60 protein-coding genes and 2 pseudogenes (2 of these 62 cut by a window edge) are annotated in these 55,033 nt (G+C 66.2%); 35 read left to right on the forward strand and 27 right to left on the reverse strand.

Annotation, left to right across the window (positions count from 1 at the left end; genetic code table 11):
* The 3 genes from ACWD10_RS04665 to ACWD10_RS04675 form a co-directional block, all read left to right on the forward strand.
* A protein-coding gene (locus tag ACWD10_RS04665; protein WP_451086952.1) for a hypothetical protein crosses the window boundary here: on the forward strand, positions 1–156 show its 3' portion. The gene continues 111 nt to the left of window position 1, outside the view; the window shows 156 of its 267 coding nt (coding positions 112–267); its start codon lies off the left edge, out of view; its stop codon occupies positions 154–156.
* Positions 153–1,010 carry a hypothetical protein gene (locus ACWD10_RS04670; protein ID WP_451086954.1) on the forward strand — a complete coding sequence of 286 codons (858 nt, stop codon included), beginning with the start codon at positions 153–155 and terminating at the stop codon, positions 1,008–1,010. Before ACWD10_RS04665 ends, ACWD10_RS04670 begins: the two co-directional genes overlap by 4 nt.
* A 181-nt stretch (positions 1,011–1,191) precedes the next feature.
* A complete protein-coding gene (locus ACWD10_RS04675) occupies positions 1,192–1,671 on the forward strand; it encodes an NUDIX hydrolase (protein ID WP_451086956.1) in 480 nt (159 codons plus the stop codon).
* Positions 1,672–2,226: 555 nt separating this feature from the next.
* Here the strand turns inward: ACWD10_RS04675 and ACWD10_RS04680 are convergent.
* On the reverse strand, positions 2,227–2,859 hold the full coding sequence (locus ACWD10_RS04680; RefSeq protein WP_451086958.1) for a DUF6417 family protein: 633 nt from the start codon (positions 2,857–2,859) through the stop codon (positions 2,227–2,229).
* 340 nt (positions 2,860–3,199) lie between these two features.
* On the opposite strand from ACWD10_RS04680, the gene ACWD10_RS04685 reads away from it, so the two are divergent.
* From ACWD10_RS04685 to ACWD10_RS04695, 3 genes are all read left to right on the forward strand, one after another.
* On the forward strand, positions 3,200–4,957 hold the full coding sequence (locus ACWD10_RS04685) for a hypothetical protein (RefSeq protein ID WP_451086960.1): 1,758 nt from the start codon (positions 3,200–3,202) through the stop codon (positions 4,955–4,957).
* A 269-nt stretch (positions 4,958–5,226) separates the two neighbouring features.
* Positions 5,227–5,892, forward strand: a complete 666-nt coding sequence (locus ACWD10_RS04690) for a hypothetical protein (protein WP_451086962.1) — start codon at positions 5,227–5,229, stop codon at positions 5,890–5,892.
* 171 nt (positions 5,893–6,063) lie between these two features.
* Positions 6,064–6,288 carry a helix-turn-helix domain-containing protein gene (locus tag ACWD10_RS04695; RefSeq protein ID WP_451087211.1) on the forward strand — a complete coding sequence of 75 codons (225 nt, stop codon included), beginning with the start codon at positions 6,064–6,066 and terminating at the stop codon, positions 6,286–6,288.
* Between the two features lie 129 nt (positions 6,289–6,417).
* Here the strand turns inward: ACWD10_RS04695 and ACWD10_RS04700 are convergent, their stop codons facing one another.
* The 3 genes and pseudogenes from ACWD10_RS04700 to ACWD10_RS04710 form a co-directional block, all read right to left on the reverse strand.
* A complete protein-coding gene (locus ACWD10_RS04700) occupies positions 6,418–6,819 on the reverse strand; it encodes an amidase family protein (protein WP_451086964.1) in 402 nt (133 codons plus the stop codon).
* 176 nt (positions 6,820–6,995) lie between these two features.
* Positions 6,996–7,831, reverse strand: a pseudogene (locus tag ACWD10_RS04705) (amidase); the annotation flags it as partial.
* On the reverse strand, positions 7,828–8,169 hold the full coding sequence (locus ACWD10_RS04710) for a DUF6545 domain-containing protein (RefSeq protein WP_451087213.1): 342 nt from the start codon (positions 8,167–8,169) through the stop codon (positions 7,828–7,830). The gene ACWD10_RS04710 and the pseudogene ACWD10_RS04705, both read right to left, overlap by 4 nt.
* Before the next feature lie 146 nt (positions 8,170–8,315).
* Between ACWD10_RS04710 and ACWD10_RS04715 the strand changes: the two genes are divergently transcribed.
* Positions 8,316–8,876: an HD domain-containing protein gene (locus ACWD10_RS04715; RefSeq protein ID WP_451087215.1), complete on the forward strand. Its 561-nt coding sequence runs from the start codon at positions 8,316–8,318 to the stop codon at positions 8,874–8,876.
* Positions 8,877–8,880: 4 nt separating this feature from the next.
* Here the strand turns inward: ACWD10_RS04715 and ACWD10_RS04720 are convergent, their stop codons facing one another.
* Complete coding sequence (locus ACWD10_RS04720; RefSeq protein ID WP_451086966.1) at positions 8,881–9,348, reverse strand: NUDIX hydrolase; 468 nt, start codon at positions 9,346–9,348, stop codon at positions 8,881–8,883.
* Complete coding sequence (locus tag ACWD10_RS04725) at positions 9,335–10,105, reverse strand: XRE family transcriptional regulator (protein WP_451086968.1); 771 nt, start codon at positions 10,103–10,105, stop codon at positions 9,335–9,337. Before ACWD10_RS04725 ends, ACWD10_RS04720 begins: the two co-directional genes overlap by 14 nt.
* A gap of 96 nt (positions 10,106–10,201) precedes the next feature.
* Here ACWD10_RS04725 and ACWD10_RS04730 point away from each other — a divergent pair, with 96 nt between their 5' ends.
* From ACWD10_RS04730 to ACWD10_RS04770, 9 genes are all read left to right on the forward strand, one after another.
* Positions 10,202–10,900, forward strand: coding sequence for an HAD family hydrolase (locus ACWD10_RS04730; protein ID WP_451086969.1), 699 nt, complete (start codon positions 10,202–10,204; stop codon positions 10,898–10,900).
* A 146-nt stretch (positions 10,901–11,046) separates the two neighbouring features.
* Positions 11,047–12,144, forward strand: coding sequence for a hypothetical protein (locus ACWD10_RS04735; protein WP_451086971.1), 1,098 nt, complete (start codon positions 11,047–11,049; stop codon positions 12,142–12,144).
* Positions 12,141–14,192 carry a phosphoketolase family protein gene (locus ACWD10_RS04740; protein ID WP_451086973.1) on the forward strand — a complete coding sequence of 684 codons (2,052 nt, stop codon included), beginning with the start codon at positions 12,141–12,143 and terminating at the stop codon, positions 14,190–14,192. The genes ACWD10_RS04735 and ACWD10_RS04740 overlap by 4 nt, the downstream gene beginning before the upstream one ends.
* Positions 14,189–15,259 (forward strand): enolase C-terminal domain-like protein, encoded by a 1,071-nt coding sequence (locus tag ACWD10_RS04745; RefSeq protein ID WP_451086975.1) that lies wholly within the window; start codon positions 14,189–14,191, stop codon positions 15,257–15,259. The genes ACWD10_RS04740 and ACWD10_RS04745 overlap by 4 nt, the downstream gene beginning before the upstream one ends.
* The gene (locus tag ACWD10_RS04750; RefSeq protein ID WP_451086977.1) at positions 15,241–15,687 is read left to right on the forward strand and encodes a hypothetical protein; all 447 of its coding nucleotides are present in this window, start codon (positions 15,241–15,243) and stop codon (positions 15,685–15,687) included. The genes ACWD10_RS04745 and ACWD10_RS04750 overlap by 19 nt, the downstream gene beginning before the upstream one ends.
* Positions 15,684–16,349 carry an HAD family hydrolase gene (locus ACWD10_RS04755; protein WP_451086979.1) on the forward strand — a complete coding sequence of 222 codons (666 nt, stop codon included), beginning with the start codon at positions 15,684–15,686 and terminating at the stop codon, positions 16,347–16,349. Before ACWD10_RS04750 ends, ACWD10_RS04755 begins: the two co-directional genes overlap by 4 nt.
* Entirely contained in the window at positions 16,346–17,149 is an 804-nt protein-coding gene (locus ACWD10_RS04760) for a class I SAM-dependent methyltransferase (RefSeq protein ID WP_451086981.1), read from the forward strand. Before ACWD10_RS04755 ends, ACWD10_RS04760 begins: the two co-directional genes overlap by 4 nt.
* Positions 17,139–18,716, forward strand: a complete 1,578-nt coding sequence (locus ACWD10_RS04765; protein WP_451086983.1) for a creatininase family protein — start codon at positions 17,139–17,141, stop codon at positions 18,714–18,716. Before ACWD10_RS04760 ends, ACWD10_RS04765 begins: the two co-directional genes overlap by 11 nt.
* A 4-nt stretch (positions 18,717–18,720) precedes the next feature.
* Entirely contained in the window at positions 18,721–19,371 is a 651-nt protein-coding gene (locus ACWD10_RS04770) for an L-threonylcarbamoyladenylate synthase (protein WP_451086985.1), read from the forward strand.
* Between the two features lie 255 nt (positions 19,372–19,626).
* Here ACWD10_RS04770 and ACWD10_RS04775 read toward each other — a convergent pair whose 3' ends face one another.
* From ACWD10_RS04775 to ACWD10_RS04785, 3 genes are all read right to left on the reverse strand, one after another.
* Complete coding sequence (locus ACWD10_RS04775; protein WP_451086987.1) at positions 19,627–20,127, reverse strand: hypothetical protein; 501 nt, start codon at positions 20,125–20,127, stop codon at positions 19,627–19,629.
* Positions 20,128–20,451: 324 nt separating this feature from the next.
* Entirely contained in the window at positions 20,452–20,658 is a 207-nt protein-coding gene (locus ACWD10_RS04780; RefSeq protein WP_451086989.1) for a hypothetical protein, read from the reverse strand.
* A gap of 360 nt (positions 20,659–21,018) precedes the next feature.
* On the reverse strand, positions 21,019–21,420 hold the full coding sequence (locus tag ACWD10_RS04785; RefSeq protein WP_451086991.1) for a hypothetical protein: 402 nt from the start codon (positions 21,418–21,420) through the stop codon (positions 21,019–21,021).
* A gap of 544 nt (positions 21,421–21,964) precedes the next feature.
* Here ACWD10_RS04785 and ACWD10_RS04790 point away from each other — a divergent pair.
* Positions 21,965–22,954, forward strand: a complete 990-nt coding sequence (locus ACWD10_RS04790) for a hypothetical protein (RefSeq protein WP_451086993.1) — start codon at positions 21,965–21,967, stop codon at positions 22,952–22,954.
* A 268-nt stretch (positions 22,955–23,222) separates the two neighbouring features.
* Here ACWD10_RS04790 and ACWD10_RS04795 read toward each other — a convergent pair whose 3' ends face one another.
* Positions 23,223–23,981, reverse strand: coding sequence for a methyltransferase domain-containing protein (locus ACWD10_RS04795; RefSeq protein WP_451086995.1), 759 nt, complete (start codon positions 23,979–23,981; stop codon positions 23,223–23,225).
* Positions 23,982–24,124: 143 nt separating this feature from the next.
* Here ACWD10_RS04795 and ACWD10_RS04800 point away from each other — a divergent pair, with 143 nt between their 5' ends.
* Entirely contained in the window at positions 24,125–24,682 is a 558-nt protein-coding gene (locus tag ACWD10_RS04800) for a GNAT family N-acetyltransferase (protein WP_451086997.1), read from the forward strand.
* Positions 24,683–24,715: 33 nt separating this feature from the next.
* Here ACWD10_RS04800 and ACWD10_RS04805 read toward each other — a convergent pair whose 3' ends face one another.
* From ACWD10_RS04805 to ACWD10_RS04825, 5 genes are all read right to left on the reverse strand, one after another.
* Entirely contained in the window at positions 24,716–25,033 is a 318-nt protein-coding gene (locus ACWD10_RS04805; RefSeq protein ID WP_451086999.1) for a hypothetical protein, read from the reverse strand.
* Between the two features lie 272 nt (positions 25,034–25,305).
* Positions 25,306–26,355 (reverse strand): major capsid protein, encoded by a 1,050-nt coding sequence (locus ACWD10_RS04810; RefSeq protein ID WP_451087001.1) that lies wholly within the window; start codon positions 26,353–26,355, stop codon positions 25,306–25,308.
* The gene (locus ACWD10_RS04815; RefSeq protein ID WP_451087003.1) at positions 26,352–26,783 is read right to left on the reverse strand and encodes a head decoration protein; all 432 of its coding nucleotides are present in this window, start codon (positions 26,781–26,783) and stop codon (positions 26,352–26,354) included. The genes ACWD10_RS04810 and ACWD10_RS04815 overlap by 4 nt, the downstream gene beginning before the upstream one ends.
* A 116-nt stretch (positions 26,784–26,899) precedes the next feature.
* A complete protein-coding gene (locus tag ACWD10_RS04820) occupies positions 26,900–27,565 on the reverse strand; it encodes a hypothetical protein (RefSeq protein ID WP_451087005.1) in 666 nt (221 codons plus the stop codon).
* An 88-nt stretch (positions 27,566–27,653) separates the two neighbouring features.
* Positions 27,654–28,601 (reverse strand): DNA-methyltransferase, encoded by a 948-nt coding sequence (locus tag ACWD10_RS04825; protein ID WP_451087007.1) that lies wholly within the window; start codon positions 28,599–28,601, stop codon positions 27,654–27,656.
* A 406-nt stretch (positions 28,602–29,007) separates the two neighbouring features.
* Here ACWD10_RS04825 and ACWD10_RS04830 point away from each other — a divergent pair, with 406 nt between their 5' ends.
* The 5 genes from ACWD10_RS04830 to ACWD10_RS04850 all read left to right on the forward strand — a co-directional run bounded on the left by ACWD10_RS04830 (position 29,008) and on the right by ACWD10_RS04850 (position 34,147).
* A complete protein-coding gene (locus tag ACWD10_RS04830; protein WP_451087009.1) occupies positions 29,008–29,490 on the forward strand; it encodes a hypothetical protein in 483 nt (160 codons plus the stop codon).
* 80 nt (positions 29,491–29,570) lie between these two features.
* The gene (locus tag ACWD10_RS04835) at positions 29,571–31,628 is read left to right on the forward strand and encodes a DEAD/DEAH box helicase family protein (RefSeq protein WP_451087011.1); all 2,058 of its coding nucleotides are present in this window, start codon (positions 29,571–29,573) and stop codon (positions 31,626–31,628) included.
* On the forward strand, positions 31,621–31,830 hold the full coding sequence (locus ACWD10_RS04840) for a hypothetical protein (protein ID WP_451087013.1): 210 nt from the start codon (positions 31,621–31,623) through the stop codon (positions 31,828–31,830). Before ACWD10_RS04835 ends, ACWD10_RS04840 begins: the two co-directional genes overlap by 8 nt.
* A gap of 17 nt (positions 31,831–31,847) precedes the next feature.
* On the forward strand, positions 31,848–33,770 hold the full coding sequence (locus ACWD10_RS04845) for an AAA family ATPase (RefSeq protein WP_451087217.1): 1,923 nt from the start codon (positions 31,848–31,850) through the stop codon (positions 33,768–33,770).
* Positions 33,770–34,147, forward strand: coding sequence for a hypothetical protein (locus ACWD10_RS04850; RefSeq protein WP_451087015.1), 378 nt, complete (start codon positions 33,770–33,772; stop codon positions 34,145–34,147). The genes ACWD10_RS04845 and ACWD10_RS04850 overlap by 1 nt, the downstream gene beginning before the upstream one ends.
* Positions 34,148–34,242: 95 nt before the next feature.
* On the opposite strand, the gene ACWD10_RS04855 is transcribed toward ACWD10_RS04850, so the two are convergent.
* Positions 34,243–35,949 carry a hypothetical protein gene (locus tag ACWD10_RS04855; RefSeq protein WP_451087017.1) on the reverse strand — a complete coding sequence of 569 codons (1,707 nt, stop codon included), beginning with the start codon at positions 35,947–35,949 and terminating at the stop codon, positions 34,243–34,245.
* Positions 35,950–36,254: 305 nt separating this feature from the next.
* Here ACWD10_RS04855 and ACWD10_RS04860 point away from each other — a divergent pair, with 305 nt between their 5' ends.
* Positions 36,255–37,355 carry a DUF3644 domain-containing protein gene (locus ACWD10_RS04860; protein ID WP_451087019.1) on the forward strand — a complete coding sequence of 367 codons (1,101 nt, stop codon included), beginning with the start codon at positions 36,255–36,257 and terminating at the stop codon, positions 37,353–37,355.
* Positions 37,356–37,416: 61 nt separating this feature from the next.
* Here the strand turns inward: ACWD10_RS04860 and ACWD10_RS04865 are convergent, their stop codons facing one another.
* From ACWD10_RS04865 to ACWD10_RS04900, 8 genes are all read right to left on the reverse strand, one after another.
* The gene (locus ACWD10_RS04865; RefSeq protein WP_451087021.1) at positions 37,417–38,955 is read right to left on the reverse strand and encodes a terminase large subunit domain-containing protein; all 1,539 of its coding nucleotides are present in this window, start codon (positions 38,953–38,955) and stop codon (positions 37,417–37,419) included.
* Positions 38,942–39,484 (reverse strand): hypothetical protein, encoded by a 543-nt coding sequence (locus ACWD10_RS04870; RefSeq protein WP_451087023.1) that lies wholly within the window; start codon positions 39,482–39,484, stop codon positions 38,942–38,944. Before ACWD10_RS04870 ends, ACWD10_RS04865 begins: the two co-directional genes overlap by 14 nt.
* Positions 39,485–39,618: 134 nt before the next feature.
* Positions 39,619–39,834 (reverse strand): hypothetical protein, encoded by a 216-nt coding sequence (locus ACWD10_RS04875; protein WP_451087025.1) that lies wholly within the window; start codon positions 39,832–39,834, stop codon positions 39,619–39,621.
* Positions 39,835–39,936: 102 nt separating this feature from the next.
* Positions 39,937–40,269 carry a hypothetical protein gene (locus ACWD10_RS04880; RefSeq protein ID WP_451087027.1) on the reverse strand — a complete coding sequence of 111 codons (333 nt, stop codon included), beginning with the start codon at positions 40,267–40,269 and terminating at the stop codon, positions 39,937–39,939.
* 144 nt (positions 40,270–40,413) lie between these two features.
* The gene (locus tag ACWD10_RS04885) at positions 40,414–40,854 is read right to left on the reverse strand and encodes a phage tail protein (protein WP_451087029.1); all 441 of its coding nucleotides are present in this window, start codon (positions 40,852–40,854) and stop codon (positions 40,414–40,416) included.
* A 474-nt stretch (positions 40,855–41,328) separates the two neighbouring features.
* Entirely contained in the window at positions 41,329–41,853 is a 525-nt protein-coding gene (locus ACWD10_RS04890) for a hypothetical protein (protein ID WP_451087031.1), read from the reverse strand.
* Positions 41,854–41,857: 4 nt separating this feature from the next.
* A complete protein-coding gene (locus tag ACWD10_RS04895) occupies positions 41,858–43,294 on the reverse strand; it encodes a methyltransferase domain-containing protein (RefSeq protein WP_451087033.1) in 1,437 nt (478 codons plus the stop codon).
* Positions 43,291–43,959: a ParB/RepB/Spo0J family partition protein gene (locus ACWD10_RS04900; protein WP_451087035.1), complete on the reverse strand. Its 669-nt coding sequence runs from the start codon at positions 43,957–43,959 to the stop codon at positions 43,291–43,293. The genes ACWD10_RS04895 and ACWD10_RS04900 overlap by 4 nt, the downstream gene beginning before the upstream one ends.
* Before the next feature lie 775 nt (positions 43,960–44,734).
* On the opposite strand from ACWD10_RS04900, the gene ACWD10_RS04905 reads away from it, so the two are divergent.
* The 3 genes and pseudogenes from ACWD10_RS04905 (at position 44,735) to ACWD10_RS04915 (ending at position 46,974) form a co-directional block, all read left to right on the forward strand.
* On the forward strand, positions 44,735–45,322 hold the full coding sequence (locus tag ACWD10_RS04905; RefSeq protein ID WP_451087037.1) for a hypothetical protein: 588 nt from the start codon (positions 44,735–44,737) through the stop codon (positions 45,320–45,322).
* An 82-nt stretch (positions 45,323–45,404) separates the two neighbouring features.
* A pseudogene (locus tag ACWD10_RS04910) lies at positions 45,405–46,116 on the forward strand (IS5 family transposase).
* A gap of 30 nt (positions 46,117–46,146) precedes the next feature.
* Positions 46,147–46,974 carry a class I SAM-dependent methyltransferase gene (locus tag ACWD10_RS04915; protein ID WP_451087039.1) on the forward strand — a complete coding sequence of 276 codons (828 nt, stop codon included), beginning with the start codon at positions 46,147–46,149 and terminating at the stop codon, positions 46,972–46,974.
* A gap of 301 nt (positions 46,975–47,275) precedes the next feature.
* Here ACWD10_RS04915 and ACWD10_RS04920 read toward each other — a convergent pair whose 3' ends face one another.
* The gene (locus ACWD10_RS04920) at positions 47,276–47,512 is read right to left on the reverse strand and encodes a chaplin (RefSeq protein WP_451087041.1); all 237 of its coding nucleotides are present in this window, start codon (positions 47,510–47,512) and stop codon (positions 47,276–47,278) included.
* Positions 47,513–47,866: 354 nt separating this feature from the next.
* Here ACWD10_RS04920 and ACWD10_RS04925 point away from each other — a divergent pair, with 354 nt between their 5' ends.
* A complete protein-coding gene (locus ACWD10_RS04925; RefSeq protein ID WP_451087043.1) occupies positions 47,867–48,760 on the forward strand; it encodes a hypothetical protein in 894 nt (297 codons plus the stop codon).
* A gap of 333 nt (positions 48,761–49,093) precedes the next feature.
* Positions 49,094–50,188 (forward strand): pentapeptide repeat-containing protein, encoded by a 1,095-nt coding sequence (locus ACWD10_RS04930; protein WP_451087219.1) that lies wholly within the window; start codon positions 49,094–49,096, stop codon positions 50,186–50,188.
* A 102-nt stretch (positions 50,189–50,290) separates the two neighbouring features.
* On the opposite strand, the gene ACWD10_RS04935 is transcribed toward ACWD10_RS04930, so the two are convergent.
* Positions 50,291–50,875 carry a DUF5954 family protein gene (locus ACWD10_RS04935; protein ID WP_451087045.1) on the reverse strand — a complete coding sequence of 195 codons (585 nt, stop codon included), beginning with the start codon at positions 50,873–50,875 and terminating at the stop codon, positions 50,291–50,293.
* Here ACWD10_RS04935 and ACWD10_RS04940 point away from each other — a divergent pair.
* Together ACWD10_RS04940 and ACWD10_RS04945 are read left to right on the forward strand one after the other, a co-directional pair.
* Positions 50,874–51,446: a ComF family protein gene (locus ACWD10_RS04940; RefSeq protein WP_451087047.1), complete on the forward strand. Its 573-nt coding sequence runs from the start codon at positions 50,874–50,876 to the stop codon at positions 51,444–51,446. The two genes, ACWD10_RS04935 and ACWD10_RS04940, sit on opposite strands and share 2 nt — an antisense overlap.
* 88 nt (positions 51,447–51,534) lie before the next feature.
* Positions 51,535–52,089, forward strand: coding sequence for a histidine phosphatase family protein (locus tag ACWD10_RS04945; RefSeq protein ID WP_451087049.1), 555 nt, complete (start codon positions 51,535–51,537; stop codon positions 52,087–52,089).
* Positions 52,090–52,248: 159 nt separating this feature from the next.
* Here the strand turns inward: ACWD10_RS04945 and ACWD10_RS04950 are convergent, their stop codons facing one another.
* Positions 52,249–52,530, reverse strand: a complete 282-nt coding sequence (locus tag ACWD10_RS04950; protein ID WP_451087051.1) for a hypothetical protein — start codon at positions 52,528–52,530, stop codon at positions 52,249–52,251.
* Positions 52,531–52,719: 189 nt separating this feature from the next.
* Between ACWD10_RS04950 and ACWD10_RS04955 the strand changes: the two genes are divergently transcribed.
* The 4 genes from ACWD10_RS04955 to ACWD10_RS04970 form a co-directional block, all read left to right on the forward strand.
* The gene (locus tag ACWD10_RS04955; RefSeq protein WP_451087053.1) at positions 52,720–53,004 is read left to right on the forward strand and encodes a VOC family protein; all 285 of its coding nucleotides are present in this window, start codon (positions 52,720–52,722) and stop codon (positions 53,002–53,004) included.
* A 325-nt stretch (positions 53,005–53,329) separates the two neighbouring features.
* Positions 53,330–54,760, forward strand: a complete 1,431-nt coding sequence (locus ACWD10_RS04960) for an ApeA N-terminal domain 1-containing protein (protein WP_451087055.1) — start codon at positions 53,330–53,332, stop codon at positions 54,758–54,760.
* A gap of 103 nt (positions 54,761–54,863) precedes the next feature.
* Positions 54,864–54,995 carry a hypothetical protein gene (locus tag ACWD10_RS04965; RefSeq protein ID WP_451087057.1) on the forward strand — a complete coding sequence of 44 codons (132 nt, stop codon included), beginning with the start codon at positions 54,864–54,866 and terminating at the stop codon, positions 54,993–54,995.
* Positions 54,992–55,033: the 5' portion of an NUDIX hydrolase gene (locus ACWD10_RS04970; protein ID WP_451087059.1), read on the forward strand. The gene runs 423 nt beyond the window's last position; only the first 42 of its 465 coding nucleotides appear in the window; it begins with the start codon at positions 54,992–54,994; its stop codon lies off the right edge, out of view. Before ACWD10_RS04965 ends, ACWD10_RS04970 begins: the two co-directional genes overlap by 4 nt.

The following is a 55,033-nucleotide window of genomic DNA, read 5'->3' on the forward strand; positions in this document are numbered from 1 at the left end:
ACCGCCTACTACCTGCCGCAGGTCAGCAAGGTCGCTGTCGGCTCGGACCACACGACTCACCTGCGCGAACTCCTCGAAGCCCTACGCTACGAGGTCGACACCAAGAAGGTCCGGAGCCACCGTGGACTCCTCCGCGGCCGAGGAGTGGCCACATGACGCCCACCGCACCCGCCGTACAACCAGTCGACCTCCGCAAACAGTCGGTCGAGGCCGTACTCGAGCGTGTGGAGCGATCCCTCCAGACCCGCCTCGATCGCTCCACGGCGGTACGCAAGCGCCGCTCCATCGGAGCCAGAACCGGCCGCGACACATGGGTACGCATCGAGCGCCGCCCCCTCGCAAGGATCGACGATCAGGGCTGGAACGGCACCGAATGCGCCACCCGCCTGACCGGCGTCACCCAACCGACCTGGCACCAGTGCGTGGTGTGGCGCGACCCGCACGACGAGGCAATGTGGCGGGCCGACGAGACCGACCTCCTTCCCGGCAAGCCCATCGGCACCAGCGTGCTCGCCACCGACCCCGAGCTACCCGACGAATGGTGGAAGTCCCTCAACACCTCCCTGGACGCCCTCGCCACACACCACACCACCCGCATCGCCACCCCAGACACGGTGACCATCACCCAAGACCTCATCACCCAGACCATCCAACGCGCCTTCCCTCAGGCCACCAACACGAGCACGGAGCACTGGCAGCCCGCCCACGCGGACCTGAACTGGGCCAACATGACCGCACCACGCTTCAGCCTCTTCGACTGGGAAGACTGGGGCATGGCCCCTCGCGGACTCGACGCCGCATCCCTGTGGGGCAGCTCCCTGGCTGTACCCGCACTCGCCGCGCGCGTACACCGCGAGCGACGCCATGACCTTGCCAGCCACGACGGCAAGGTCATGACACTCTTCGTCTGCGCGAAAATCCTGGCTCCAGACGCGCACCCCGAAGACCCACGCCTGGCGCCTGCTCGCTACACAGCGACGCAACTCATCGAAGAACTCCAGAACGGTTAGTGCGCTCTCGCAACCGTGTTGAGGTATTGATCTCGCGGCGTCTGGCGTCCGCTGGCACGATCGTGCCTCAGGTAGCGGCAGCGCGGCGCAGCACGAGACTGGTTGGCCTGGGACCTAGGCCAGTTCGTGACGGATTGCTCCCTACCGAATCCCGTGCGATCGACGAACTCTGGAGCCTCACATGCCCCGAGCGCCATTCCAAGTCCTCATCGTCCCCTTCCGTCAGCGAGCCGAACGCGTCGAGTTCGCAGTGCTACGGCGCAAGGACAACGGCATCTGGCAGGCCGTCGCTGGTGGCGGCGAGGGAGACGAGACACCCCAACAGGGCGCTGCCCGAGAGGTACAGGAAGAACTGAGCCCCAGTCGACCGGCGCCCCTGTACCCACTGCAAGTCACCGCCAGCATCCCGGCACGGTTCTTCACGGAACGCGGCCATTGGCCGACGGGCACCTACGTCGTGCCCGAGTACTCGTTTGCTGCCGACCTCACCGAGGCGGAGATCACGATCTCGCAAGAGCACACCGCCATCCAGTGGCTAGACTGCGAGACGGCACACAGCTTGCTGCACTTCGACAGCAACCGCGTCGCCCTGGGCGAACTTCACGAGCGTCTCCTCGCCTCCGATCTTCATGACCCTGGCCTCGAAGGCGACAGGGCGTAGCAGAGCGAGATCCTCGACGCCTCATAGCGGCACAGTCGCCCACAGGCTCTGGACAACGGCTCCAGCGAGACCGAAATTCACCAGGGATGGGCAGCGCGTTGCCCGTTCTTCTCCTGTGACAGTTGCCTGCCCATCAGCCGCGGTCGACTCAACTTCAGAGTAGGAAGATCAACCAGACGCTGCGGACGCCTTTCCCCGTGTTCTTCCTCCGGCACATTTCCGGCTCGTCCCCGGCACGGTGGAGGGGCTGCGCCGCATCAGCGCCGTGGCCACCGTGGTCACCCTGTCCAACCCGCGTCGGTGCCCCCGCGATCCTTCTGACCCGTGAACACCATGCAGGCACCCGTCCCGTAGAGACCGCTGACCTGATCATCCCGGGCTCGCACTCCACACTCGTCTACGAGCATCGCCTCTGATCCCGCTGCCGGATACCGCACACAGATGGACGGCTCGTCGCCGACATCCGGCGGTGCCAGCCGCGCCGACCCGATGGAGAGTCGAGCCGTACAGGCAGTGACCGGACACGGGCCGGGCACCGTAGGCTCGTCGAGGCGCTCACCCCCGCTCCACGCTGCTGGTGCGCCGGCCCAGGATGACGGGGACCGTGGTTCCGGTCGTCGGGGAGGGCCGGTAGACGATGCCGTAGTCGCGGGCGAAGCGGTTGGCCTCGGCCTCCGAGTTACTCATCCGGTGCAGGTAGAGCGCGTAGGCGACAGAGGCGGTCTGCTCCTGGGTCAGGCACAGCCGCCAGCGGTTGTCGCTGCGGCTGAACGGCGCGGTGCGCACTCGCTCGGCGAGCCCCTCGGCCGGCCCCGTGGTCAGGTCACCGGCGAGACGGACGAAGACCCGTACCGCGTCCATCTGGGCCGGGCGCAGCTCCACGAGCTGTTCTCCGGGCCCGGGTTCGGGCTCACCGAAGGTCTGCGGCGGGCGGGCGTGCGCGTAGGTGCGAACGTCACGGCCGCTGGAGGTCAGCCGCGCTGCCCAGCGCACGGGCCGGGACAAGCGAGCGGACAGTTCCGCGCAGATCTCTCGGTCCGCCAGTTCCACCAGCCCCTCGCTCACCAGCGCCTCCACACGCTGCTGGTCCTGTACGGGCACACCGTCCACAACCCACGCCTCGCGCGCGGCCTGCTCGTGCTCCCACAGCATGTCCAGCAGGGCGATCCGCTTCTCGGAGTGCCTCAAGACGTCCCCCTGTTCGGTCTCGATCGGCGGCGGGCGAGTCCATCGTCTCTGGCCATGGCTCGTGTTGCGCTGTTTCCCCTTCGCCGTCACTCCGGTGAGCGAGCACCAGGCGGTACGCCGTCGCTCCGGGGCAGGGGCCGATGGCACGCTGAGGGGTCTCTTGCCGTCGGCGATCGGCACGCCAGCCGACGACGGCGGCAGCGTTGCCGGCCATAGCTCCGCCGACCGTGGAGGGCGAGGGCCGTCGTCGGCCGGACCGTGGTCTGCACCGCTGTCCGGGCCGCGTGGGAGCATGCGGCAGGAAGACAGCGTGAACTCGTCGGCTTGAGGAAGGCGCGGCATGACAGGGCAGTGGGGTCTGGCGGTCACCAGGGCGCAGCAACTGGCGTCCGCCGCCTTGACCGTCACCGACAACAACTGGGAGTACACCGGCACCCGCAACGTGCTGGCCATCGCCCTTGCGGCACTGGGCCGCCAGAGGGCGGGCGGCGTGGAGGCGGTGACACTCGGATCGCTGCTGTGGCATCTCGCGCGCCTGGACGGCGGTGTCCGGGAACTCGCCACCCCCTTGGTCGGCGAGGACCTTGCCCTCTCCACGGACACGGATCCCGCCACGGTGGACGACGACAGCGATCCGCTGATCGCCACCTGGCTGTGGCTGACCCGCACCTGGCCCGCCGACCCCCACCCCCCTCTCTCGAAGCAGAGGTGGGACGGCATGACACGCGGCCTCGCACGCGGTTCCGAGGAACCGGCCGTCGTGGTCTGCCGCGGCCTGGCCGTGGACGCCGTCTGCCACGCCCTGGAGGAAGAACTGCACCGTCCCCTGCCGACCGGCACCCACGTGCAGGGCGTTGGCGGGGAGTTCGACGGCGTAACCGGCTCCGTGATCGCCCCGGCCTGGTACTTCGACGACGAACGCCGAGACCTGTCCGGCGGTCCCCTGCCGCACGGCTACGAGATCCAGCTGGCCCAGCCCGCCGCCGACAACACAGTGAACGTCATCTGGCGCACCGCGGCACTGCAGGTCGTCCTGGACGAAGAGGCATGGGAGGAGACCCACCGCAGCGCCTACGGTCTGGACGCCTGGACACGGGCCGAGCGCCAGGCATGGGTCCTGACCCAACGGCACATCGGCTACCACGCGGACGACCTCGACCTGTACGCGTCCGGCACCGCCTCCACCCCCGAGGCCATCAGCGAGCGCGAGGACACGTGGCTGCCCGCCAACCGGATCCTGGCGCTGGCCGTGTGGCGCGCGGCACGCCACGAGGGGCTGCTGGTCGACGACGTGGACCTGGCCCGGCCGCTGTGGTGGCTGGGCGGGGCCCTGCCCGAGCGCCTGTTCGCCGACCCGCTGCCCGCCTGGGACCCCGCTCCCGTCACCGGCTCCTGGCAGGAGCTGCGGGAGAGGGAAGACGAACTCCTGGAGGCTGCCCGGGGTATCGCGACCTGGCATCAGCTCCGCGACCTGCACGACAACCGCCCGCTACGCGACACCGAGGACTCCACTAGCCTTCAGCCGCCGCCCGTGCTGCTGGGCGACCGCTGCCGGGACCTGACGTCCGGACCGTTCCGCGACGGACAACCGCCGCGGTGGCAGCCCGCCGTCGAGTACGCCATCAAGGCCGTCACCGGCGCCCTGCGTCAACTGCACGCCGGAGAGTGGGCACCCCAGGCCCAGGCCCGGCAGGCTGCGGCCGAGCTGCTGCCCACGCTCCAGGCGCCCCCCGACATCCCCGAACTGCCCGCCCACGTCCAGGGGGCGGCCTGGATCCAGCGTGCCCTGCGGATCGGACACATCCGCGCCACCCTCCGAACCGTCCAGGAACACCACAAGGGCGAGACCGAACTCGACGTCCACCCCGCGCAGCCGCTCGGCCTGGCGATCGGCCTGGTCTGGAACGCCCTGGACGACAGCACCCCGGCCCTGTCCGGTCTTGAAGCGGTGTGGGCACAGCGGCAGCACGACGTGGCCCGGTGGGAACGCACTCACCTTCCCCTCGCGCTGCGCGCGTACATCCGCGCCCTTGAAGACCTCGCCGGTGAGCTGGGCACCCTGTGCCTCGACCTGAGCTCCGGCCACTCCGGCCACTAGACCTACCACCCGACGAGAAACCCTGACGGCGGCGGGCGTCAGGGTGCTCCCCCCGAAGGACTCGCCCGTCCGAGGGCACGGAAAAGGGGGAGCACTACAGTGGAGAACACCAACCGCGAAGGGGGCGACGGCACTTGGACGACGAATACAGCGAGCCGAAACCATTCGAACCCGCCCCCGCCGCTGCAGAGACCGAGTGGCGGTTCACCGCTCCGCGCCTGATCCTTGTCGAATGGCGTGATGCCCACGCCGACTGGCACAACAGGGTCATGTCCGACGAGTTGTTCGCGCCGTCCAACTCCTACCTGCCTCACCGAGGGGTCGAGGCGCTCGCCTGCCCCTGCGGCAACTACAAGAAGCTCACCGTCATCGGAACCTGGGGCGGGCCGCTGACCCTGCAATGTCCCTGCTCCAGTCCCTTCCGGGCGACCTCCGACGCGCCCTGGGCCGTGAACCTGCTCAAGCGGCTCATCCTGTGGTACGCCGACGCCACCTCGGAACTGCGCCACCTCGACGATCTCATCATCGAGCGGCACACGGCCCACCAGATCTACCGGGACCGGGTCACCGACCTCGTCGACAACAGCGCCGCCACCAGCACGGAACACGACCTGCGGGCCCTGATCCACGCGCCCGTCCCGGACAGCCATCTGCTGCCCCTGGCCCGCGCGGTAACGCGACGCGAAGAGCGGGAAACCCGCCCCATGCAGCTGCGGCGGGCGCTAAGGGAGGTACGCCTGACACCGGAGAGCGAACGCCCCCGCTACGCCGGCGGCCCCCTCACCGGTTACCTGATCCGCGCGATGACCGCGCTCGCCGACTCAGGTGACCGCGACCTGATGTGCACGGACGAGGGCCGCCGCCTCATGGACACCATCGACCGTGTGACTGCGGATGTCCTGGCGCAGGATCCGGGTTCGGCTACGGCTTCCTGATACCGCCAGGACGTCTGTCTGACGGACGGTCTAGCCTAGCGAGGCGTGCGCGTCACGGAGATCTCGCTGCCCGGCCGTGCCCTTCCGGCACCTGAACTACTAGCCCCAGCAGCAGGACACGAGACTGATCACGCCGCTTCGTAGCGCGTGAAGAATCCGTCCTCGACCTCTGTGATCCGTTTCCTGGACCGCAGCAGGTCCGTATCCGAGGTCGCCGATCTGCTGGAGTGTCATCCGGCCACGGTCCGCGCTGAGGTCCACCACTTCACGGCCGGCGGGATCGAGGCACTGCCCGATGCCTCTCGCTCGAGCCTTCCGGCAAAGCTCCCGGGGCCAGACGACCGGACCGCGTTGAGTTGGCCGAGCTGCTCGGGGTCCCCGCCGGGACGGGGATGACGTGGAGTGCTCCGGCCATGCGACTGGCTGCGGGTCGAGCACGGGGGCGAGATCTCCGCGGACTGGCTGAGCAGCACGAGCCGCCGCCGGAACACAACGTCGGCCGCCACAGTAGCGGTGACGGCTGCCTCACCCGAAGGCACGAAGCAGCGTCGCGAGCCGTTCCGCCACGTCGAGCAGAACGCGATCTGCGTATGGCCGGCCAATGATCTGGACGCCAATGGGCAGCCCCTGGGTGGTCGTGGCCAGTGGTGCGACCAGGGCGGGGAGGCCGATGTGGCTGGTGAGGTTGGTCCAGCCGGTCTGGTCGAAGAAGTTCCGCTCCTGGCCGTCGACCGTAAGGGTGCGGCTGCCTGCCGGGATCGCGGGTGTTGGTGCGGCTGGTGTGACGAGCACGTCGTGTTCCGTGAGGAACCGCTGCCAGTCCGATCGGAGTCTGGCGCGTTCTTCGTTCGCGCGCAGCCAGTTGCGGTGGGTTTGGGTCCGGTGGCGGAGGAAGGTCGCGCGGGGACTGGTGTCGTCGTCCTGCAACTGGCGTACAGCGGTGAGTTCGGCAGCAGCGATTTGTCATCGGCCGTGGCCGTCGCTGTGGCATGCAGGAGTTGTTCGAACAGGCGCGTGGAGTCGGTGAAACCAACAGGTCCGGGTGTGTGTCGAACCAGGGCTCCGACAGCAGTCAGCGTCTCCTCAAGGGTGCCGAGGGCCCGCGCGGTCTCGTGGTCGACGGGGCAGTTCGGGTCATCGGCCCAGATCGCAATGCTCAAGTGCTCAATGCCCTTGCCGGATGTCGACAGGTCTACGCGCCAGGGTGTGCCCTCGGCTGGTGTCGGTGTGGTGAGCGCGGTGAGCAGCAGGTCGAGGTCTCTGGGGTGGCGGGCCAGGGGGCCGGGGGTGACCATGTCGCTGCTGGTGAGCCAGCCCGGCGGCCGGGGAATGTGGCCGCGGGCCGGGACGAGTCCGTGGGTAGGGCGCAGACCGTGGACGCCGCAATAGTGAGCCGGAAGCCGAAGTGAGCCGGCGAGGTCGCTGCCGAGGTCGGCGGGGTCAGGTGGGCGGCAACTGCGGCGGCGGGGCCGCCGGAGGAACCGCCGGCGGTGCGCTTGGGGTCGTGCGGATTGAGTGTGGGCCCGAACAGGCTGTTGTCCGTGTGCAGGTCCTGGCAGTACGCCGGGGTGTTGGTCTTGCCCATGATCACGGCGCCTTGATAGCGAAGCCGAGCGACCGCGTCGGCGTCACGTGCGGGTACGTGATCCGCCAGTTCCTCGGCGCCGCTGGTAGTGCGCAGGCCGGCCGTCTCGAAGCTGTCCTTGATCGTGAGGGGAAGGCCGTCGAAGGTTCCCCTCTTCTCGTTGCGGGCGCGGCGTTCGTCTGCCGCTTGTGCGGCGGCCTGGGCCGCCTCGTCGTCGCGGGTGATGACTGCGTTGACGTGGCTGGCGTCGATCCGGTCGAGGTGGAGGTCGAGCAGCTCGCGGCTGGAGATCTCGCGACGGTCCAGGGCTTTGAGCTGGACGTGAGCCGGTTGGCGGGTGAGATCGGTCGTCATGCGGAGACTCGCTCAAGGTGGGGGGCTCGTGCGGGCTGGCGGGGCAGGTGGCGCGCGACATCGAGGAGAGCGTCGATGTCGTCCATGGGCCGGCTGGTCTGGCGTTCGGAGTCGGCGAATTCGGTGAGCTGGTCGGGCGCCGGGCGGGCGCCTTCGGCCCTGGCGGCGATTCCGGCGAGGATCTGGTCGGCCGTGACGGCGGCCGACAGCTCCTGGCCGTGAAGCCCTCGGGCCCGGTGGTGGGCTTCGCTGGCCTCGCGTACTGCGGCATCGAGGTACTGGCGGATCACGAACCGGTCGTCCCGGATTTCGACTGCTCGTTCGATCGCATCCGGCAGGGAGAGCTACCGAGCAGGCTCAGCCCAAGCGCAAGCGTTCGTGCCGTCATGGACCACAGGACCAGACCCGCTCTGTTGGTTTCTCCTTCGGAGACAGCGGTCGTTCCTTCCCCTGCCGCCTGGCACGGCCCTAACCTCCAAGGATGATGACGGTCAGGTGGGCGTACGAACTGGCAGAAGTGCTCCTGAGCGAGAGTCTGCCGCGAAGATGGGCGCACACACAGGGGGTGACCGCCTGCGCGAAGCGGCTGCAGCCGCTCGTGGGGGACAGAGGCGCGGTCTTGGAGGCGGCCGCAGTGCTCCATGACATCGGGTATGCGCCGCCGCTTGTCGACACCGGCTTTCACCCTCTCGACGGTGCGCGCCATCTCCAGACAGTCGACGCGGCAGACGCTCGAGTGCTGCGTCTGGTGGCGAACCACTCCTACGCCCTGTTGGAAGCCGAGGAACGAGGGCTTCGGGCGGAGTTGACCGTTGAGTTCCCATTGCTTGATGACCCGCTGCTTGTGGACGCCTTGGTGTACTGCGACATGACCACCACGCCGGACGGCGGACGCACAGCCTCAGCGGCGCGGGTCGAGGAGATCCTTGGACGCTACGGCCAGGACAGCGTGGTCGGGCGCTTCATCCGCCGAGCCGAACCCGAGATCCACGACAGTGTGGAGCGGGTGCGGGCGGCGGCGGTCGCGGCGGGCGTGATGCTCTGAGCGGCTATCCCAGATAGGGGTACGTGCCGGCAAGGTAGTGGCCGATCTGCTCGTGCATGCTCGGGTGGATGTCGAGGGTGCCGAAGTCATCGGGGTGCACCCAACGCACCCCGTCTGCTTCGTCGTTGATCGTTGGCTCGCCGCCTACGGGGCGGCCGATATAGACGACCTCGAACTGCTGGCGGATCTCACCGTCGGTGTAGGCGACGATGTGCTCGGGGTTCGAGTAGACGCCGAGGAAGCCAGTGACCTCCGCGATGATGCCGGTCTCTTCCTCGCATTCGCGCACGGCGCATTGGGCGGGGCTCTCGCCGATGTCCTGCGCGCCTCCGGGCAGGGCCCACTGACCGGTGTCGCGGCGCCGCTGCAGGAGGATCTCGTCGTCGCTGTTCACAACGAGCATGTTGCTGGCGGGGATGAGGGTGTTCGCCTTGGGGGCCTTGGGGTCGTGGTAGTACTCAGTCCTGCCCACTGCGGTGGTGCTCCTGACTGTCGGGCGCCCAGGGGCGCGCGGTGTTCCAGACCGCCTCGAAGCTCTCGTCGTACCGCTCGAACCATTCGGCGCTGGCGGTGCGTCTGAGCTGGAAGAGCGGGTTTGCACTAGCTGGCTGCCCCCAGATGTGGGGGTTGACCAGGAGATGGTCGTCGTAGCGGAAGATCGAGTTGTACAGCGTCGTGTCGTGCAGCCGTACCGCACAGCCCGGGTGGCCGACCAGACTCCGGTAGTAGGTGAGCGAGGCCCTGATCTTCGCGGCCAGGGTGTCGCCGATGCCTTCCTCATGCCCGCGGATCCGTACCGCTTCTCCCTCCGGGTCGCCGAAGCAGAGCCGCACACGTACGCCGGCCTGCGCGCGTTCTTGGAGCATGCGCGCGATATGGGGGTTTGTCTGGGCGAAGAAGGTGCCCGAGAACACCAGGACGTCCACCTGCTTCATCGTCCCTAACAGCAGGGATATCCATACATCGCGGGGGACGCTGGCCCGGTTCGGGTAGGTGTCGACGATTTCGGACTGGGTGGCCCCGAACCGCGAGGTCTTCTGGTCGGCGTCCGGCCACAGGTAAGTCTCGTCCACGCGCAGTAAGTTGGCGACAGTCCAGCGGTGTCGGCGGTGGGGAACCCGGCCGCCGATCCAGCGACTGGCCGTCTTGGGATCGACGGCGCAGGCTTCCGCCATCTCTTCTACATCCAGCCCGCGTTGTACGAGTGCGGAGCGCAGTCGCTCATTCACTCAGGTAAGACAACCGGACCGCTTGGCCTGCCGCAAGACCATCTTCCGACATCCCGGTGGAGCGGCGGGACCTGCACGTCTGCATACCCTGGCCGTGTGCCACTCATCGTGCTCTGGGATATCGACCACACGCTCATCGAGAACTCCGGTGTCAGCAAAGAGATCTACGCGGCGGCCTTCGCCGCAGCCACCGGCCGCGCCCCCGTCCGCCCGGCCCGTACGGAAGGCCGGACCGACCGCCTGATCCTCGCCGAGATGTTCCGGGATCACGGCATGCAACCGCCGCCGTGGGAGCAGATCCTGCCCACACTGGAAGCCGCGGGCGCCGGGCGTGAAACTGATCTTGCGCAACGCGGCCGTGCCCTTCCCGGTGTGCGCGAGGCGCTCGTAGCGGTCGCCGCAGAGCCCGGCATGGTCTCGTCCGTGCTGACCGGGAACATCGCGGCCAACGCCCGAGTGAAGCTCAGGGCCTTCGGCCTGGATTTGCTCCTGGACATGGAGTGCGGGGCGTACGGCGAGCACTCGGAGGACCGCGCTGCTCTGGTGAAGGTGGCCCGCGACCACATTCAGGAGGTCCATGGCCTTCCGCACGACACTCCCGTCGTGCTTATCGGCGACACCCCCCGCGATGTTCAGGCCGCTCTCGACTCCGATGCCCATGTCCTCGCCGTTGCTTCCGGGATCCACAGCGCCGAGGACCTGAGTGCGGCAGGGGCTTCCTTCGTCCTCCCTGACCTGCGTGGCATCTCCGCACTGCTGGACCATCTGCGGTCGCTGGCCCGCATCGTCGACTGAAATCGTCCCAGGACGTCCCGGAGAGATCCCGGGACGGCGTTCGTCGTCCTCGCGGATCGCGGCAGTCTCTGCGTGGCTTCGGCGGCTGGTTCCTCCACAGTCCGCCGGCGCACCCTCCCCTCCGGCGGACTGGACGGAGCACGCGCATGACGGCATTACTCAGTGGGCAGACCAGCGAGATCTCCACGCTCGAGGAGGTGGAACGGCTCGCGGCCCGGTACCGCGTCCCGGTCGAGGATGCGCTGCTCATCGCGGTCAACCTGTACGGCATCGACTCGGACATGCCGCGCCACCGGGCCCGCGTCCAGGTCCGCCTGGCGAGCGCCTCCTCAGTGCCCTGGCAGCTCATAGTGCCCCTGAACGCGTCCGCCTCCCCGTTCCAGCTGAAGGACGGGCAGTTGACGCTGGGGGAGGGGCTGGTCGGCACGGTTGAACGGATTGATGCGGACGAGGCGGTCGGCGGGTACTTCCGGGACGGCGGCGCGGCCCTCACGCTCAACCCGAACGCCCGCAGCCGCTGTGTGGGCTGCGCGTTCTGTCCCAACACCCTAGAGGCCGCAGCCGATCCGCGGCTCTCGGAAGAGCGGGATCTGCGGGAGCTGTTCGCGGCCCTGCGCCAGCAGCACCCGCGGCACGACCTGACAGAGCTTCGTGAAGTGACCGTCTCCACCGGATGCTTCGAGCGTGAATCGGCCGCCGTGCAGCATCTGCGGACCTTGCGGGCTGTGCTCGCCGAGCACGGCGTCGAAGCGCGTATCGGATTCCTGACCTCGGTCCTTGCGTCCAGGGAGGCTTTCGAAGAGCTCGCCGCTGACGTCACCCCCTTCGTCCTGCGGATGACCGCGGAGTGCTTCACCCGCCGGGACCTGCTGCTGAAGGCCAGCAAGGCGGCCCTCGTCGCCTCGGAGATGCCCGGGGTGCTCAGTCGGGCTCTGGCCGCCGGCCACGGCACTTCGTTCACCTACATCGTGGGGCTGGATGATCTCGAAGCACTGCACGCGGGTGTCGATGCGATCGCTCCGTACGTCACCGAATTCCCCAACTTCCAGGTCTACCAGGCTCATAACTCGGTCATGGCCGGTCTGCGCACTCCCGGAGCCCAGGACCTGGAGCACTACCTGCAGGCCCGCGTCGTGATCGAGGAGATCATGGGCCCCACGGGGCTGCGTCCGGCAGCGTGGGAGTGCTACCGGCCCCTGTGGTACTTCACCTTCGCCGGCGAACCCCTTACAGGTGTGCGATGACCGAGACTGCCGTCCTGGCCGATGCGCTGTGGCGGGCGACCGTCTATGCCTCGGTCTGCCAACTGCACCTTCGCGACAACGTCTTGCTCAGCCAGCCCCTGGCCGCCGAGCACGTGAAGGAGAGACCCTCCGGGCACTGGGGCACCGTGCCCGGCACCGCGTGGGCCCTGTCCCACGTCGTGCTCGCAGCTGGGCAATTGGACCGACGAGTGGACCTGGTGCCGCTCATCGGCGCCGGGCACGCGGGCGTCGTACAGCTCGCGGCTTCGTGGGTGACGGGTGAACTGGGCAAGGCGCGCTCCCTGTTCAGCACGGATGCGGAAGGGCTGCGTCTGCTGGCCCAGTCGTTTCCCGACGTGGACGACCTAGGGTCCGAAGTCACGCCAGCCCTGCCCGCAGGAGGGTTCCTCGGCGGGCGGCTCGGCGGGTGCCTGCCATTCGCGCAGGGCGCTGCGCTTGACGCCCCCGGCCGCGTCGTCGTCCCCATCATCGGTGACGGGGAGTGCGAGACTCCGACGACCGCCGCCAGCTGGCTGGGCCAGACTGCCCTTGACGGCGCTTCGGTTCTGCCCATCGTGCACGTCAACGGCTTCCGCATGGGCGACCGGTCCCTCCTCGGCGCGATGAACGACAACGAGCTGCACGCCTACTTCAACGGCCTCGGCTGGGCCGTCAGGCTCGTCCAAGTCGTGACGGGCTCTCCGCAGGAGCACACCGACTTCCAGATGGCCCTGTGGGACGCCCTGGAAAGAACGCTGCTTGGGCGGCGTACCGTCCTGGTCCTGCGCTGTGTAAAGGGATGGGGCGGTCCCGCCTCGCTCGGAGACAGCGCCCTGCTGGGAACGCCTCGCCTACACAAGACACCCCTGGTCACCCCGCGCACGGACCCGGAGCAGCTCGCGCGACTGGGGTACTGGCTCGCTTCCTACCGGCCCGCGGACCTCTTCGATGCCGACGGGCGGGCCCGGGGAGTACTTGCGGAGGCCGTGGCCACATCCCGCTGGTGCTCCTTCCTGCCAGCGGAACGGCCGGACTCGGTGGAGAAGACCCTGGCCTACCAGGAGGCCGCCACGTTCAGTGAGGCGGTTACCGATGTCGTCACCAAGCACGCCTCGCGCGGGGACTTCCGGGTCTTCAGCCCGGACGAACTGTCCTCCAACCGGCTCCCTGACCTCGCCGATGAGCAATGGAGTCATGAACTACTCGCTGAAGAAGTCCTTTTGGAATGGCTCGCAGGCTGGACCGCCAGCGGACGACGCGGCGTAGTGGTCTCCTATGAAGGGTTCGCACCGCTATTTGCCAGCGGGTTGGTCAGTCACATCAAGCAGCGACGGATGGCCGGCGTGAGGAGCTTGCCCAGCCTCAACCTCCTCCTGACGTCCTATGGATGGCACAACGTCCCCAGTCACGGCGACCCGTCCCTGGCCACCACGCTCCTTGGCCTGCAGGTGCCCGCGGTGCGGGTGCTGACACCGGCCGACCCGACCAGGACTGCGGTCGCACTGGACGAGGCGTTCGACTCCGTCGGCAAGGTCAACCTCGTCGTGGCGGGCAAGCACACCCGTACCGCCTACCCCACAGCAACAATCGAGGAAGAGAGCCAGCGCGGCCTCGCCATCTGGCCGCACCTGAGCGACGACGGCGAACCTGACCTCGCGATCGTCACCGCCGGGGACATTCCGGCCGCTGTCGCAGCAGATGCGGTGGACCATGTCCGCGCACGCCATGGATGCCGCATCCGCGTGGTGAACCTGCTCGACCTGACCGTGCTCGGATCCCCCCGGGTGTGGGAACGCGGCCTCAGCGCCGGTGAGATCGACCAGTATCTCGGCACCCACTCGGCCGTCCTCATCCTCACCCTCGGCCACCCCGCAGCAGTCTGGGGCCTCCTGGCGGGCCGACTTCAGCGGCCCGTCGACATCATCGGCTGGCAGGAACCGCCCGGCCCTCTGCCACAGCGATTCCTCGCCCACGCCCTCAGCATGGACCGTGCAGGCGTGGAGCGGGCCGCCGGCCATTTGTTGGGGTCGCGCGAGGTCGTCCGATGACCCTGCCCCCCATCGAGCACATGGAGATCACCGAAGTCCACAAGGGCGTTGCCCTAGGCGACGACGCGGTCTTCATCATGGTCCACAGCGCCGGGACAGTCGGCAGCTACGGCCCGGTCAGCGAGCGCATCGGCACCTATGCGAGGGACACGCTGGCGTCCGCCGTGCGGGGTGCCGACACCACCGATCACAACGGACTGCTGGACCGGCTGCGCACGGCGGCCCGCACGGCCCCATCCGACAGCGCATCGTGGGCCGTCGGCGCAGTTGACTGCGCGGCCTGGGACCTCCACGGGCATCTCGCTGGCCGCTCCGTCGCCGCCCTCCTGGCCACACCTACCCCGCAGCTTTCCGCGGCCGCCTACGCCTCGTGGCTTTCCCAAGATCTCTCCACCATCGACGACTTGGGCATGCTGCACAGGGTTGCGACGGACGCCTGGAGCTTCACCAAGTGGGGGCTACGGCGAGCGCCGGGAGACTCCTCCAGTGAGGCCGCGGAGCGAATGGCACGGGCTGTGGAGCGATCCGCCCAAGCCCTCGGCACCGCTCTCGCTGTCGACGCGGTCGGCACCTGGACGCCCTCCGTGGCCATGGCCTTCGCGCGGAGCGTGGACACCGCCGGCCTGCTCTGGCTGGAGGACCCGCTGCCGCACCACGACCTGGACACCTACCAACTCCTTGCGGCCACCCGACTGCCCCTGGCCGTCGGCGAGCGGGCGCACTGCGACGAGGATCCCGCCGGGCTCATCCAGCACGTCCGGCCCAGTGCCCTCACCCTGGATGTTGTCGGCTGCGGCGGACTGACCCGCGCGGTACAGATCCTCGGTGTAGCCCAATCCCAGGCCATTCCCATATACCCGCACGGCCGCTCGCTCGTTCCCGGTCTTCATCTCGCGGCAGCCTTCCCCGATGCCGTACCGGCCGTCGAGTACCGCCTCCAGTGGGAGCCACGGCGTCAACGCCTCTACGACACTCCCCTCCAGCCTGAGCACGGGCGCATCCCCCTGCCGGATGTCCCCGGACTCGGGACGACCCCGAGGAGCACACCATGTCCGTCACATCGATGAATGTTTCCGTCCATGGCACGGTCGCCCAAGGCGCGGACGGGCCGATGCTGGTGGTCTCCAGGCGGCTCGACGGACACGACACCTTCCTCAAGGGGAGCCTGAAGGTGGGAGAGGCAACGATCCCTGTGCGCATCCTGACTCTCGACGACGTCACGGTGCTGCGCCCGGCGGACCACGCTGCCATTCTCCCAATCGGAACGCAGTGGCACGGGACGCTCCACCTGCCGCACGGGCTGCGGCCGCGCACTGTGCCGCCAGACCTTGAGCAGAGAGCCGAACTCGAAGGGCGTTCCCTGGAGACGCTGGATGAGGCGGAACTGCGCTACGTCCTGACCTTCCTGTCCGAGTCCACGACCGCCGCCATCCGGCGGGCCCGTGTCGAAGCCATCGTCTCCGCGCTACCGATGAACCCAGGGAGCCTGGTGTGAGAAAGACCCCCATATTGCTGGTCACGGTTGATGTCGGCGGAACGCTCGGTAGCGCCGATGGCCCTGGCCTGGCGATGCTGCTGACCGAAGCATCTCCTCTGCCTGCGGAGCGCACGCGGGAGATCATGCGGGCCAGTCTCCACACTCAACCGGAGCTCACCGACGCTGTGGTGTCGGAGGTCTGCGCGGCCTTGGAGATATCGCCGGAAGTCTTTCCCAGCGATCTCTCCCCGGCCCCATTCCGCCTGTTTCCCGACACGGTGCAGGCGCTACGCCGCATCAACTCCGTGGCGACCGTGGTCACCCTGTCCAACGTCACGTGCGTTGACGCCGACACCGAGGGAATGCGCGACCTGCTCTCCCCCTGGGTGAGCGACTATTTCCCCTCCTGCCGCATCGGACACACGAAACCCGACCCTCGGGCCTTCCACGCTGTTGTCGACCACTTCGGTGTGGAGCCCGATCGCGTGATCCACGTCGGCGACGACTGGGCCTGCGACATCGTGGGCGCTGTCGATTCAGGTATCAGGCCCATCTGGATATCTCGTGGACGCCAAGTCCCCGAGCATTCCTTGGTCGTTGACCATGGAGTACTCGTCGCCACCGACCTGGCGGCGGCCGCCACACACATCCAACACCTCGCAACAGGGAGCCTCGTATGAGCCTCTTCACCGGAACCACCACCTACTACCGTCAGTTCCGCCCCGGCATCCCCGACGATGTGGCAGCGATCCTCGACCAGGCCGCACCAGCAGGACCCGATGGAGGTCGACGGCTCCTGGACGTCGGCACCGGAACCGGGCTGGTCGCCGAGGCGCTCCTGGATCGCTTCGACGACATCATCGCCATCGACAACGACGCCGACATGCTCGCCGCCGCGGAGTCGGCACTGCGGCCGAAACTGCCCGCAGGCTCCCACCTCTCGCTGGTGGAGAGCACGGCCGAGGACTTCACCCCACCCGCGGGCTGGCAGGCCGAACTCGTCACCATCTGCCGGGCGTTCCACTGGCTCGACCAAGCCACTGTGCTGAACCTTCTGGACCGGCAGGTCGCCCCGGACGGCGTGGTCGCGATCTTCGGGGACAACAGCTTCTGGGCAGCGGGCAGCGACTGGAAGGAAGCAGTCCGCGACGTCGTCAAGAGCTTCCTCGGCGAACAGCGACGCGCAGGATCCGGAACCTTCCAGCATCACAACCGCCCCTACAGCGAGATCATGGAAGAGTCGCCCTTCAACGAGGTCGAGGAAGTCCGCGTACCGGTCGAACGCACCTGGAACGCCGCGAGCATCCTCGGCTACCTCTACTCCACCTCCTTCGCCGCGCCCCACCTCTTCGGCGACCGGCTGAAGGAGTTCGAGACCGCAGTAAAGGACCGGCTGGCCGACTTCAGCGACGACGACACCTTCCCCGAGGAGAACGAATTCCTCATCCGCCTCGGACGGCGTGCCCACGATGCCGACTGACGGCGAGGAGCGGTCGTACGGAAAGCTGACCGCCCCGCAGGTCGCAGCGGACCTGAGCGAGCAGTCGATCATCTGCCTGCCCGTCGGATCGCAGGAGCAGCACGGTCCACATCTGCCCCTCAACACCGACACCGTCATCGCCGAACGCTTCGCCGCCCGCCTGGCCACGCACGTCGCGGAACGGCACGACCTGTGGGTTGTGCCGCCCGTGCCCTATGGGCTGTCCCCAGAGCATGCATGGGCACCCGGCACGATCACATTGACCATCCCGCTCTACGCCAGCCTGATCGAAGCCCTGGTGGGAGAGTACGTCCGCGCCACACCAGCACGAACGATCCTCATCGTCAACGGCCACGGCGGGAACAAGGGCGTCCTGGAAGCCCTCGTCCACCAACTCCAGCGAACGCACTCCGTGGCCACCTGTGTCATCAACCCCGGCTCCCTCGCGGCCGGACATCTCAAGGACGACGGCGAGTTCCCCGAGGTTCACGCCGGCATCCGGGAGACCTCCCTCATGCTCGCCCTCGCCCCGGACCACGTCCGGCTTGATCACCTGCCGAACGGGATCCTCCCCGCTTGCGGCCAGCGAGAGGAGATCCAGCGCCTCGTCTTCGGCCGGGGCGCGACCTGGCCCTGGTCCTCGGACGATCCCGCGATCTCCACACACGGCGTCATCGGCGGCGACCCACACCGGGCCACCGCTGAGCACGGCCAGATGCTCATCGACATCGCCCTGAACGCATGCACGGACGTCCTCGACCAACTCACCCGCGGACCGACTGACGTTCGGAGGATCCCCATGAGTCTCACGGCTGAAGAGAAGGCCGCCTTCAAACGGGACGGCGTCCTGATACGACGCGGACTGGTCGCCCCCGACCAGATCAAGCAGGCCGCCTCTCTCATCGACGAGTCGTACCGCAAAGAGATGACCCCCGACGACATACCCGCCTACTCCCGGCGCACCTTCGCCCCGGAGCTGGGCGGCAGTGCCGAACTGCTCGCGCTGTACACACAGACCGGCGCGGCCGACCTCGCCACCGACCTGCTCGGAGAGACCATCCCGGTCACCACCGCCCAGATCCAGATCCGCGTGCCCGAAGACGAATTCCCCGGCGTACAGCCGGAGAAAGCGATGCACGTCGACGGCGTCTCCTGCCCACACCTGGACCCGCAAGAACTGCGTACCTTCTCACTGATCGTCGGCGTCGCCTTGTCCGACATCAGCGACCCACGGTGCGGCGCCCTGCACTACCTGCCCGGCGGACACCTCACCATGGCCCGCTGGTTCGCCGACGAATGGTCGCTCGGCATGACGCACCAGGTCCCGCCCGAGATCGACCGCGAACGTGGCACCCCATTCCTCGGCCAGCCCGGGGACGTCCTCCTCATGCACCACCTCGTTCCCCACACCGTCGCCCAGAACCTGATGCCGTTCCCAAGGGTGATGGCGTACTTCCGCATCTCCCACCCCGACCACGCGAGCCGTCGGCTTGACGCCCTCCGTGACCCCTGGCTCGACTACCCGCCCCTGGCCGAAATCCCCTCCGCCCTGACCTACCAGGAGTAGCACCATGCGCATCGTCCGCCCTGGCGAACTCGACTCCGCGGCCCGCGCCATCGAGGCCGGAGAGCTGGTCATCGTCCCTACCGCCCGCTGGTACATGATCTGCGCCGACGCAAGCAACGCCGACGCATCCGGCAGCATCTTCAAGGGCAAGAGGCGCCCCAGCGGCAAGTCCCTCGCCTACGTCGCCCCCTCCCTCGCTGTCTGCGAGCAGCACTTCCAACTCGGCTCTGAGGCAAGGAAACTCGCAGAGATGTTCTGGCCCGGTGACCTCGCGCTGCTCCTGCCGTGGCGGAACCCGGAAGACGCAGCCTGGCATACCGCAGTCGGCTCCCCGGCGCTCACCACGATTGCACCCGGAGTCCTCGGCGAACTGGCGTCAAGAGCGCAGGTGCCAGTCGCCGCGACAACTGCCAACATCTCCGGCGATGCAGGCCCGGACGACCCCGGCCCCGCCGTGACTCTTGAGGAGGTCCATGCCTTCCTCGCCGCATCTGGCCTCACGGTCTCCGTCATCGTCGACGGCGGCGTATGCCCTGCCGCCAACCACATGACGATCGTGGACTGCTTCACTCCAGAGGCGAAGCTTGTGCGTACCGGTCTTGTCCACCAACGGGCCGTCACCGCGGCCCTCGGGCGGGACGTCCGGGCCTCGTGACCCAGATGCGTTGGTCACCTGAAGGCGGTTACCCGTGGAAGGAATCTTGATTGAACCGACGATGGTCAGCCCGGCCGCATCGGCGGCCGTCATGCTGCTCAGCATGACGGCGCCGCTGGTAACGGTCCGCGGTGGTTGGCCGATCCGGCAGAGCGGCGGGTTACGGCAGGTTACGGGCGTAACCGTAACCGCGTAAGCGAAGACGCCCCGCAACGCCCCCTGTGTCGGGGACGAGGCGCCGCGGGGAGCGGGCGTTCAGACTGTTGACGTCCTGCGGCCCAGGGTCGTGAGGTGGTGCCGCACGGGCTTGGCCAGTGCCGCGTAGAAGGGTGTTCGGTCGGCGGCCTGGAGTACCTGGGCGCATACCGTCAGCTCGGCGACACGTACTGCGGGGTCGTCCAGGATGGGAGCGAGGGTCTGGCGGACGCGGGCGGCGGTGTCCGGGGCGCGGAGGGCGTAGGTGTGGAGGAGGGCGGCGTCGAATCCGACGGGGGCGGTGCCCCAGCCTTCCCAGTCGAGGATCAGGAACTCGGGGCCGGTGAGGTTGGCCCAGTGGAAATCGCCGTGTGTGGTGGACCACTTGATGGTGTCGACGGTATGGCCGGTGAATTCGGGGACGGCTCGGCGGATGTACTCCTCGCGTACGGCGACGCGGTCGGTGGTCACTGCGGCCAGGGCGGTGAGGACCCGGCCGAGGTCGTTCCACCAGGACTCGGGAAGGTCGGGGTCGGCGTCGAGGACGGGGCTTGGGGACACGACGGCGAGCGGCGTGTATGCGTACAGCTCGGCTCGGTAGGACCAGCCCTGTCCGCTCCAGTCGTGGAGGTGGTGGAGAGGTGGGCGGGGAACGGCCGACGGGAGGGCGTGGTGGGCGGTGCTGGGGCCTTCCCATAGCTTGCCCCGGCGCGGTCTTCGGCCTCGCTGACGAGACGTAGCCAGCCGTCTCCGCTGGGGGTGGTGACGGGACCGGAGAGGGTGCGGCCCTGGTAGCCCCAGATCGGATCTGGGGCTGTGTCGTGCACGTCGAGGGCGGCGCAGGCGGTTTGCCGGGCGGTGCGCATGCGGGCTGCGGTGGGGTCGTCAGGTACGGAGAACATCGATCACCTTCCGGACGGTCGAAGACGGCAGCGGGGGCAGCACGAGCGCCTGCGCGGCGGCGTCCCAGTGTGCCGGGTTGCTCGTGCCGAGGAGAACCCGCGTCACCCCTGGGGTGGAGGCGACGGCCCGGAGAGCGGCGGCGGGGGAGAGGCCGGGGTCGATCAGGTCGGCGAGTTCGGCCGTGATCATGCCGGGCAGTGCGCCGCCGTGCAGCGGGGAGGATACGAAGGTGTCGGGGCCGGCTCGCTGGCCACGGTCCGGGGCGGAGGTGGTGACCGACGGGGTACGGGGGCGGACTCGGACCCGTCCCCCGCCGGAGTCACGAGCGGGTGCCGCAGCGGCAGGCGTACGGCCCGGCGCGGTGCACGGACTAGCCGACGGTCACGGTCACGGATTCTTCTGGCTCGGTATCGGGCCGCTCTATGCCAACCTGGGCTCCGTGCGACTCCATGACGGCCGGGCCGACAATCCACGCCGGTGGTAAGGCGCCGAGTAGGCCGAGGAACGCAACGGCGCGTCCTGTGTGGTCCGGAGCGGCATGGCGGCCTTTCACTTGATCTCGCCCTCCGGCATCTGCAACGGGCCCCAGGAGAACCACACTTGGGTACCGTGCTGCTTGAGCCACACGACCTCCGGATACTGCTGCTCGTGCTGCAGGGAGATCATGTCCGGCCACCTGGTGACGACGACCTGGGCCAGGCCCTGCTCCGCCAGATCCCGAACCCTCTGCCAGCCCTCACGACTCTTCGGGTCCAGGTAGTTGCCACCGTGGGCTTCGACGACGGTCTCGATCACGTTCAGGTCGCGGGCCTTCGCGAACTCGCGGCTCTCCTCGACCGCACGCTCCCTCGCCAGCTCGTGCGCGCCCTGTTCCGTGCAGATGTAGAGCACTGCGGCACGGTCGGTGGTCGTCGTGGTCGATGTCTCCTGGTTGGTGCTGGTCGTGTTCATCGTCGGCCTCGTGGTCGTGGACGTGGGGGTGTCCACCCATCCCTCACGGGGGTCAGGGACGGGTAGACGTGCGCAGTCAACTCCCGTACGCCCAGGGGCAGTAACCAGACGATGTGGGCCCCATGAGGGGTACACATGAAGGGGGTAGTGGGTACGCTCCGTGCGGGAAGCATCACTGACATGCCATCAACATCGCCGGGGGATTGGGATGCAGCACCCGCCGTCACCGGCCGCACTGAATGCGGACCTGATAGCCGATCCGAGGATTCAACGGGCCCTGCGTGACCGCGACTTCGGCCAGGTCTTCTCCCTCGCCCACGAGATCGGGAACATCAGCTACAACCGCCTCGGCGCGGCCGTCGACATCCGCCCCGAACGCGTCGCGAAGATCGCCCGTGGCGAAGGAGCCGTCACGAGCCTCGCCGCAATCGAGCGGATCGCTGACGGACTTCGCATTCCGGGGCGACGTTTGGGCCTCGCTGAGAGACCCTGGGAAGAACCAACCTCGGCACGCGTCCCGGAGCGACCCCATGAAGGAGACGACATGAAGCGTCGTGCGCTGGTGCGCGGCGCCCTGGCAGCCGGCCTGACCGGAACCGGCGCCGCAGCACTCATCGATGCCCGCCATCACCTAGACGTGGCGCTGGCCGACCATGCCACCGCCGATCTCTCCTACTGGGAGTCGACCGCCGAACGCTACGGCTACGGCTACAACGGCCACGCCCCGGCCGAAGTCCTCTCCGACCTCCTAGCCGATGTCACCTCCATGGACCCGCTGTTCACCGCACCGCAGACTGTGAAGGCCCGCGCCCGCCTGTGCCGGGTCACGGCACAGATGGCCGGGATGACCGCGATCGTCCTGCACGACCTGGGCAACCACCGCGAAGCTCACGGCTGGTTCCACACCGCAGGCCGGGCGGCCGAAGAATCCGGGGACACCGGCCTGCATGCGTGGGTGCTGGCCCGCGAGGCCATGGTGCCGCTGAACTTCGGCGCCCCGGCCGCGGCCGCGGACCTCGCCGAACGCGCCCGAAACAAGGCCGGATCACAGCCGTCCGCCGCCGCAGCACTCGCCTCCGCCGTGGCCGCCCGCGCGTACGCCGCCCACGGGAACCGTGACAAGGCCCTCGCCGCGGTCGCCGACGTCGAGAAGCTGATGGACCGTCTCACTCCCCAACAGGCCGCCGACACCTGGACCGGATACCCGGAGCAGAAGCACCATGTCCACCTCAGCCAGGCCCTCACACTGCTCGGAGAGACGGATCGGGCCCACGCCACCCAGACACGGGCCATGGAACTCTCCCGGTCGCCGTCCCTGATGACCCGGGCCTTGATCACCATCGACCGGGCGTCCTGCCTTGCCCACGACGGAGAACCGAGGGAAGCGGCGCGGATCGCCTCTCAGGCGTATGGGGAGCTGCCCTCCTCATACCGGAGCGGCCTGACCCGCACACGCACTCTGGGCCTGTACCGCACCCTCCGAGGAGAACCCGGCGCCGACCAGCTCAAAGACGCCCTCGACCGCGCAGTTTGACCGTTTCGGTGTGGGAAACGAGACAGCAGTTAAGCGCCGCCTACGCTGCTGGTAGCCCGTCAACTCCGGGAACGTACGGCCCGCCGACCGACGCCGACGGGCCGTACACGTACCCGGCAGCTAACGGCGGTTCTCCCACGCCTCACGCGCTCGCACCACTTGGTCGGCTGCCCATGGCGGAGGAACCGTAGCCGCGACCGCGGCCACCAGATCGCCCAACAGATTCACCCTGCGGGGACACGGTCAGTGCCGCGATAACGGCCGTCCGTCACACGCGCTGAGCCGAAACGATGACCGCCGTTTCGGCAAAGAAGAACTGCCCTTGAGTAGCGGCCTGTCGGATGGCGGAGTACCACTCGTCGATCTCGGCCAGAGCAATGAGGCCGTTCCCTCGCCTAGCTGTCGCCTGCAGGCCGCCCCGGATGTCCTCGACCCGTCGGCCAGCATGACCATCCAAGGTCGTTGATGAGGTAACCAGAGTTGCCACGTGCGTCCGAGCCAGCGGTGAAGCAGCCACCATCCCGGGCAGCTTGCGGCCAATCCGGCCATCCGAATTGTCCATCCACGGCGAAGCATCGTCGGCGAACGCGTGGCAGATCCTCCGGTCGAGTTCGACTGGAGCACCCGAGATGACGAGGGCGTCGAAGTCCGAATGGGACAGCACCGCTCGACCGCCTGGTCGTAGGACCCGCCATATCTCCTTGAGCAGCGATGCCGCATCCGGCAGGCACTCGAGCAGATTGGACGAGACGACAGCGTCGACGCTCTCGTCCTCAAGGGGGAGCTGCTCGCGCAAGTCCACAGAAGACAACTCCACGACACCAGCATGGTCTTGCAGCCGCGCCCGCGCCCTTTCCAGGGCCTGCTCCGAGCGATCGATTCCCACGAGTGACGCCGTGGGGAAGCGCCTGCTGAAGGCCAGCAGGGCGGGGCCAGCTCCACAACCCAGATCAACTAGTCGTCCTCCGACTGGGAGTTCGGCTAGCTCGATGAACCGGTCATGCAGAGTCTCGTTTGCCGTCACCATGCGGGCCTCTCCTCGTGGCAGGGCATGAGCGCGTCAGGGTGATGCACACCGTAGGCTGCGGCCAGGTTCGCGGGCCTCTGGTTATTGACCTCGGCTCCCAGAACTCAGTTTCATCGTCCGTTCGGGCTTGCCATCCTGGGGCGATGGACGAGCCTGCGGAGATCCTCGAGTACAACTCCGTCAAGCTGCGGCGCTGGCGGCTTAAAGATGCCGAAGTGGTGTACCGGATCGTGAACGAGTCGCTCGAACACCTCCGGCCCTGGATGCCGTGGGTAACTGAGCACAGCAGGGAGCGCAGCGCGGAGTTCGCCGCCCGATGCGAGCAGAAGTGGGCTTCGGGTAGCGGCTACACGTACGCAATCACCTTGGGAGCGGATCCGGTTGGCAGTTGCGGACTGGTCCGCCGCCCCGATGTTGGAAGCGTTGAGATCGGCTACTGGGTGCACCCCGACTACACCGGTCGGGGAGTGGCCACCTCGGCGGCAGCTGCTCTCACGGTGCAGGGCTTCGATCTCTCAGGCGTCGGCTGTGTGGAGATCGTCCACGATGAGGCCAATGGTGCGAGTGGTGCCATCCCGAAGACACTCGGGTTCGCTCAGGTTGAGACACGGCCGGCAACTGTTCCTCGCGCGCCGTCAGATTCCGGACTCGATGTCATCTGGCGGATGGAGCGGCCTGAATTCCTGCTGCGACGTTGGTAGCGGGGGTGCGTGAAGATCGTTCTCCCGGCCCGTCTACCGGCGCGGGCGGGCAACGAGCTGCACGGTGGTCAGCAGCCTCGCACCGCTTATCTGCGCATCCGGCGCAACCTCGTCGTCAAGCTGCGCAAGCTGACGCTCGAGGGCTGTCACATTGGCGGAGTTGTCGATAGTGGCAACGCCGTTGACGGTGACCTTCAACGGCTCGGCCACCAGCCCTGCGATCCGCTCCCGGAGTACCTCGGCGGCGACAGCTCGGGCCGATTGAAGCCGCCCGTAGCGAGCGGCGATGTCTGAGAGGTCTATCTCGGAGCCGAGATGACCTTGCAGCCAGTGAAGGATCTCGTCGTTCACGGCACTCCCGATCGTTGAATGGCGGGGAGGAGCCCATGCTCCTCCCCGCCACGCGGTCTACTTCTGGGCGGGCTTCGCTCTGCGGGGTGTCTTGGGCTCCGTCTCAGTACCCGGAGGCTGCCCGTCCTGCCAGCACCGCGGATTCGTGATCTGCGCAGCGACCGCCGGGTCCGTCACCTCAGTGCCGGCGAGCAGCACGAGGGGAACGCGGTCGCCCGGGTCAATGACATGGACGGTGGCCGCGAGGACCCCGAGGGCCTTCTTATCTGCACTCACAGGACCGTGGCCGTGATGTGGCAGTCCGGCGAGTACAGGACGGGCATTGCTGCCGCCGCACCCTTGGTCCAGATCTGAACCGGATCGTCCTGCACATCGCGGGTGATGACGATGCCGGGCGCGTCCTCACGCTCAATGTACGGATTCGCGCCTCGCGACAGGGCCAGCGACTCAGTGGTGGTGCCGTACTGGGTCTGACCCCACTTCGCCCGGTCCGGAGGCAGCATGATCCAACGGTCCTCCGGTAGCACGCGCTTGGACACGTCGTCCTGCCATACCTGGGCCTTGTAGAGCGTGACCGGCGGCAGTCCGTAGTTTCCGCGTACCGAGTTGACTTGCTGCGGATTCAGCGATGCCGTCGGTGTCTGGCCACCTGCCGGGGTGCCGTAGTACGCGGCCCTGTACGCGCCATTGGAGGCGAGGTGCGACCAGGCCTTGCGGGAGGTGAGGACCATCTCCGGGGCGGGGGCGCCGATGGAGTCGAGATAGTCGATCCACCGCAGCTCGTCCGCGATCGGATCCGCCTCCGGGTCAGACCAGGGCGTCGGTGCGGACGGCATGTTCGCGGCCGGCACCCCGTAGTCGACCTCGACCGTCAGACCGTTTTCACCGGCCAGGCTGAACTTGCCGTCCAACAGGACATCACCGGCGGCCAGTTCGAGGCGGGAGCGGATCGCTTCGACGTGGCGCTCCACGTCGTCGTAGAGCAGCTCGATCAGCCGGTCTTCATCGGCACCGCGGGAAGCGTCGAGGAGGAGCTGCTCCATCTCGCCGACAAGGAGCTTCTGGCCGAGCGCGGGCAGCGTGCCCTCGGTCTGCGTGGACTCGGCCTGCCGCTTCGCGAACGGCACACTCGTGTCGTACGCCCGGTAGGAGGCGGCGTTCACGCGCCGCTTGTTCTGCCGCACGCGCCACTTCACGTCCTGCACCTTGGTCTCGGCGAACACCGCCTCGGTGAGCAGGAAGTCGGCGGGGGTCGGCATCGTGCGCGCGTAGACCGTGAGGTCCGCGACGGACACGTTCTCCAACAGGTCGGCGACGCTCATGCGCTCACCGCCCCGATAAAGCGGATCTGCGCCCCGGTCGGGTTCGGTGCGATCTTGGCCGGGTCAAGACCGCCGGGGATCTTCGCTGTGTTCACGGTGCCGTGCCAGAACAGCGCCGCCGGGACCTTGGTGACGCCGGGCGTGAACGGCGCCTCCGCGTACACGAGGCCAGCGAAGACCTCACGGCCGTCCTTCGCCTCCGGGTCGTACGCCCCGTACAGGCCGGAGGCGGTGATGCGGCCGACCGGGACACCGGAGCGGACGTAGCCGTGCGGCTGTGCTGCGGTCGGGTCGACGTAATGGGAGTTCTTGGTGAGCTTGCTCAGGTCGAGGGTGATGGTTTCCGTGGAGTCCGTGCCGTGCCGGGAGGCGAGCCAGTCCCGGTGCGCGGTGAGCTCCACGGAGGTGGTGTACGGCTGGATGCTCAAGCCGCTTCCTCCAGGTGATGCAGGGTACGGTCGCGCACTCACCGGGGTGGCGGCGCGGTCCACGAGGAGGAAGCGGGGCGTGGTCCCCAAGATCCCGAAGGGGTCGGAGGGTCTGGCTATTCGGCGGGGAGCAGGCCGCGGCGTCGGGCCATCTCCAGACCGCCAGCACCAGGCTTGCGCTCGATGTTCCTGGGCCGCGGTGGCGGCACCGACGCAGGAGCGCCACCAGGCGCAGCCGGGTTCGGGTGAGTGGGCTGGGCGAACAGCTCGGGCCGTCGGTCCTTCAGCTCCTGAACGGCCTCATCGAATGCGGTCTCGTCCGCGTCGTCGGCAACGCGCAGGAGAGCCACGGCGTCGTCGAGGTCGCGGCCGGTCGCTCCGGCGCTGGCGAGCAGCGCACGGCGCGTCGCCTCCCGCTCGCGCGCGACGGCCGCGCTCTCGCGGGCCAGGGCGGCTTGCTCCCGATCGGCCAGTGCCTGCTCGCGGCGCTCTGCCTCGGTGAGCTGCTCCTGCTCAGCTTGGCGGACGCTGGCGATGAACTCTTCCAGCGCGGAGGCACTGGAGAAGCCCAGCTTGTCGACCAGACTCCGGACTGCTGCCCGGCCGCCCTGGTCCTTCTCCCTGGCCATGAGGGTACTCAGGTGCTTCTGGCTGAGGCTGACGGTCGCCTCGTCACGGTTCGAGTCGTCCTCCGGCGAGGCGCCGAGTACCGGGTGGATCGGGCGGCCATCGCTGCGGTGACCAAGCACGGCGGACGGTGCGGGCAGGCTGCGAGTCCTCAAGAGTGCTCCCAAACGGCCCCGCGCCAACCACGAGTTTACGTAACGGGAGCGGAGACGTGTCCGCCTGGCCTGCTGCTCCGAACGGGCATCATTCTTCGTCGAAGCTCAGTTGGTTGGAGGCAAGCTTTAGGGTCTTGCCCTGCTCGATCTGTTCCACTCCGCGTTGAACATCGGCTGACGTATACCCATCCATGAACCGAACTGCTGACAGCGCAGCGTAAGAAGGGTCTAGTTCAAACGACAGCCATTTGCGTCCGAGGTTCTCAGCAACAAGTCCCGTTGAATTCGAGCCACTGAAGAAGTCCACGACAAGATCCCCCGGGTCTGTCAGCATCTCGATGAAGAATTCCGGCAGTTTTAGGGGGAATCGGGCCGGGTGTCCCGAACGCTTTATTGCTTTCACGGCCCGGAGGTATGCGTCGTTTGATTGGCTATTTGAGATGCTGAGAAGATTAGAGGGGAGGGCGCCGCCGTTGTCCACTCCGAAGGCCTTTCCGATGTTGTGTTCGGAAGGGCGCTCCTTAGGCCGGTAGTAACCGGATGGATTCTTGAGCAGCCGTTGCATCGACTCTGAGTATGGAACGCGGACGCGGCTGGTGTCTGCTTTCGGGAACTCGTTCTTCGAAAGCCACCAGACGGTGTTTACTGCATCCTTCGCGCGGATTTTTCGCTTGTTTACCCACTCGATTGGCGACGGAAGCTTGGATTTATTATACCAATAGAATTCTTCGGCCAGGAAGTATCCCAGCTTATCGACGAACGCGAGGAGGGCGCGAAATTGATGCAATGAACGAACGGGTGCACCTGCTTGATAGGCGCCACCGATGTCAATTACGAGACTGCCTTCCGGCTTCAATGCGTCCTTAGCGAGTTTAGCGAACTTGACGAGCCAGTCGACGTAGTTTTCCTGGTCCGTGTTCCCGTACGCCTTCTTGCGCAAGAGAGGGAAGGGGGGGCTTGTGATGAACAGGTCAACACTGTCGGCAGGCAGCTCGCCGAGCAGCTCGAGGCTGTCACCGGCAAGCTGCGTGCCCAAGTCGGTGGTGTAGCACCTGCGACCGGATCGTAGGGAATCAAGTACGTCCTGCATGTAGCGCCCCTCCGCGTCCGATCGATGCGAGAGCACTATAGCGGGCCAGGAGGGCCCCTGAGAGCCGCGGGATGCCTTCCGAGCAGCGAAAACCGCCTGAGCCAGGGGGAATGTCAGTGCCGTCTGAGAGTGTGTACTTCGTTCACAGCGAACAGTAGGGTGCCCGGACGAGGGGGAGGGTGTGGGAACGACGACGCCGGACTGGCTGGTGCTGCCAGAGGATCAGTTCCAGGAGGGGTACCCCCCTACACGGAAGTCCAGCAGTGGGTACCTTCACCGCGTCCTGGTCCGCGCCCTGCGCGAGTCTGTGGCCACGGTGCCGGGAGACGGAGAGCTGAAGCGGAAGCCCCTCGTGCTCGAGCTCAAGTCGCCCCTGCCGCCGCGGCTTCGCTTCTACCTCTACCAGGCGACCCAGCATCCCTCGGAGCGGCAGCAGGGTACGTACAAGATCCAATTGACGAGCGGCCTCCCTGCAGGAGGAACGCAGCCGGCGCGTAGATCCGTCCCGCGACAGGGGCCGAAGCCGCGTCTCTACTTCGACCGCGCCGAAAATGTCCGCCCTATCGTCATGGGCTATGTCCCGGGTTGGAATCTGTTTATCCTCTGGGATGCAGACATGCATGATCTGGGAGAGGGGTTCGGCTACGGGAAGAGTTGCCAAGTGCGCCCCGAGATTGTCGGAAAAGCTTTGGCTAGGGGGATGGCTCAGGGGAATCGCAATCTCCACGCTGGTCTGGTGGAGAAAATTGTCGTCACTCGCCCTCGACGGCTTGCCGAAGCCCTGAAGCTACGGATTCGGTTGAGTAACGACTCTATGGCTGAAGGGCTCTTCTGATGCTTAGAGATCTGGGAACTCTACGAACCGAGTACACAAGTGACACGGACGACATAGCCAAAGAATTCTATAACCCATGCTTGCGTGAGTCCAGCACTTACGACAGAATCACTGGTTTCTTCAGCTCGACGGTGTTCCATCTCGTCCAGTCCGGCCTCGCAAACTTCTTCATGGAACGGGCGGGAGCGATGCGAATCATCTGCTCCCCGCGATTGAGCAGTACCGATGCCGACAGCTTGATGTATGGATATGCTGCGCGGGATGACGCGGAGCTTGTCGCTACTCTTCGCGGCGAACTAACTCAGCTTCTGGGTTCATCGCGTGCTGACACCACTCGCCTACTCGCGGCGCTCATCGCTTCCGGCCGGCTAGATGTCAAGTTGGCAAGAGTCGCCCACAGTTCCTCAATCGACAGCAAACGCATGTTTCACGACAAGGTGGGGCTATTCTCGGATGATTCTGGCGACGCGGTTGGTTTTCGTGGCTCGCTGAATGAGAGCTACCTCGGCCTTGCGCCCGACGGCAACGTTGAGTCGATCGACGTCTGGCCATCCTGGGAAGGAGGCCGTGATGCCCTGCGTGTGAGCCATGCCGCCGCTCGTTTCGATAGGATTTGGGAGGGAGTTGTCCCAGGGGTCAGCGTTATCGGCCTGCCAGCCGAGATCAAGCAGGAACTCGAGCGCGTGGCAGAGGATACCGACCTTGAGGCTTTGCTGCGCGACCTCGCTCGCGGCCGCACGAACCGGGCCACGGATGCTGAGTTTTCACTCGGCGGCATCCGGCTCCGTGATCATCAGTGCAACGCAATCCGCGCATGGGAAGCGAACGACCATCGCGGGCTGCTGACGCATGCGACTGGTTCAGGCAAGACGATCACCGGACTTTATGCCGCTCGTACAGCCATGGCGCAAGGGCTGACACCGCTGATCTTGGTTCCCTCGAAGCTGCTGCTGGAGCAGTGGGCGGAGCAAGTCCGGGACTTGCTCGGTGCCCGGGTGCAACTTGTTGGTGGTGGCCACGATCAATGGAGCCGCGGCGGTGCCCTCCGCGCGTCAGTCGAGTCAGGGCGAAAGTACGTTGTGATCGCTGTTCTCAACAGCGCAGCGCAGCCGGCCTTTCGGGCGCAGCTGCGCCCGATGGTTAAGAAGCTGTTCACCGTTGCGGATGAGGCCCATCGCCTTGGCAGCTCCGAGTTCCGAATCATTTTGGACTGGCTCGCCACTCCATGGCGTCTTGGCCTCAGTGCCACACCAGAGCGAGCAAATGACCCAGAAGGCACCGACGCGATCTTCTCCTATTTCGGAGGGATCGTTCACCGCTACACGCTTAAGGACGCGCTCGATGACGGTGTCCTGGCGCCGTACGTCTACCACCCATCCTGGGTCGGCCTGTCTGATGATGAGCAGGAGCGTTGGGATCAGCTCACACGGGAGATCAGCCGGCGATACGCCATCTCGCGGGCACCCGGAGCAAAGCCGCAGACCCGTGAACAACTACGTCGTAAGCTGATTGAACGTGCCCGTATTTCTAAAGGTGCATCCGGCAAGATCGCCAAAGCTGTCAAACTGGTCTCGCAGCACTATCAGCCTGAATCAAAACAGAAATGGCTGATCTACTGCGACAGCCAGGATCAGATGAGCTTGGTACGGGAAGCTCTTGCCGATCGAGGAATCCGGTCCTGGGAATATCACAGCCAGATGGCGGGTGACCCTGGAGCCACACTGAAGCTATTTGATGTGAGTGGCGGCATCGTGGTCGCAATCAAATGCCTCGATGAAGGTGTCGATATACCCTCTGCCACTCATGCGTTGGTTCTGGCGAGCTCGCGTAATCCGCGGGAGTTCATTCAGCGGCGAGGAAGGATCCTCCGTCGCTCACCCACCAAGACATTGGCGACGCTAATCGATGTCCTCGTCCTTCCTGACACAGTGGAGCGAGGCGACCCAACCTGGCCTCTAGTCTTTGGCGAACTCTCGCGTGCATACGAGTTCGCGGGATGGGCGATCGGACAGGGTGCTGTATCAGCCCTGGAGGAGAAGTGGATCTCAATGGGGCTGCCGCTCGCGCAACTGGATGAGTTCCGGGCCGAGGGTATCGAAGGTGATGAAGAGAATAACGAAGGGGCTTCAGATGCCTGACCAGAGCAGCGAAACAGCAGATCTGTTTGCAACCGTTGAGGAGATCCGTAAGAAACGGTACTCCTACCTCGACCCAGAGCTAGTGAACGAGATCCTCGAAGTTCAGCGCAAGTTCACCGAGGACAGGGCAGAGGGCAGGAAGCGCACGGAGCAGATCATTAATCGCTGGGCCGCTCAGCAGGCGCCGAAGGGAGAGGGCTAATTCTTACTCTCGATCGTATCGTCGTTGAAAACTTCGGCCCCTACCGGGGGAGGCAGGAGGTCGAGTTCAGCCGCGAACGCGGTGTCTACCTCTTCTATGGATCCAACACCCGGGGTAAAACGACATTCCATAACGCCTTCCGTTATGCGCTATATGGAGAAATCCGTGGGCGGCGAAGCCTGGAAGACCCAGCCTTGTTGGCGAACACAGACGCTCGCAAGCTCGATGGCTACGGCTCCTTCAAGGTGACGCTGGAGTTTAACCACGAGGGAACGCCATATCGGCTCATCCGGCGTTACGACGAACAGCAGGATCCGACTGAAATCGCCCTCCTAGAGCGCGACGGTGTCCCCCTGTCCCAGGACGACTCTGAAAAGACCCTGCAGAGCATCGCGCCCAAGTCTGTAAGCCAGTTCTTCTTGTTCGACGGCGAGCAGCTCCGCAAGTACGAAGATCTGCTCGACGAGGATAGTGAGGACGGCGCCGCCCTTGAGGAGGCCATCGAACGCGTCCTGGGACTCCCGATCGTCGACAACGCCAAAGCTGATATGTCTGCCGTTCAGCAGGCTGTCGGCAAGCAGTTGGCGGCCCAGTACGCAGCGCACACCGAGACTAAGCGCATGGCCGTAGCCCTCAACGAGGCTCAAGATATGCGCGACAATCTCCAGGCGAACTGCAATGAGATTGTCGAGCGGATCGATACAGCCAAGAATAGGATCGAAGAGGTCGATTCCCGGCTCCGCGAGTTCAGCAAGGGTGAACGACTGCTCGGGCTTCTGGATGGGTTGAAGGATAAGGCGGCTGACGGGCGGCGTCGTGAAGAGGAGGCAGTTCTAGCCCTGAGCGAGTTGTCAGGTGACCTCTGGAAGGCGGTCTTGGCCCAGTCCGCCACTGAGCGCCTCATCGCAGTTGATGCTGAAATCACCGCCCTCGAAGCTGAAATGCGCCACGCCTCTGCGGCTGTGCGTGACTTGGCGCACCTCCGGGCGGAGTCTGACTGCCCGGTCTGCCGACAGGATGTTCCTGAACCGCTCCGAAGTGAGCTCATCACAGGACTTGAGCCCCACGCCTCGTCGTCGCATCAGGAGAACGTCGACGCCCGTCTGAGGCGAGTACGCGACAAGAGGAAAACCCTGCAGGCGCTTTCGCTGGAGAATGCAAGCCTCGTCGTGGAACGAGATCGCAACCTTCGCAAACTGCGCCTGGAGCTGCAGGAGTGCGATGAGGAGATCAAGGACCATGTGCAGCAGCTCAAGGCCTTTGGTGAGGACAAGCTACGCACCTTTACGCACGAGCGAAATGAGCTTCAAGGCAAGGTTCTGCGAGACGAAGACCGGCTCAAGGCGGCTCAAACAGATCTGGAAGAGCAGAAGTCGGAGATCGAAAAAATCAAGAGCAGGGCGCGACGGCTGGCTGTCCAGCCTGACGCAACATTGGATAGGAAGGACCAGGTTAGCCAGGCCCTAATCGCACTCTTCGGCGACGCCATCGATGCCTACCGCGCCAAGCTTCGCCGCAGAGTTGAGGAACGAGCGTCCGACATCTTTCGCGGGCTCAGCTCGGAGCCGGACTACAAGGGCTTGCGCATCACGGACCACTACGGGCTGGAGATCATTGACTCCGATGACGAGGTAGTGCGACGCTCGGCCGGCTACGAGCACCTGGTAGCACTTTCCTTGATCGCTGCCTTGCAGGACAGCGCGGCCGTACGAGGGCCAGTGATCATGGACTATCCGTTTGGCCGGCTGGATGCGGAGAACACCGCCAATGTTGTAGCGGGGCTCCCTCGTATGGCCAGGCAGGTCATTCTTCTGTCCTTCGACAGCGAATTCGACCGTCCTGCCGCGCTCCAGGCGCTCGGCAGCAACCTCGCAGCCGAGTACGAGCTCGAGCGCGTTGGCCCCAAGCACACCGTAATTAAGCCGCGGAGGACGATCTAGTGGCGGACCTCAAGAACATCGCACTCACCATCGAGGCCGCCCAGACGGCGGATGACCTCAAGCAACGGTTGGGTATCGCCGAGCAGATGGACCGTATCCGCCTCGGCTTCGCGTACGCGATCAAGAACGATGTCGCCCTGGACCGCGACGGCGGCCTGGGAACCAAGCGCGGCAGCAACTACGACACCGGAGGTCTCGACCACGATGGGCTGATGGCCGAGACCGTGAAGATCTACTACCCAGACCCAGAGGTCGTTGCCGAGCCGTACCGGGCTGTGGAAATTCTCATGAACAAGGGCCTGCTGCTACTCGGTGAACACTGCAAGCAAGGGGTCATCTACAGCGTAAGTGATCTTGTGGAGAGTCCTGACGAGTGAAAGGCGGCTTGGAGGACTGACGTGTGACGTGTTCTGCACGGCAGCATTTCGTTGCCGTGCAGAACAGGATGGGATGGACCCCTCACAAGCAGATGTCACCGTGCAGGAAGAGGAACTTCGTCAGTCCCTGAGGCAGCAGTGGGAGCCGATGTGGGGGACGCAGATGCCGTCCGACTATGCTCCCGCACCGAGGCCTCCATCCTCGCAATGATCCGCCTCACCTCTTCCCGCGCATCTTCGATCGGGTACCCGGCGTCCTGCAGCATCCGGATACCGGTCTCCAGCGACAAGACCCCGGCACCCACGCCCTTGACTACTTCGTCGAGGATCGCCGTCCGGTCCGTCGGCGTGTGCGGGCCGAACACGACGCGGGCGACCACTGGCTTGCCTGCGGGCCAGCCCTCTGCGCGGCCCACCTGATGGATGCGCTGCACCATCTTCAGTAGCAGCGCATACTTGTGCGCGCGGGCCAGGCGCAGGGAGTCGACGAGCGAGTCCAGCGGCCCGAGAGACAGCTGTAGGGCGTAGCCGCTGGGCACGTCGGATGGGTCGACGGTGCCCAAGCTGACAGCGGGTAGGCGGGCGTTGACCGCAGCCCGGTCGCGTATCTCCTCGACGCGGGCGCGGAGTTCAGCGAGTTGGTGTGAGGTGTCTAGGACGTCCATGCGGCCGCCGTCGTCCAGCGTGAAGATCGTGCCCGGTTCGACAGCGAGTGGCTTGGGCCTGCCGGTTACCCGGTTGACCTCGGGGCGGGCCCCGGCCAGGCCGATGATGGGGGCGCCCGTGGTGGCGGAGGCGCGGGCCGAGTCAGTGTCCGTTTCTGCGAGCTCATCCAGGGCTTGCATGACCTTGGCGAGCGTGGACTGCCCGAAGTGCTCCCCGTCCTCAATGGTGTTGCTGATGTGGATGAGCGGAATAAAGTCCAGCCGCAGATCCAGCCGGTACAGCACTTCGCCGTCTGTACGGGTACGGAAGCGGGCTTTGTCCAGTGGCAGATCATCGAGGCCCTGGCCGTGCCGCAGGTCTTCGATGAACCACTCGGCGTCGGTCAGGTAGCAGGTGACGGCGGACGGCTGATCAGGCGCCCAGGGGTACGCCCGCTCGACACGACCGGCCTCAGGGTTGTACTTGTCGCCGTTCCGGAGCCCGCTCGATTCGCCCTTAGAGTCGTACTGTTCGGTGTCCGCCTCAATGGGGCCGAGTTCGTACGTGATCCGCCTCAGCTTGGCCTTGAGACCGCGCTTCGGGTCTTCGGGGATCTCCCACGCCAGGTGTACGCGACGCGGGAAGTCGCCGGGGTCGGCGTCGTCCTCGAGTACAGGGAAGTAGAAGCCGGGGTCGTACGTTTTGAGCCGCACGCGCCGCTTTTGCGGGTCCCACGCCAGCAAGTACAGGCCGTCGCCCAGCAGTACGGCTTTGCGTTCGGCGGCCTGCATGCGCAGCGGCAGCAGCTCCGCCTCGGCCCAGTCCCGAAGTCGCTGTTGGACGTCGGCCGCTGCCACTGCGTCGGGGGTCGCATCCGCGTCCTTGGCGTGCTCGGCGCCGGGCACGATGATCTGCTGCGACTTCCCCAGCAAGTGAGAAAGCGTCGTGTCCACGAACGCGGACGGATCACCGAACTCACGACGCTCGGTGGCGGATTCGTTCCCCGATAGGGCAGCGAGCTCGCCGCCCTGGTTGTTGTCGTACGCGGCAAGGAGCTTGTACGCGGCGAGACGGCGTACGGCTTCCTCGGGAAGCCACGTTGCCTGAAGGTCCGGAGCCAGGGAATAGTGAGGTCGCCCATTGAGCGTGCCGGACATGACCGGCTTGTAGTTGAGCCACGACCAGGCGTCGGTAAGGAATGTGCGCAAGCCCACGGGGACAGGTCCGTAACGTCGGCCCCGCGCCACCGTTCAGCCTAGGTGAGCAAGCGTCCGGCCAACCCGGGCTGCTGGATTAGTCCGAACCAGTACTGTTCGTACGTCTGGGGCGATCCGTGAGTACCTCCTCCGAACTTGTACCTCCGCCGCTTGGCTGAGGCCAGGATCAGACGAGCGGTCTGTGGCCTGATGCGTCTACTCTGACCGCTGATCATGCGGCATGTCGGGAACGGGTGAGGTTGCGGGTGAAACTCAGACAAGAAGCACGCGTCCTCAAGGAAAAGGCTGTCTCGTCGATGGTTGCCGCGGCCGAGGCATTCAACTCCCCGGACGACCGTGGGAGGGTGACCAAGGTCCTTCTGTATTTGCAACACTCGTTCGAGATGCTCCTTAAGGCCGCGCTCGTCCAGAAGGGCATCAGCGTGTTCGACCCAGCCCTCGGTCGGTCACTTGGCTTCGAGACCTGTGTACGCAAGGCGACGGAGCACCCGGACGTCAAACTCAGCGAGTCCGACGCGGGAACTCTCAGGGCCATCGACGCTATGCGGGACGACGAGCAGCATTGGTTCAACCAGGTCTCGGAGCAATTGCTGTACGTGCATGCCCGGGCTGCCGTGACTCTCTTCGATGACCTGCTCCAGCGTGTGTTCAAGGAGCCGCTGGCAGATCACCTGCCGTCGCGGGTGCTGCCGGTCTCTGTTGACCCGCCACGTGACCTCGCGCTTCTCCTTGACGAGGAGTACAAGCAGATCGCTGCCCTGCTTCAGCCCGGCCGTCGCGCGACCCATGAAGCGCGGGCCCGGATTCGGACGCTGCTGGCGATGGAGGCTCACACTGGGCCGGAGACGCGCGTCTCCAGCAAGGACGTCGACCGGGTGCAGGCGGGCATCCGCGGGGGAGCGCCTCGTTCGGAAGTCTTCCCCCAACTGCAGCAACTAGCGACCGCCACGGACGGTGACGGGCTCCTCATCACGCTTCGCTTCGTGAAGAACCAGGCTGCCCCGCCGGTGCGTTACGCCGCTGATGAGACTGTGCCCGCGGCAGCGATCCGGGAGGTGGATCTCCAAGCCAAGTTTCACCGCTCGGCGGCCGACCTCGCCAGGGATCTCGGCTTGTCCCAGCCCAAGTGCACCGCGTTGCGACGACACCTGGGTATCGACACGGATCCGGGGTGCTGCCACGAGTTCGTTTTCCATTCCCAGCGCCTGATTCGCTTCTCAGACAATGCCTTCACTCGCCTGCGCGCCGCGCGTGACTCACTGGATCTTGAGGCCGTTTGGAGAGCCCACAAGCCGTTCGGCCGCCAGCAGGAGGCGTGCACGGTTCCCGGCTGCCAGGCCAGGTGACGGACACCCTTCGGATGCGATCTGCCGCACTGGGGCCGCGAATAGGCGGGGCAGACCTTGGTCACCGGCGACGAGCCAAACGGTCATCTCGGTAGTTGGAGGATGAGGTCTCGGCGTGGTGCGGGTCTGCCAGTTGCGTCAGAGCGTGTACGGCCGCGTCCATGCGGTCCGGGCTGCCCATGCCGGCGACCCACGTCACCATCTGCTGCTCCAGTACCGGCCATTCGCCGACGTGGTGGACGCGGCCCTGCTCGTAGAGCTGCGCGATCGGCTCGGCCCTCAACCTCTTGCCGTGCTTCGCAGTGACCTGCAGCACAGCGGGCATCAGCATGTTCTCGGTGCGCCTCTCACTCCGGAGCTCCTGCCAGGACTGATGGAGGATCTGGCGGGACATGTCGCCGCCATAGTTGCTCTCCACCACGATCGCGTCCGCGCGGAGTTCGATTGCCAGCAGGCACGTCTCCCGCCCCCAGTCACCGGCGCCACGGTTGCCGGAGCGGTCATCGAGGACATAGAGGTGTCCGTCGCGGTCGCGGGCCGCAGCGACGATGCCCGTCTCGTCGCCAACGGCGGACTCGCCACCGGCAGGGTCAACGGCTACGACAATCCGCGTCAGTTCGATGCCACGGAACTGGGCTGCGGTGACACGGTTGTTGGTGATCCAGGGCCACTGCCAGACGCCGCCGTCCTGCGGTCGCGGCTGCTGCATGTAGAGCGACCACCAGACGCGTTCGCCGACGGAGCGGCGGATCTCGGCGAGCGCGTCGCCGTCGTATCGCTCCGGCCATAGAGGTGCACCGAGAGGGCGGTCGAGGGCGTCGTCTTCCGAGAGTGCGAGGGCGGGCAGGTCGATGACGGTCCACCGGTCGCCTTCATCGGCGAGGACTCGTCCGGCGAGGTCGTCCTCGTCCCAGCGGGTCTGGATCAAGATGACCGAGCCGCCAGGTTCGATTCGGGTCAGCAGGACGGCCTGCCACCATTCCCACAACCGTTTGCGCATGGTCGGCGAGGAGGCCTCGGCCGCGTCCTTGATGGGGTCGTCGACGACGGCCAGGTGCGCGCCCTTGCCGGTGAGGCCGCCGCCGACTCCTGCCATGACGGCGCCGCCTTCGGTACCGGCAAGGTCGAAGCGGTTGGCTGCGGAGGAGCCTGCACGCAGACTGATGCCAAGTTGCGGCCCGTAGTTGAGGATCGCGTCGCGGATCCACCGGCCGTGATCGTCGGCAAGGTCGGATGAGTAGCTCGCGATCATCACGCGGTGCTCGGGGCGGCGGCGCAGATACCAGAGCGGCGCCCAGCGGGCGGCGCGGCGGCTCTTGCCGTGCCGCGGCGGCATCGTCAGCAGCAGGCGCGTCGGCTGCCCCGCCGCGACTCGTTCGAATGCCGCGTCGATCAGCCCCAGGTGCGGGGCCTGCATTTCGCGACCCTCGGTGAGGACGGCGGCCATCGCGCCGGGGGAGCGGTCCATCGCCAACTGCCGCTCGATACGCACGAGCCGGGCGCGAAGCTCAGGGGTGGAGGCTGCGGCTATCTCACGGCGGCGCTGCGCAGGAAGCGTCCGATAGACCTCGAGGACCGCCGCCTCGTCAGCCCCGGCCACCCTCGCCGCCCGCGAGGTTGATCAGGCGCTCCAGCTCGTCCAGGCCCGCGCTCTCCACCTGTACTGCGCCACCATCAGGTCCGGACAGTTCAGTGCGAGCTGGCCGGTCGAGACCGAGAAGGCGACTGCTGCGCTCGATGATCCGCACAGCGCGGTCGACGGCTTGATAGTCGCCGTTGCGGATCGCCGCGCGGTAGACCCCGAAGAAGAGTCGCTCCAGTCGCTCCACCATGAGCTGCCGCAACTCGTCGGCGCTCTCATCCAGCGCGGTGGTGCGCTCGGCGAGCGCCTTGGAAACGTCCTTGCAGGCGAACTCGATGAGCCGCTTATCGGTGGGCGGCTCCAGGCCCCGCTTGTACTTGTCGATGCCGTACCCCTGCGGGTACGCGACGCCGTCAGAGTTGATGGCAGGGTCGGCCGCGAGCTTGCGGCCGATCGTCAGCCAGTCCACCCCGGCCAGCTTCAGGTCGATCGCATCGGCTCGCCGCTGGGTGATGGCAGCCCGGGTGGCGCGGTTGGGGCGGCCCATGAAACAACTCCCTGGGCCCCGCGCCCACACTCCATGATCCCTGACTCAGCTGCGAACTGCGTCGACCTGTTGGTTCACAGCGCGTGCAGCTCGGCGGGGATTATTACCGGGACTACGCTTCGCTTGCCGCTCAGTCATGAGCCGATCAGTCGCACCCCTCGCACCGCGGCCGCGGCCGAGATGCGCAGGGCGAGTAGATATTCCGTGTCGGTGAGGGAGCCGTTGTCGCTGCTGCCGCCCACGGTGAGCTCGATCGAGTCCTGGTTGACGGTGCAGCTCGCGTAGTAAGAGGTCTCGTCCTCACAGGCCACGATGTCGCCAAGGAACGGCAGCACGTGATCCCGCTGCATGACAAAGACTCCGACTAGTAGACCCTCTCGGTGCTCCCAGCCCGACATGTGTCGCCTGACTCTGGCGAGTTGCGCGTCATCCACCCCAGCTTGCCCGCACCGTCAGTTGCGTTTGGTTTCCGCTGGGGTGGCGCCGGTTGCACGAGGACCGGGGTGCGCCAAGACGATGCCGGGACCCCAGCGATACGTCCGGTCCTTGGCTTGCGCGTGGTCAGTGTTCATGCGGACCTGGACTTCGACGGCCCCGTCCGGGTACCGGTGGCGGGCCTGAATCGATGCCCAGTGCCAGGTGCCGCCACTCCAGACCCATGCGGCGGGCTCGTGCCCGGCCGAGTACACGTCTGTGCGAACACCGAGGGTCTCGTGTTCGGCCCGGGACGCGGCCTCGATGGGCTCGATGGTGGGCGCGGTGCTCGGCGGATCCCAATAGAACATGAGTGCGATAGTAGGTGAAGGCCTCGCCCTATGCGATGTCTACGGTCGCTGAGGCTGAGCGCCTCTTCAGGCGGCCAGTTCGGGCACAGGAAGCCCGACCCGTCCCAGGGTCGGGCTCTTCAGAGCCTTCCGGCCTCGTCGCTGCTACCTGATGGAGATGTCGTCGTAGGCGAGTTTGAGCGTCTCGATCGCCGGGGCGTCGTCGGTGGCTTTGAGCTCAGGGCTCGACCACTCCGTCGCCCAGCAGTTGTACAGCACGTAGCTACGCACCGGATTCTGCTTGTGGTCGATGGCCGAGATGGTAACGGTCTGTCGCGCCTTCTCAATGTCACGCTTCACGACGCAGTCCTGGACCCAGTCGATGAACGCGGGACTTCGGTCGAGACAGTGGGTGAGGGTGACCTCTCCGGACTGCTTCACTCCCGGTGTCTTCCGGACGACAGGATTTCCGGCGGCCGTGGGCTGCCTGGCTTCGACGGCGCTTGGGGCGAAGCTGGCCCCCGAGACGGACTGGAAACTCGCGACCTGGAAGTTACCGAGTGCGAGGTCGAACCGGTTTGAGGACTGCGCGTCACCGATGGTCATGATCTGACTCCCTGATGCTGGGTACGGCCACGCGTCCGAGGCCTGGCCAACCGACACTTACCCCGGGCACATGGAGGCCCGTACTAGCGGGGCAAGAAGAAACGATCACCCGTCACCGGGATGGAGGACACCGCTCCACGTGCGCGCGAATGTCCAGGGCGGACCGTATGGCCAAGTGGCACGCTCAACTGGCCAACTGCGGGGTTCCGACCGCGCGTCCGTGAAGGCTCAGCCTGTTGCCGGGCCCGACAGCCTTCGACGACAGCGTTCCATACTGTTCAGACGGTGGTCGGCGGCGGCCCGGCGTGGACGCGGGCCGTCCTTCTGGCGTAGTCGTCACGGAAACGCGGTCACAACCAACCGAGGCGCTCAGTCACAGTCGCGCAGGCACTTCGGGAAGGCGGAGGCGATCGCTAGCATCCGGCAGCCTGATCGCGGCTGCCCATGGCAGGGCCTTCGGGCAGCCGCCTTGTGTCAGTTCAAGGGGAGTTGCTCGGCCCCTTCCGCTGCCTTGTTGGCGGGCCTGGGCGGGGCGTCAGGAACGTTCCGATGGGTGCGTAGCCACCAGGCGAATTGCCAGTTCCGGCAGGTGCGATAGAGCCGGGAGTTCCGCCTGGGGGCATTGCGGGGGATGGAGTGCTCGCCCCAGTCGAGGATGGGGCGGGCGTTGGTGAGTTGCACGCCGAGGCCGGGCGCGAGTGCATCGCCTTCCCAGGTTTCGCCTGGCGCGTGCTCGAATGCGAGGTGGGCGTTGCGTGACCAGTCCCACGGGATGGGGAGCGCGCACAAGTACCAGGCAGCCGGAGGGTTGTTGCTGGGGAGGTGTAGTATCTGCCGCGGTCTGTGGGTGTTGATGTGATGCCGGTCGGGCTCCCCGAACGCCTTCAGGCAGTGCTGTGTCAGATCCAGGTTGCGGACGCCAGCCAGCCACATGATGCGGTACTTGTCGCGCGCCTCAATTTCTATGCGAACTTTCTCCGAGTTCGCCCCCGATTCCATTTCTCTACCCCTCCATGCTTGAATTCCTATCCTTGGTCAATCCTATCAAAATTGCCGCCAATTCCTCGTGTTTCCCGTGTCGGAAATCGTTAGGGTAGGGCATATTGAATTCTTCATTCACGGCCCTTTCGTATTCCTCTGCTGGCAATGCGCGTGGGCGTCGGCAGACCGCCTTGACGGTGGCCCTAGTCGCGTCGCTGATCTCCACATCGTCGAAGTAGCGGGACAGCAGCCCGCGCAGCGACTCGGGGGTGTGGTAGCGGATGCGTTGCCACTTGCCACGCACGAACCGCATGTCCACGTTCTCGCTGTCGAGGAAGGACAGCCGAGTGGAGTCGCGGCTGATGGAGTGCTCGGAGTTCTCGTACGCCAACTCACGTTCCAGATTGCGTGTGCCGATGCAGACCTGCCCGTCCGCGGCGCAGAGCGCGTTGACGGTGGTGAGAACCCAGTGCTGGTAGTCGAGGCTGGTGGTGGCGTTGATGACGGAGTCGAGGACGACGACCTCGTACAGGCCGTTCTCCTTCAACTCGCGTTCGATGCTGCGGATCTGGCCGACGATCGTGCGGATGTCGACGGCGTACTTGCCCTTCAGGGTCCGGTACGGCTCGTAGTCGTGGATCTTGTAGCCCTTGCCGCGGAGGTGCCGGGCGTAGTCGCCGTGCCCGGCTCCGAAGTCCACCACTCGGTGCGAGGTCGTCAGCCACGGCAGCACGAGGCGCTCCCACACCTCGGACTTGTAGCGGACCTTGTCCGCCTTTGCCTTCGAGGAGTGTTCACGCAACCGGTTGGGCTGCACGATGTGCTGGTTCCACACGGGCGCCTGGTCCTCGAGGCCGGACCAGTCGTACACGCCGTACTCGCCGGTGAGGTCCTCGACAAGCTGCCCGGCGTCGAAGGAGGCGACGGTCCAGGCGAGGATGTCGAAGCGTTGCGACTTGGCGACGGCCGCGTACTCGGCGTTCAGCACGATGCGGCCCTGGTCGTCTATGACCACAGAGCCCCACGGTCCGTGGGCGGCGGTCATGAAGCCGATCGCCTGCTGGAACGGCAGGTTCTTCGACTCCTCAACTTCAATGGTCTGCCACGGAATCCAACACCACTGGCCGATCGGCCCTGGTTCCGCGTAGACAACAGAGGACTCGGTTTCGACGCGGTTGTGCAGGAGGTTGAACTTGATCTCATCCTGCAGGCGCACCTTCTGCGGCAGGATCATCGCCGGCGTCGTGGCCTGCCCGATCGCTTTGAGGCCCTTGGTCCTCTGGTGGCCCGCGACCAGCGTCCCGTCAGCGTTGAGGATCACGGGCTTCACGACGCCATGGCGGCGCAAGGACCCCTGCAGCCGGACGAACGACTCGTCAGACAGACGCCGCGGGTTGTAGTCCGCCGGCCGCAGCTTCTCAAGCGGATAGGCAGGCTCGAACCGTACGTCGAGACTCACGCAACCGCTCCCTCTTCGGCACGGTGCTCCTCGTTGAGGACGTGCCAGCCGAAACCCATGTCGGAGTCGTGGCCGTCGACGAACCGCTTGTAGAGCGCGTCGAGGAGCTCGACCTCGGCCTGCGTGATGCGGACGCGGGTGGACGACCACTGCATGTACCCCCACTGCAGGTAATCCACCGTGGCCGCAGCCCCGGTGTCCGCCCCGTCCGAGGGCAGCTCGATCGGCGCGGGAAGCGCCGTCTCATCCAGGAGCTCATCGAGCTGATCCTGGTCGTATCCGGTGCCCTGAAGGTCGGGGAGCTCGGTGAGGATGTCCGCCAGGAGCACCGTGTCGTACCCGGCGAGATCACTAGTGCGGTTGTCGACGATGACGATCTTTGCCGCAGCATCGTCATCGACATCGAGCCAGGTGACCGCGATGTCGGACCACCCGAGCTGCTTCGCAGCCTTGAAGGTGTGGTTGCCGGCGAGGATCTCGTTGGGACGGCCGGTGAGCGAACCGCGGTTCACGACGATCGGCCGGTACTGACCATTGACAGACAGCGAATCGGTGATGGAGTCGAGATCGCCAGTGCGTGGATTGCGCTGGTACGGGGCCAACTCGTCGACCGGGACGGCCAACTCCGCGAGCGAGGCCGGTATGCGGGGGGTGGCAGTGGACACGGGTCTCCAGCCCCACGCCCACCATCGAGCCTAGGTCATCACCCGCGACGCCCTGCCAGACTGATCGCGAAGCGACGTGAGTGAATCGGGGAGCGGCCGAGTACTCGGAGCTTCACCACATGTGGTTCGCTCCCAGTCCAGGGTGCTGTAGTGACAACCGACCTTTGCACTTCGCTGACTTGCTGTCGGCGCGAATGTTCCCGGTACCGAGACTGGGGACTTCACCGTGATCAGGAACCTCTCCGGTCCAGCGGACCAGGGCACATCGTTGATCATCATGACAGCCAGCCAGAAGCAAAGCGGCAACCTCATCGTCCAGGTGGCGAAGGATTCGGAGGGCGAGCGGCTCTGGTATCAGCAACTCGAGGACGGGGTTCTTCGATCTTGGGATCACCCCGTTACTCACAGCGATCTACGTCCCCGACCGGCACCGTAAGCCGTCTCGCAGGGCGTAGCCGAGGTCGATATCAGTGGAATTACCGCCACGGAGTGTCGATCAACCGGCCTCTGTGGAACCGGTGTTCAGCTTGTGCCCGTACCAGATGCCGGAGGGAGCAGTTCGCGAGACAGCTCATCCCCGTCCGGCGCGTTGCGCACGGTGCCGGGACCGGTCCGTCGTGCAGCGCCCGGGCACCGAGCGTGGAATCGTAATAGGGCGGGATGGCCGTGGGGCGAACGGAGTCTTCCCGCAGGCCGGTGCTGTGCTCCATCGCGATCTATGGCTGTTTCAGACCTGTGTTGGCAGCGTCTTGTCTGCGCTCGTACGGTAGCGGCCATGACCGAGACCCCGGACGCGCGCAGGTTGATCGAGATCGCCCGATCACTCAACCGCTACCAGTGGCAGCCCACCGATGAGGAAATCGAGTGCGGCGCTGCCTTCTTCCACCTGGTGAAGGGCATGGAGGAGAAGGAGCGCCCTAGTTTTCCCCGGAGTACGGAGCTGTGGAAGCCGCGACTGCGTACGGAGAATGTCGCCGTGCTGGCCGAGGAAGTCGCCATGCTGCGGGACGTGTTTGTGCCCGGGTGGCGCGACCGCTTGCAGGGAGGCTCGCCGATGCTCGAGCTGGTCGACATGTACGTCCGCGGTGCGCAGCCGGTGGTGGAGCGCGCGGGTGATGTGCTGGCCGCCTGGCGGACGGCTGCCTTGCCTGAGCCGACCTGTGAAGACATCGCCTACCGCGTGCGGTATTCGGATGCTTCGGCAGAGGAAGTCGCGGCTCAGCTGCGCTATGAGGGCGCCGCTCGGTGGGAGGAGGAGTCTCCTCGACGCTCCCTGTGGAAGGAGATGGAGCCGTCCTGGAACCACTTGGGGGCGGTGCGGTCGACCATGATGGCCGCGGTGAGCGGGGACGTCGAATACTGACGGGCCCGCTCCGACGTGCCTGCGGATCTTGACGATGTGACGTCGGATCATCTGCCGTACTAGGCAGTGTCCGACGGGTCTGGTGACTGGGCGGCGACCATGTCGTTCCGATTCTTGTGGGGCGGGGGATCTATCCGACGCAGAGTGGGCCCGGCTAAAGCCGCACCTGCCGCGGAATGTCGGGCGTGGTGGCGGTGGAAGGACCACCGCAGGGTGATCAACGGTGTTCTCTTCCGCCATCGGACCGGCATCCCCAAGCGAGACCTGCCCACGCGGTTCGGGAGATAGAAGACAGTGCATGACCGCCACCGGCGTTGGTCGGCGGACGGCGCATGGGCGCGGATCCTTCGGGCTGTCCAGGCCGACGCCGACGCGGAGGGGCGGATCGACTGGAGCATGGTGAGCGTGGATTCCACGGTGTGCCGTGCCCACCAGCACGCCGCAGGCGCCGGTCCGGCACGGACCGACGAGGGCACCTGCGGACCTGCCCTGAACATCTGTGCGGCGATAAGGCGTACAGCTCCCGTCGGAATCGCTTCTACCTGCGGCGACGGCAGATCCGGCACACCATTCCCGAACGCAGGGACCAGTGGGCCAATCTCCAGCGGCGCGGCAGCCGAGGTGGTCGTCCCGCTGGTTTCGACCGGGCGCTCTATACCCGCAGGAACGAAGTTGAGCGGACTATCAACGCGCTCAAGGGCTTCCGGGCCGTGGCGACCCGGTACGACAGGAGAGTGTTCGTCTTTCACGGCACCGTGACCGTTGCTGCTGTGCGTCTCTGGCTTCGTTCCTGACGCGCCGAACAGAGGCCCTAGGGTGCTGCCATGCGCGACGACACGCCTGACGAAACGCGCCGTGTCCACTTGAGCCGGATCTTCGACGAGGACCCGGACCTGTACGACCGGGCCAGGCCCGGGTATCCGCCAGAATTGTTCGACGACCTCGCCGAGGTGGCCAGCATCGGCCCCGGCTGTCGTGTCCTTGAGGTAGGAGCGGGCACTGGCAAGGCGACCTTGCCGCTCGCCGAGCGCGGTTGCCGTATCACCGCCGTCGAGCTGGGCGCGGACATGGCAGCCGTCGCCCGCCGCAACCTGGCCGGGTTCGAAACGGTGGAGATCGTGACGGCGGACTTCGAGACCTGGCCACTGCCGCAGGAGCCGTTCGACGCAGTCGTCTCGGCGACGGCGTTCCACTGGATTGATCCGGCGGTGCGGATGACAAAGGCCGCGGACTCGCTGCGGCCAGGTGGCGCCCTCGCCGTGGTCGCGACGCAGCATGTGGCGGGGGGCAGCGAGGAGTTCTTCGTCGAGGTCCAGGACTGCTATGAGCGTTTCGATCCGGCCACGCCACCGGGGCTGCGGCTTCCTGCCGCAGAAGACGTCGACACGTCGGATTACGCGGATGAGGTCGCACGCAGCGGCCGGTTCGGCCCCGTCGTGTTCCGGCGTTACGAGCGGGATCTGACGTACACCACGGCGGAGTACCTGGAGGTGCTGCGGACCTACTCCGGCCACCGGGCGCTGCCGCCGAAGGCCAGGGAGGGACTGCTGGAGTGCATCGCCGGGCTGATCGACAGGCGGCACGGAGGCCGGGTCACCAAGCGGTATCTCACGGAACTGCGGGTGTCACGAACGGCCCCCGCTCTACGGTAGGCGCGGCTCCAGCCGTGCCCACCGCACTGACAGTTCGCCCCGCTCCGGGAGCCCCATGGGTCACCGATTGGCCCATCTGGCAACCCATCGGACAGTCCCTAGGCGGTGTCCGACGCGTCATGTTACGAGCGTTGCGGGATTACCGTATGTCGCTTCGTGGTTGACAAGGCAGCGTGAGCGGCCTGCTCCGAGTTGCGGCTCTGTGTCGATGACGGGGAGGGGGCCGTTTGCATCCCTGGAGAGGCCCCCTCCCCGGGGCATTGGGAAAGGGGCCGTACGCCTACTTCACGGCTGGGACGGTTTAGCTGGCTGGGCAAGTATTGCCGAAGGAGGGGTTGAGCAGCCCAATGATCTCGATCTTGTTGCCACACAGCTCGGCTGGCAGATGGATGGGGACCTGAATGGCGTTGCCGGAGATGACACCAGGCGAGTTCCACGACTTCCCCTGTGCACCTGCGTCGGCAACTGCGGCGCCTGCGCCTCCGATGACTGCGGTAGCAGTCAAGGCGATCGGGGCGATGACGTGGCGTGTGCGCAAGATTCCTCCTGTGAAAGTAATGATCACTGGAGACAACGCCACCCCGATGATCCGAGAAACGCCCGCCATACGAACGAGTAATCAGACTCATCCGATCGGTTACACAGCGGCCGCCATGACGCCACCCGGACGCCCACCGTCAATCTGCCGCGACCCGTCGGACAGGCCCCTAGCCCGCCGCGCCGGTCGGGCCGTGGGCGTCAGGTGGGGGTGCGAGCGAGGTCTGCCAGAAGCCCGCATCGCACCGTCCGGGTAAGCACGGGTCAGACGAACACACCGTGTGCCTGTGCGGCTCGCCCTGCACTGGAATCAGCTCACAGATAGAGGCGTTGGCCTGCGGTGTACGGTGTGGGGATGTTCCTGCTGGAGGAGCGGTTCCTGCCTGTCGCCGTGGTCACGGAGGAGTTGAGTGCGGCGCTCGCCGAGGCGCGTCATTCGGACAGCCTGCCCGTGCTCGAAAGGCTGGGCCAGCAGGGGCTCATCAACAGGTTGATCGTGGCCTGGGCGGACCTTTTGGCCCAGCCGTGGCCGTCCGGTGCGGTTGCCTTCCGGCAAGTGCGGCAGGAGGCGCCGCAGACAACCTGGCTTCCGCACGCCGAGGCGCTGGTGGATGCGGCGGCTTCGTCCGACATCGCCTGGATCAGGCGGGCCTGCTCGGACACCTTGCATGACCTGGATGACAACAGCCTCTTCGGCATGCTCGGCGTCATGGCGCAGGGCGTACGACAAACGCTGAGCGTGGCCGGGGGGATGGAGCGGCTGCTGGAGTGTGCGCGGTTGCATCACGCCTGCGCTGGACCTCAGTTGTCCGTCCCGCCCTACATCGGCATGGTCTCACCGGCGGCCTGGGTCATCGCCGCGAATTCCGCCGGCCATTACGAGGACGCCTGGGAGCGCACCGCCACCCTGATTGGCAGCCGGGCCGACGCTCTGGAGGCGGTCACCGCCCTGTGGCTTCAGGTCACTGCGCAGGTCATGCTCCAGGCCGAGGGAATTCTGGTCGAAATCGATCCCGACACCGGCATGCCGCTGGCCGTGGTGGAGCCCGGATCCGACCACCCGCAGATGGCATCCGCCAGTCTGATCCAGACGGCTCTCGATGCTCTCCATCAGCAAGACGCGGCCCAACTGGAGCAAGCCACCCGCGAGATCGCCGCCCTGGATGGCGGCGACAAAATGGCCCTGAACTGGCAACTGGCACGCAACCTTGGACAGCGCGTCAGCCAGTTCCTCACCCAGCCGTCCTGATGCATCGCAGCCGTCCGCGTCTACGACCCCGGACGCGATCCCGTAGTCCTCGACGCCAAGGCAGATGCGCGTCGTCCGCCATGGTGGAGGCGCGGTTGGCACAGGTTGTCCTGTGGCGCAGGGCCTGTCTAGGTGTGGTGTCTCACGACGACGTCGAGGGTGACTACTGCGGAATGTACTTCGACCGCAGCTTTCGGTCTCCCGCCAATCTGGTGCGCTGCAGGAGAGAGGGCCCTTAGAGTCACAGCCGTGGGGAGTCCTTCTTGGTATCAGCGTCAGCCGAGTATAGAACGGGGGCTGCGTCTGTGGCCCGTAGGCAAGGCCCTGACGTTGGTGTTCGTCAGCGCGATCGTCATCGCGGGCAGCGTGTTTTGGATGCTCGTTGAGGTGCTGGATGTGCACCAGCTCAAGACCGAGACACGACTGACATCCCAAACCTTGTTCGACATGGTCAAGCTGTCCTTCGGAGTCGTCGCCGGTGCCGGTGCGCTCGTCGCCCTGATCGTTGCCTACCGCAAGCAGCGTGTCGACGAAGACGGCGCCCAGCGCGAAACCACAAGGCTGCACACCGAACGCTTCAGCGCCGCCGTAGCCCAGCTCGGCGAGCCCTCACCCGCCGTCCGGCTGGGCGGCGTGTACGCCCTGGCAGCACTCGCCGACGACGCCCCCACACCAGAGCTGCGGCAGTCCTGCATAGACGTGCTATGCGCCTACCTCCGCATGCCGTACACACCTGATCCCGGTCCCGGAGAGCAGGCAGCCCACCATGAGTACCTGGCCGCCCGGGAAGTCCGGCACACGATCATCCGCCTCATACGGGACCATCTGCGTCTGAACGCCGGTCATCCCCGTTCCTGGCAGGGCCACAGCTTCGACTTCACTGGCGCCTCCTTCGACGGAGGCGATTTCACCGAAGCAGATTTCTCTGGCGGCCACGTGAGCTTCCAGAAAGCGCAGTTCACCGGCGGCGAGGTCCACTTTCACGGTGCACAGTTCACCGGCGGCGAGATCAACTTCTTCCTCGCTGAGTTCACCGGCGGCACGGTTGACTTCAGCGGCGCTGAGTTCACCGGCGGCACGGTCGACTTCAGCGGCGCTGAGTTCACCGGCGGCACGGTTGACTTCAGCGACACTGAGTTCACCGGCGGCCAGGTCCAATTCAACCGTGCGCAGTTCACTGGCGGCCAGGTCAACTTCGGGGGCGGCGTCATCTTCGGGCCCGCGCAGTTCACCGGCAGTGAGGTCCAATTTAACGGTGCGCAGTTCACGGGCGGCCAGGTCGACTTCAGCGGCGCTGAGTTCACCGGTGGCCAGGTCGACTTTCGAAATGCAGGGGGCAGTATGCCCGCAGGCTTGCTGCCCGCCGGAGGCGCACCTGCTCCATCGGGTCTTCTGCTCCCCGCCGAGTGGTCGGCTGCGGCGTTGTGAGCGTGTTGTCGTTCGTTGCGCGTTGGGGTGGCACCAATCTCCCGAGACAGCACATCTAGGTGGGGAGGGTTCCTCAGCCTGGCGGGCATACGCACAGGCAGGTCAATCATGGCATCGCCGAAACCGGCTGGCCCAACTGACGTGCCCGGCGCTGAAGACGGGACGCACGGCCTGTCTGGCCGCAGGAGCAACCGTTACTCGGTGGGCTCCGTTTGTTTGTCGGTCGTCGAACTCCTCGGGAAACTCTCTGTCCGTGGGCTTGGGCGGTTCGGGCCCGTACTCCGTCATGACGATGGTCTGCTCGATCCGTGCGATCCGGTACATGGCGTCGCCGATGATCGCCTGATCGGTTTCGTAGCTCTGGATCTCATCGGCGGCTCGGAGGTAGCGGTCTTGTCGGGCCGGGCTACGGAGGGCCAGGTTGCGAAGGACGCCGGAGAGATCATGTCGTGCCGCGTCCTCGGTGGGGAGGGCGGGGAACATCTGGCGCCAGCCCTTGTCCTCGAGGACCATCGCCGCGTACGCGGTGTAGTGGGACATGCTGGTGTGCTCGAAGGCCCGGGATGTATCGCTTGGGTACTTTCGGCGCAGTTCCTCTTCGCGCTCGCCGTCGGCGAGTAGTTGCTGTGCCTCGCTGTCGAATGCCGCGGCGTCCTCGTCGTCGCCTTGGCTCGTGTCTCCTGTCATGCCAGCAGCATTGCGACGTAGCGGCATCTTCCGCAGGCATTTGCCGCAACTCACACTCGCGAGTGATGGGCTTCGAGTACGACTCAGCAGACCATCTGCGGCAGTTCGCTCTGCAGAAGGTTGGAGCAAGGTCTTCGGGCGGCTCATCGTCGGATGGCTGGAGGAGCACCGCGACCAGGTAGCCGACATCGATCTGATCATCGGCAACCCCACTGCCCCCGATCGCGTGCCGCTCCAGCACATCGAAACGATCACGGCCTCGGCCTACACGGAAGACACGCTCGGCCGGTGGCCGATCGCCGACCCTGACAGCCCCGCGCTGATCAAGAAGCACGAGACGAAGAAGTCGGCCAGCGGCGGCGTCCAGTGGCAGGACAAGCTGCAGGCCGCACAGGGGCACGCCGAGGCGCTGAAGTTCCGCAGGAGCGTGGAGAGCGAACGCATTCTGCTGATTGACGATGTCTTCACGACAGGCGCCACGTTCCACACGGTCGGCAAGCGCCTCATGACCGAAGGGAAGGCGACCGAGGTTCGCGGCCTGGTCCTCGCTCGCGTCCCGTTCGGCGCGTGAGGTTCATGTCGACTCGCCTTGGCCGACGGCGAGTTGAGTTTCTGGTATTTCGGTGGCGATGGCCGTGGACTGTGCGTCACTCTCCACTGTGACCGTCTTCCATGTGGTGCAGCATGCAGAGAAGGAGCGTCAACTCGGCGATCCTGGCCTGACTGCTCTGGGTCGGCAGCAAGCTGCCCGTACAGCGAAGTGGATACAGCGCACCGGGGTCGGCGCCGTGTTCAGCAGCCCGCTGCGGCGGGCGCGGGAGACGGCGCAGTTCATCGCGGTGGCGTCCGGACTCCGGGTCCAGGAGGATGCCCGGTTGCGTGAGCGGATGAACTGGTCCGACGGCCAGCCCATCGAGGGGTTTCTCGCTGATTGGGCAGCAACGGTCCGCGACCGGGACTTCGTTCCTCGCTCCGGGGACTCTTCACGGGACGCAGGCGCGCGTTTCCTCTCGTTCTTGACCGACCTGGTGGTGGAGCGGGAACCGGTCGTGGTGGTTACCCACGGCGGGGTCACCGTGGACCTGCTGCGCACACTGGCTGGCGACGAGGTACTGCCGGATAGCCTGCTGCACAACGGAATCCCCTCCTGCGCCATCACCACGCTCGACGGCACGGCCGTCGTGGACATCGCATCGCAGGCCCACCTTCGATAGGGCGCCGGCCAAAGTCGCGGCACTTGCCGTGTCCCCCGCAGGTCGTGTCGCTTTCCGGGTGGCGGCCTTGAGGCGCGTGTCGCCTTCCGCAGAGGCGCTTGGACCTCGTTGCGCAGTTTCCCTCTGGACTTGATCGGAGTCGCACTCGCCGGCCGCAGCCTACAGGTGCAGGAGTACGTCGACAGGTTCCAGCTCTGTGGGCTCCGGGTGCACTCCGAACATGTGGCGGCATTCGTCGAACCCCTCAACGCGGGTGGTGGGCTGGGTCTGTCCACGCCACTGGTCGGCGGTGATCAGGGCGTCGTGGGCCTCCACCAGGCGGTTGCCGACGGCGAGTCGGCGTACGCCGTTGGGCACGTAGCCGAACTTCTCGGAGACGCGGCGGGAAGCGGTGTTATCGGCGAAGGCGGTCGAGGTGATCTGCTCGGCGCGGAGGCGCACGAACGGTCTGAGCTCGTACAGGTGCGTGGCAGTCCCGCTGTAGTCCCTCGTACGCTCCAGACGTGCTACCCCCTCACCTCGCGGTACCTTGCCGATCGGCTCGGTCGAGGAGGACGCGTGTTCCGTGGGGTCCGAGCAGTCATGTGCTTCAGCCCGTCGCCCAGTACCGCGGGAAAGTGGTGGGCAGAGGTGCTCAGCACCGAGCTGCACATCGAGCAGGAGGGGGATTCCGAGTATGCGTGGCTCGATGTCGCGGGCGTGGAGTTCGGGTTCCACATGCTCGACGAGAAGAACACCCCCCGCGGCGGCAGCCCCATCCCGTACTGGTCCGTCGACAACGTCGACGCCGTACGACAGCGCCTGCTGGATGCCGGCTGCACTCACCACCGCGGTCCGCTCCAGGTCGAGCCTGGACGGAAAATCTGCCAGGTGGTTGACCCCTTCGGCGTGGTGATCGGCCTGGACGGCCCATAGAAGCCTTGCCATGAACGCACTTCGATGACAGCCGAGTTGGGTACGGTCCGGTCGGGGCAATCGAAATTCGGCGGTGGAAGCGGGCATGAGCAGGGCGCGTGCGGGTCTCACAGAATTCGAGGCGAGAGCGCGCGGTGGCTCACACCCGAACCACATCCCGTACCTGAAGGAGTTGCGGGATGGCATCTGGCCTTGGGACTGGTGAGGCAGCATGTTCAGGTGTCGCGTCTACACGAGCCGTCCGACGTGTTGGTCACGGTGAGTGACTGCGCTGACGGCGGCGCGGCGACCCACCTTCCTGAGCGTCCCCGGTCAGGCTGGGCAGATGGCGAACCGGGAACAGCAGACGGCGTACGTGGGCGAGTGGTGGCTGCCTGAGCGGCCAGATCACGTGATGCACGGCACCCTGAAGTTCGGTGCGCGCTATCCGGAGCTGGAGCTGTACGACCGACCTTCGTCGCACGGGGGCGGCGACTCGGAACCGTTCGAGCCGCCCGTGATCCACGGCCACAGCATGGGCACCAAGCTGACACTCCTTAAGAACGTGCAGACTGGCGCCACCACAGTCGGTCAGGGCGAGCACCGAAGGGTCCATCGGTTCTTGATCGTAGGTACGGTGCTGATCGGCGATTCCCGCCTGGGAGAGGAAGACCTCCAGTTCAACCGGGCCTCCCTGCGTCTGGCGAATCTGGACGAATGGGTGAACCGGTCGCCGTACAACCGGGAGACGGGTCCGCCCGAATCGCTGCAGGTGGTCGACGATCTGCCGTATCTGACGGCATCGGTCCCCGGCTGCGAGATCTTTCTGGGCAGGACTGTGACCACGCACTTCAATCGGCTGGCGGACGCCGGGTTCAGCAGCCACGAGGTGATCGAGCTTCGGCTCGGCGAACGGCTGCCGCTCAACGAGCTGGAGTACCAGTTCGTCCGCCCGCTTGAGCAACTGCTGACCTTGGCCACTGGCTTTCACAGCAAGGGGCTCGACCTTCGGGTGGGCAACGACGACGGTGACGTCCGGCCCTGGCAGTTGACTGCGCACTCCGTCCGACGTCGGAGTTCGGATCAGGATCAGCTCGAGCGGCCGGTGGTCCGCTCGCACATGCGATTCGGGATGAACAGCCAGGGTTACCCGCCGGACATCGTCTTTGGGGACTTGGTGCCCCGCTGGTTCGAGTTGCAAGCGCGCTTGTCAGGTGTCTGCGATCTGATCTTCTCTCTCCGCTCTGACACCGGCGGCTACCTGCAACAACAGCTGTTCACGATCGCCTCAGCGGTTGAGGCTCTGCATCGTGGACTCAATCCAGATAAGAAGACCGCCGACGACCGAGCCCGGGAGACCACGATCGTTGAGGCCGTGCAGGAGAACTGCCCAGATCACGGAGAGTGGCTGAGGAAGGCCATCGAGAATGCGTTCCGCAAGAGCTACGCCGTCCGGATTCAGGAGTTGCTGCAGGAGACCGGAGAGGTGATGGCCGACGTCGTGGGGGACCAGGGCAAGTGGTTCCGGAAGCTGCGCGACGTCCGCAACGAGCTCGGTCATGTGCTGTCCTGGAAGACGACCGTGGACGAGTTGGTGGGCATGCTCTCCTCCGCCCTTCTTCTCGCCGAGGCCGTTCTGATGCGCCGGCTCGGGTTCAGCGAGGCCGAGTGCCGCCGGTCGCTGGACTACCACTGGGAACGGAAGAACGTGCGTGCCTTGGTGATGAAGGGCTTCCCGGAGTGGTTCCCGGATTCTGTCGAGACAGGGGCTAAGTAAGCGCCCACCTGCCCGCTGGACACCCCATCCGCTGTTCCAGCACCCTGGGGACCTGTTGCCTGGCTACGCTGGCCACCATGGCCCCGCGGCCCAGGAGTTTCCGGTGGCCGGGCACGTGCACGCCACCACCCTCAAGCTGCCGATGTGGCATGGCGAGGACGATGTCAGCCTCGCCGACGCCTACACCGCGGCCATCGCCAAAGTCGCCGCCCACGCGAAGGACCTGCTGCTGTGACTCCGTCTCCCGTCAACACCGCACTCCTCGAAGACCTC

It is taken from the genome of Streptomyces sp. NPDC002851 (assembly GCF_053591935.1).

Bases quoted from the DNA above. Each gene is read 5' to 3' on its own strand.
- ACWD10_RS04670 (WP_451086954.1), top strand. From the start codon at position 153: ATGACGCCCACCGCACCCGCCGTACAACCAGTCGACCTCCGCAAACAG.
- ACWD10_RS04675 (WP_451086956.1), top strand. From the start codon at position 1,192: ATGCCCCGAGCGCCATTCCAAGTCCTCATCGTCCCCTTCCGTCAGCGA.
- ACWD10_RS04685 (WP_451086960.1), top strand. From the start codon at position 3,200: ATGACAGGGCAGTGGGGTCTGGCGGTCACCAGGGCGCAGCAACTGGCG.
- ACWD10_RS04690 (WP_451086962.1), top strand. From the start codon at position 5,227: ATGTCCGACGAGTTGTTCGCGCCGTCCAACTCCTACCTGCCTCACCGA.
- ACWD10_RS04715 (WP_451087215.1), top strand. From the start codon at position 8,316: ATGACGGTCAGGTGGGCGTACGAACTGGCAGAAGTGCTCCTGAGCGAG.
- ACWD10_RS04735 (WP_451086971.1), top strand. From the start codon at position 11,047: ATGACGGCATTACTCAGTGGGCAGACCAGCGAGATCTCCACGCTCGAG.
- ACWD10_RS04740 (WP_451086973.1), top strand. From the start codon at position 12,141: ATGACCGAGACTGCCGTCCTGGCCGATGCGCTGTGGCGGGCGACCGTC.
- ACWD10_RS04745 (WP_451086975.1), top strand. From the start codon at position 14,189: ATGACCCTGCCCCCCATCGAGCACATGGAGATCACCGAAGTCCACAAG.
- ACWD10_RS04750 (WP_451086977.1), top strand. From the start codon at position 15,241: ATGTCCGTCACATCGATGAATGTTTCCGTCCATGGCACGGTCGCCCAA.
- ACWD10_RS04760 (WP_451086981.1), top strand. From the start codon at position 16,346: ATGAGCCTCTTCACCGGAACCACCACCTACTACCGTCAGTTCCGCCCC.
- ACWD10_RS04765 (WP_451086983.1), top strand. From the start codon at position 17,139: ATGCCGACTGACGGCGAGGAGCGGTCGTACGGAAAGCTGACCGCCCCG.
- ACWD10_RS04770 (WP_451086985.1), top strand. From the start codon at position 18,721: ATGCGCATCGTCCGCCCTGGCGAACTCGACTCCGCGGCCCGCGCCATC.
- ACWD10_RS04780 (WP_451086989.1), bottom strand. From the start codon at position 20,658: ATGATCACGGCCGAACTCGCCGACCTGATCGACCCCGGCCTCTCCCCC.
- ACWD10_RS04785 (WP_451086991.1), bottom strand. From the start codon at position 21,420: ATGAACACGACCAGCACCAACCAGGAGACATCGACCACGACGACCACC.
- ACWD10_RS04790 (WP_451086993.1), top strand. From the start codon at position 21,965: ATGAAGCGTCGTGCGCTGGTGCGCGGCGCCCTGGCAGCCGGCCTGACC.
- ACWD10_RS04795 (WP_451086995.1), bottom strand. From the start codon at position 23,981: ATGGTGACGGCAAACGAGACTCTGCATGACCGGTTCATCGAGCTAGCC.
- ACWD10_RS04800 (WP_451086997.1), top strand. From the start codon at position 24,125: ATGGACGAGCCTGCGGAGATCCTCGAGTACAACTCCGTCAAGCTGCGG.
- ACWD10_RS04810 (WP_451087001.1), bottom strand. From the start codon at position 26,355: ATGAGCGTCGCCGACCTGTTGGAGAACGTGTCCGTCGCGGACCTCACG.
- ACWD10_RS04840 (WP_451087013.1), top strand. From the start codon at position 31,621: ATGCCTGACCAGAGCAGCGAAACAGCAGATCTGTTTGCAACCGTTGAG.
- ACWD10_RS04855 (WP_451087017.1), bottom strand. From the start codon at position 35,949: ATGTCCGGCACGCTCAATGGGCGACCTCACTATTCCCTGGCTCCGGAC.
- ACWD10_RS04870 (WP_451087023.1), bottom strand. From the start codon at position 39,484: ATGGGCCGCCCCAACCGCGCCACCCGGGCTGCCATCACCCAGCGGCGA.
- ACWD10_RS04875 (WP_451087025.1), bottom strand. From the start codon at position 39,834: ATGCAGCGGGATCACGTGCTGCCGTTCCTTGGCGACATCGTGGCCTGT.
- ACWD10_RS04880 (WP_451087027.1), bottom strand. From the start codon at position 40,269: ATGTTCTATTGGGATCCGCCGAGCACCGCGCCCACCATCGAGCCCATC.
- ACWD10_RS04885 (WP_451087029.1), bottom strand. From the start codon at position 40,854: ATGACCATCGGTGACGCGCAGTCCTCAAACCGGTTCGACCTCGCACTC.
- ACWD10_RS04890 (WP_451087031.1), bottom strand. From the start codon at position 41,853: ATGGAATCGGGGGCGAACTCGGAGAAAGTTCGCATAGAAATTGAGGCG.
- ACWD10_RS04905 (WP_451087037.1), top strand. From the start codon at position 44,735: ATGACCGAGACCCCGGACGCGCGCAGGTTGATCGAGATCGCCCGATCA.
- ACWD10_RS04915 (WP_451087039.1), top strand. From the start codon at position 46,147: ATGCGCGACGACACGCCTGACGAAACGCGCCGTGTCCACTTGAGCCGG.
- ACWD10_RS04925 (WP_451087043.1), top strand. From the start codon at position 47,867: ATGTTCCTGCTGGAGGAGCGGTTCCTGCCTGTCGCCGTGGTCACGGAG.
- ACWD10_RS04940 (WP_451087047.1), top strand. From the start codon at position 50,874: ATGCCAGCAGCATTGCGACGTAGCGGCATCTTCCGCAGGCATTTGCCG.
- ACWD10_RS04935 (WP_451087045.1), bottom strand. From the start codon at position 50,875: ATGACAGGAGACACGAGCCAAGGCGACGACGAGGACGCCGCGGCATTC.
- ACWD10_RS04960 (WP_451087055.1), top strand. From the start codon at position 53,330: ATGGCGAACCGGGAACAGCAGACGGCGTACGTGGGCGAGTGGTGGCTG.